We start from the raw sequence: 57,671 nt of genomic DNA on the forward strand, positions 1-57,671 counted from the left end.
AAGAACTTGTTTGCCGCTCAATTGCGACTCCCTTATGTTAACATCTTCATTTTTCGATGTCAACTAAGTTTTTTTATTTATTTTTTCGCTTTCTGCATTTCTCGCATCAGCGACGTTCATTAATATACCATGCAGGTTATACAGGGTCAATACTTTTCACAAAAAAATTTCACATCCCGTTTCCTATTTTCCCATCTATACTTTTTTATAAACCTCACCTCTTTTAAATCAAAAATTCAAAATTTTGTGTTATATTGTTGTTATAGGAGCGTGATGGGCATGGGAATTAAATATTCGAACAAAATCAATAAAATTCGAACCTTTGCGTTAAGTTTAGTATTTATCGGACTCTTCATTGCATACTTAGGCGTCTTTTTTCGAGAGAACATTATTATCATGACTACCTTTATGATGGTCGGTTTCTTGGCTGTTATCGCTAGTACCTTTGTTTATTTTTGGATTGGTATGTTATCTACAAAGACCGTACAGATTATGTGTCCAAGCTGTAATAAACCGACAAAGATGCTCGGCCGAGTAGACGCATGTATGCATTGCAATCAACCCTTAACGCTTGATCGCACTTTAGAAGGAAAAGAATTTGATGAGAAATATAACAAGAAGAACTACAAAGCATAGAATGTTTATATAATAAAGAAAGAGGTCGACGTAGCCGTCAGCCTCTTTCTTTATTATATATTACGCCTTATGACATTCTGGACATACGCCATAAATTTCTAAACGATGACTGTTAATAACAAAGCCCGTTGCTTTTGCAGCTTCATCTTCAAGTTGCTCCAAACCTCCATAAGGAAAATCAACAATCTTACCACATTTTTCGCAAATCACATGGTAATGCTGACTTGTAACATAATCAAATCTACTTGAAGCGTCTCCATAAGTTAGTTCCTTAACAAGCCCAACTTCTTTAAATACACGTAAGTTATTATAGACAGTTGCAACACTCATATTTGGGAATTTACCTTCTAACGCTTTATAAATTTCATCCGCTGTTGGGTGCGTCATAGATTCCACAAGGTACTCTAAAATAGCATGACGCTGTGGAGTAATGCGTACACCCGTATTCTTCAGCATTTCTAGCGCTTCTTTTAATTCTTCTTTGACCACCGTCATGCACCCCGATTCTATACGGATTATTATTTTATAATTCTTATAAAGAGTGTACTCTTTTTCTTATCAATCGTCAATATTTCTACTATACCTATGTAGTTTATTTTTCACCTAACCTTATTCTTATGTATGTTTGCCCCACCTTTATACATTTACATAGAAAAAAGTGCGAAATAATCGCACTTGGAATACTATCATCTGAGGAGGATACCCTACTTTTTAATGTATGAAGCATCAGTAAAAGCGTATAGACATATGCCTCATCTTACTTACATCATAATAAATTTTCTTTCATTCTTTATTCATGCTGAGACTTAACTTAAACACGAAAGGACATCTTCAATATGCCCTTTTACCTTTACTTTTCGCCATTCTTTTACTAATTCACCATCTTTATTAATAAGAAACGTAGATCTTTCAATTCCCATGTACTCTTTTCCAAAGTTCTTTTTCAACTTCCATACATCGTATCGTTCCGCTACTTTATGATCCTCATCTACTAAAAGTACGAATGGCAAATCATGTTTTTCAATAAACTTCAAATGTCTATTCGCTGAATCTGGACTTACCCCTAGTATAACTGTATCTTTTTCTCGAAATAATCCGTATGCATCACGAAAATCACATGCTTCTGTTGTACACCCTGGTGTCATGTCTTTCGGATAAAAATATAACACTACATTTTTCCCACGAAAATCCGATAGTGTAATCTGCTCTCCGTTACTTCCTTCTAATGTAAAATCTGGTGCCACTTCTCCTACTGCGACCATCTTTGTCACTCCTCGTCTTTTCCTTCTACTATAACAAATGTTACCTTCCCCCGCACTAACGGGCAATAATAATACTCCCACCTCAAAACTCGGCGGGAGCAATGCCAGCTCTAGCGGCTAGAATCTCCGGTCATCTCGCCCCCTCAGGTGAGGCAAAAAGCGCCTCTCTGTTGGGTACGTGGGCGTCCTGCGATTCTGAATGAGCCGCTTTCGCTTTTCTAAAGAAGTTAAGCGGGAAATAAACTACCCGTAAAGGCCCGGTTGGTGAGGGCTAATAATCAGTGGTGAATAAAGAAAACCCGCACTGATTAAAGTTTCACTTTATTTTTCATTATCTATCACAGTCCGGACTACGAATGCAAATGGTAAAGTATATCCAATCAACGCTTCAATAATTGCAATCCAGCGTCCAATTCCAACAGGAGTTACATCACCATACCCAACTGATAATAGCGTAACCGCACTAAAGTATAAACACACTTCTACCAATTGGAAAGAATGAACATTTAAACTTTCTCCATTTTCTCTCAAAGTGGCAAATCCACTTTCCTCTAATACAACATAACTTAATCCAAATGCGATAAGCACCGTCGTATAAATTAGAAATAATGAAGCTAGGTTATACAAGGAAAAGAAACGCTTCGAGTCCGAGTATGAGCTCCACAATATTTGAATACTTCGCAGCACAGCAATCGCTGCAATTAATAAAATAAGTCCCCATAACATGTCCTCCACCTCATCTTATATGTATGAGGACAACACATAATTTATCCCATCGAAACTAACCCCTAGTTAGTTCCCCGCACCTCGGTATCTTTTCACACCTTGATTCCAAAGTGCAATTGCAATAGTGAAACAGATCACACCAACAATTGGCGTCGCAAACGCATAACTGTTCCATTCTGTCTTTCTAAGAAAATATGCTGCTGGATATACACCAACAAATGCAAATGGTAATACAAACGTTAAAATAAAACGAATTACACGATTATAAATATCGACCGGATAACGCCCGTAATTTCCTATGTTATACATCAGTGGCATAATCGAACTTTTCGCATCGGACCAAAACCCGGTACTTGCAAGAGTCACAAATATACCACCATATACAAGCGCTCCTCCGGCTACCATAAATAAGAACAGAAAGAAATCGTACCAATAAAAAGATAATTGAAGCTCTACTGCCGCATATCCCATTACAATCATTCCAGTCACTGCACCAATTAAAGACTCCAGTTCCATTCGTTCTAATATAATTTGAAATAGACTATGAATCGGCCTTGTTAAAACGCGATCCATTTCCCCCTTAATAATATATCTATCATTAAAGTCCCATATATTAAAGAAAGCAGAAAAGATTGCAAAAGGTACTAAGAAAAATCCATAAATAAAGATTACTTCTTCTCGGCTCCACCCTTTTAACGTCTGTGTATGTCCAAAAACGACAAGGATGAAAATTAAATTAACAGCTTGTAATAGTAAATCAGATAATAACCCAACGATAAAATCACCGCGATACTCGAGTTTGGTTTTTATATATTGGCTCGCATATTGCAAAAACAGTTTTATATATAGCATCTCATCATCCCCCTTGTACAATTAGGCGTTTTCTCGCCGTTTTCCACATCAGCACAATCGGAATAATAAGCACTACTGCCCAAATCATTTGGAATAATAAAGCTTCATATAACTTACTCCCTTGTATCCCTTCAGAAAAAATCATACTTGGAATATAGCTGATTGCTTGAAATGGTAAAAACACCATTGCTTTTTGCGCCCATAGAGGATAAAAACTAATCGGTAGTAATAAACCAGAAAATAAATCAATAACAACACGCTTTGCATACATAATCCCACTATTATTAAATAAGAAAAAGGTGAGCATGCCTGTCATTAAGTTAATTTGTGTATTAATAATAAAACTGAATATTAATGACAAAAAGAACCATAACCACGTTTGAAAATTCGTTGTAATTTGTAACGAGAATACAAGCGTAACAATAATCATGCCAGGAATAGAAAAGAATGCAAAACGGAAGATTCCCTCTCCAAGGCCTTGCATAACTTTCATTCCTAAATAATTGTATGGACGAATTAATTCAACAGCTACACGCCCCTCTTGAATTTCCATCGCAATTTCTCTGTCAATGTTATTAAAATAAAAAGCCCGCGCCATCCACGCAATAGCAATGTAAGTTGTCATTTGGGAAATGGATAAACTTTCAATATTCTCTTTCCCACTATAAATAGCTTGCCATAAAAAATAATACGCCCCGATATTAATCGTATAAATTAAAATGCCACTATAATAGTTTGTTCGGTAAGCAAGCATCATTAAAAAACGAACACGAATCATTTCAATATACTTACCCATGAATCATACCCTCTTCATAAATATTACGGATAATTTCTTCTGTCGAAACTTCATTAATTTTTAAATCTTTAATTTGAAAAGCTTGCACGACTTTAGAAATGAGCATAGAAATTATCACTTCTTCATTTGGAATTTTCGCAATCCATGTATATTCTTCTTTTCCTTCTGACCAAACCACTTGATTATCCGGCATTAACATTGAGAGTTGTTGATAGGAGACTGGTGCAGTAAATTGAAAATGTATTTCTTTTTCTGCTCCCCACTGTGAACGAAGCTTTTCTAATGATCCATCATACATAATACTTCCTTCATCCAGCATAATGACGCGTTCACACAAAGCTTCAATATCTGTAATATCATGCGTTGTTAATAAAATTGTTGTTTTATACCGTTCATTCATTTCTTTTAAAAACTCACGAATTTTTAATTTCACCAGAACGTCTAGTCCAATCGTTGGCTCATCTAAAAATAATAGTGGTGGATTATGAATTAATGCCGCCGCTAATTCACAACGCATTCTTTGACCGAGCGATAACTTTCGCACCGGCTTATCTAACAAAGGTCCAATATCTAATGTTTCAATCACATGCTCCATATGTTCTTTATACTGGATGTCTGATACACCATACACTTTTTTTAATAAGCGAAATGATTCTTGCACTGCAATATCCCACCAAAGTTGCGAACGTTGTCCAAATACAACACCAATCGTTCTTACAAATTCTTCTCTCTGTTTATGTGGATTCATACCATTTACGGTAATTTGACCAGACGTTGGCGTTAAAATCCCTGTTAGCATTTTAATGGTTGTTGATTTTCCAGCACCATTTTCACCAATATAACCAACCATTTCACCTTGTTTTACAGTAAACGAAACATCATTCACTGCTGGCACTATTTTATAATTACGATTTAATAAATCGCGAAACGCACCTTTTAAACCAGAACGGCTTGAATATGCTGTAAACTCTTTCCTTAATCCTTGTACTTCAATTACCGACTTCATAATCGGCCCCCTTCCTCAATACCACAACGAATAGTTTACCCAACTGCCATTCCTATCACAAACAATACGTCTTTTTGAAAAACATGTTAGAATAATACATAGATTTTTGTAAGGAGATGAATTGTAGTGAATTTCACAAAATCAGAAGCATTACATAAAGAAGCGTTAGAACATATCGTTGGTGGTGTTAACAGTCCTTCTCGTTCTTTTAAAGCAGTTGGTGGTGGATCACCTGTTGCAATGGAACGCGGAAAAGGTGCTTATTTTTGGGATGTAGATGGTAACAAATATATCGATTATTTAGCAGCATACGGTCCAATCATTACAGGACACGCACATCCTCACGTAACAGAAGCAATTAAAACGGCCGCTGAAAATGGTGTACTATACGGAACACCAACAGCTCTAGAAGTAAAATTTGCGAAAATGTTAAAAGAAGCAATGCCTGCTTTAGATAAAGTTCGTTTCGTAAACTCTGGTACGGAATCTGTTATGACAACAATTCGCGTGGCTCGCGCTTATACGGGCCGCACAAAAATTATGAAGTTTGCTGGTTGCTACCACGGTCATTCAGACTTAGTTCTTGTAGCAGCTGGTTCTGGTCCTTCTACTCTTGGTACTCCTGATTCTGCTGGTGTACCACAAAGTATTGCACAAGAAGTTATTACTGTTCCATTTAATAATGTAGAGACATTAAAAGAGGCGTTAGACAAATGGGGCCATGAGGTAGCGGCTATTCTTGTAGAACCGATCGTTGGGAACTTCGGAATTGTGGAACCTAAACCTGGATTCTTAGAAAAAGTAAATGAACTTGTTCACGAAGCTGGTGCACTTGTTATTTATGATGAAGTAATCACAGCGTTCCGCTTTATGTACGGTGGTGCTCAAGATTTACTTGGTGTAACACCAGATTTAACAGCGCTTGGTAAAGTAATTGGTGGTGGACTTCCAATCGGCGCATACGGTGGTAAAAAAGAGATTATGGAACAAGTCGCTCCTCTTGGACCTGCATATCAAGCTGGTACAATGGCAGGAAATCCAGCATCTATGGCTGCAGGTATCGCATGCCTAGAAGTTCTTCAGCAAGAAGGCGTATATGAGAAATTAGATGAGCTTGGTGCAATGCTTGAAACGGGCATTTTAGAACAAGCTGCAAAACATAGTATCGATATTACAGTAAATCGTCTAAAAGGTGCGTTAACTGTATACTTCACAACAAATACAATTGAAGATTATGACGCTGCTCAAAATACAGATGGAGAAATGTTCGGTAAATTCTTCAAGCTTATGCTTAATGAAGGGGTTAACTTAGCTCCGTCTAAATACGAAGCTTGGTTCTTAACAACAGAACATACAAAAGAAGATATTGAGTATACAATCGAGGCCGTGGGTAGAGCATTCGCTGCCTTAGCAAACGCATAAGAAAATACGTACTCAAAAGAAAAAATAGAGGCCTCCCTCTATTTTTTTCTTTTTTCTATTTCATAAATCACACATTAATAGTATAATTATTCATAATTATCTGTTTAATCTCCAGTTTTATGTTTATTGTTTCACTGTTTATAAGGTCATACAAATATAAAAATCAGATTATTCTTATTTTTATCACAGAGGGGGGAGCGACGGATGCCTAACAATACAAATAAATGGACACCGTCTTTATTTCGAAATTACGCAAATGCAGAACACGATGCATGTGGAATCGTTTCCGTTATGGAAAAACAGAATGTCCCAACAAAGGCAAACATCAATCTTTGTGTACAATCACTTGTAAAAATGAACCATCGCGCTGGCTTTATTAATGGTGAAGGCGATGGTATTGGAATTCATATCGACTTACCAAAAGCCCTTTGGAAAGAAAAATTAAAAAATAGTGGATACAATCCAACGATTGTGGATCATCCCCACTTTATCGTTGGACATTTTTTTCTAAACAAGAAAGAAAATCCTACTCTTTTAAAAAACAGTATTCGTAATACATTAAATAACAAAAATTTCACTGTTATTTTTGAAAGTGATGATGTAATAAATTCTGATGCCCTTGGTCCTCTGGGCAAACAAGAAGAACCAGTATTTTGGCAAGTCGCCCTTCTTTCCGAAACAACACAAACCAAAAATATCGATCAATTCTTATTCAATGTAACAATTGAAATTGAGGAGAATACAGCAATTCATGTTGCTTCATTAAGTCACAACCATGTGGTATACAAAGTTCTCGGTGCTGGTGATACACTTGTTGCCTACTATGACGATTTGCAACATCCTCTTATCGCATCAACTATGACACTTGGACATAATCGCTATTCTACCAATACATTATCTAATTTTTTTCGCGTACAGCCATTTAGCATCCTTGGGCATAATGGTGAAATAAACACCATTTCCAAGTTGCGCGATCAAGCCGAAATGATCGATGTACCACTTACTGCTGGAGGCAGTGATTCTCAAGATTTAAACCGCACCTTAGAAACACTTCTCGTTCAATATAACTACAGTCTATTTGAAGCAATGGATATATTATTCCCACCAATTATTAATGAGATTAAATTATACGAGCCACACATGCAGGATCTATATACGTATATTCGTGAAGCATGGGGACATTTCGCTCAAGGGCCTGCCGGGATTATTTCACGCTATAAAGATGAAGCTGTCTTTAGTGTAGATTCACTTGGTTTACGTCCCGTTTGGAAAGTAGAAACAGAAAGTTCCTATATCTTTTCTTCTGAACCAGGTGTAGTATCACCATCTGAATATGTAGCAGAACCAAAGGCACTTGCTCCTGGGGAAAAAGTAGGTTTAAAGTGGAACTCTCAAGGTGATCTCGTTCTTTATGAGTATGAAGCATATCAGGAAGAAGTATATAAACGGATGAAACAACGTATTCAATTTTCAGACTATCATTTCAACTTATCCATTCCAGCCGCCGAAAAGATTGAAGGGGTATCTTGTCCCGCTCAAGTCGAAACAGAGCATTATGTAGCTTTCGGCTGGGATCGTGAGCATATCCAACTCCTTGAGCAAATGGCTGCAAAAGGTGTTGAACCCATTCGTTCACTCGGCCACGATGCTCCTCTTGCTGCACTTGATGCAGAAAGAAGAAACATTGCTGATTTTATAAAAGAAAGTGTTGCCGTTGTTACAAACCCAGCAATCGACCGGGATAGAGAAGTTGAACACTTCTCTACACGTACAGTATTAGGTGAACGTCCAAGCTTACTTGGTGGAGAACAGCAAACTTTTGTTACTGAGCTATTATCACCAATTATTCTAGAAGGTGATTTAGCACAATCTATCTCAGAAGATCTAGAAACCATCTCATATGAACAACTTATACAACTATTCGCAACTCATAGTGCAGTTTACAAACTCTCTGTCACGTTCACAGCATCCGAGACACTGCATGATGCACTAAATCGAATTAGTGCCGAAGCTACAATAGCTATAAAAAAAGGAGCCTCTCTATTATTACTTGATGATGCGAAAGCTCATCAAAACGAACAATTATGGATTGATCCGCACTTGATTACAGCTAAAGTACACCAAGTATTAACCGAGCACAAACTGCGCCGAAAATGCTCTATTGTGATAAGATCCGGTGCTCTCCGCTCTTTACATGATATTGTTACACTATATGGTTTAGGCGCTGATGTTATTAATCCATATTTAATGTTCGCAACGGTAAATGACGGGACAACAGAACCAGTTATAAATTTATATAAAGCACTAAACAAAGGGATTGAAAAAGTCATTTCGACTATTGGCATCCATGAACTTCGTGGCTACGGTCGTCTCTTCTCTTCAATTGGTTTACACGAAGAGATTGCAAACATACTACAAATTACAAACTTTTTAGGATCGAGCAATTTAGCATTTTCACTTGAATCTCTAGCGGAAGATGCGAAGGCTCGAGCACTTGACTATCCTAATCCAAAAGTTCGAATGAGAAAAACATTCCATGTCTTCCCTCGCATTTGGAAAGCGATTGGTGATGTAGCAAAAGGGAATACTTACGATAATTATCGGGAGAAATTAGCTGAAGTAGAAGATAAGAATCCGATTGCAATTCGACACCTTGTCCAAACGAAAGAAGTAGAGCAGCCAGTACCTACTGAACGCGTTTCAATTGGCATAAAAGATCATGATTTACCATTTATTATTAGTTCAATGTCATTTGGTTCACAAAACGAAATTGCATTCCGTGCGTATGCCGAAGCAGCTGATCGCCTCAATATGATTAGCTTAAACGGTGAAGGCGGAGAAATTAAAGATATGATTGGTAAATACCCACGTACACGCGGCCAACAAATTGCATCAGGGCGTTTTGGGGTAAATGCCGAATTGTTAAACTCATCAAATTTAATTGAAATTAAGATTGGGCAAGGAGCAAAACCTGGTGAAGGTGGACATTTACCTGGATCAAAGGTAACTTCTAAAATTGCCGAAGCACGAAATGCAACAATTGGGTCGGACTTGATTTCTCCTTCTAATAACCATGATATTTACTCAATTGAAGACTTAGCACAAATGATTACCGAAATTAAAACAGCGAATCAACTTGCAAAAGTCGCTGTCAAAGTCCCAGTTGTTCCTAACATCGGGACAATTGCTGTAGGAATCGCAAAAGCTGGTGCTGATTTTATTAATATTAGCGGCTTTGATGGCGGAACAGGCGCTGCTCGTATACATGCTCTGCAGCATGTAGGGCTGCCTGTTGAAATCGGTGTAAAAGCTGCCCATAACGCCCTATTAGAAGCGAATATGAGACATAACGTAGAGATTTGGGCAGATGGTGGGATTCGTAGTGTAAATGATGCACTAAAAATTATGCTTCTTGGCGCAAACCGCATTGGATTTGGTACTTTATCTATGATTGCAATTGGTTGTACAACGTGCCGTGGCTGTCACTTAGATACATGCCATGTTGGTATCGCAACACAAATTGAGTCAGAAGCGCAAGCAAAAGAGCACGGACTACGCCGTTTTGTTCCACGTCAATTCGAAAATGCTGTAGAAGGATTATTGAACCTCTTTACCACTTTCGGAACAGAGCTTAAACGCTTAACAGGTAGACTCGGTTATGAGAACCTACAAGAAATCGTCGGTCGTTCCGATTTACTAGAACAAACGCGAGGCATAGAACGATTAAATTTACACAATTTATTACAAACACTAAGCAAGGCCTCCCACAAAATAACCGAAACACCGCAGCAACAAGATTATGTAACAACCGATTCTTTCCAATCAAAAGAGCTAGTTGGCGTTGGTGTAGATCAACGCGTAATGGGTGGCCTGGAATCATGCTACCGCGTCCGTAGTAAATTATATGAAAACAATACGCTTGAACCACTCACATTAAAATATACAAATGGTTCTATTCCCGGAAATGGATTAGGTGCCTACAATAGCGAAAACTTATTTATTCACGTAAATGGCGGCGCACAAGACGGCATCGGCAAAACATCATTTGGAGGCGGCATTTATATTACGAAGGCAAAAGGAAAAAATGGCATATACTATAACGGTTCTGTCGGAAAAGGATTTGGATACGGTGCACAAAAAGGAACTTTATATGTGCAAGGTAACGCGGATGCACGCGCTGGAATCCGCTTATCTGGAGCAGATATGATTATTGGGGGAAGAATCACAAAACCACTGCGAGAAAAAGAACACGGGAACCTCGGCGTTCATGCCAATATTAAAGGTTTTGCTTTTGAATATATGACAAACGGCCGTGCCCTCGTTCTAGGTGATTCCGGTCCATGGATTTGCGCAGGTATGACTGGTGGCGTCGTTTATTTACGCCATCACCCTGAACTTGGTTTAACAGAATCTGCCCTACGAAGAAGAATCGCAAAAGGAGCGAACGTAACATTGCGTCCACTTAGTAAGAACGGAAAATCGGACATTACCGAATTATTATCGGACTACATTCGCGTATTAAACGAACATGAACAATATGAAGAAGGCGCTCTCCTAACACCGTTACTAGATGACATTCAGCTTCACTTTTATGAAATCATTCCGAAAAAAGAGCAAGCAGATCCATCCATTTCAACTGAATGATACAAGCAAATTTCTATTTACTTAAAATTGACGAAGTGAGTATCACATAGTAATCTATAATAACAATTCGAAAACCTGCTGAAATTCAGCAGGTTTTTTCACTAAAAATATACGTTCAAAAAAGAGGATTTAGAGAGCCGAGCTGGTCGAGGCGCCGCAGACAGGAGGATCGGAGTGTAGCTTTCACTACATGAATACCGGACTGGCAAGGTAACGAAGGCATGCGAAGGCTATCTAAACCGGACTTTTTGAACATCCGTTAAAATATACGTTTAAAAAGGAGGATCTAGAGAGCCGAGTAGGTCGAGGGCGCCGCAGACAGGAGGATCGGAGTGTAGCTTTCACTACATGAATACCGGACTGGCAAGGTAACGAAGACATGCGAAGGCTATCTAAACCGGACTTTTTGAACATCCATTAAAATATACGTTCAAAAAGGAGGATTTAGATAGCCGAGCTGGTCGAGGCGCGGAAGACAGGAGGAACGGAGTGTAGCTTACACTACATGAGTACCGGACTGACGACGTAACGAAGACATGCGACAGCTATCTAAACCGGACTTTTTGAACATCCGTTAAAATATCACTTGCTAACATATTGTAATGAATGTATAGTATCATGTTGTATCATTCATAATGACAAGAAAGAAAGGATATAAAAAAGGGTATGAAACTTGGTGCTCGCATTTTAAAAACGGGTATTGCCATTACATTAGCTTTATTTGCTTGTATTTTGCTCCAACTACCGAGCCCTGTATTTGCGGGAATTTCAGCAATTTTTGCTGTGCAACCGTCTGTATATCGCTCATATTTGACAGCACTTGAGCAAATTCAAGCAAATGTAATTGGTGCAGTATTTGCTATCGGATTTGCCTTTGCTTTTGGACATAATCCTTTTATTATTGGATTAACTTGTATATTGGTTATTGCTCTCACACTCAAATTACGTTTAGAAAATACAATATCTATCGCTTTAGTTACAGTTATTGCGATTATGGAATATCAAGGTGCTGATTTCTTTGATTTCGCCTTACTTCGCTTTACAACCATTATGGTCGGAATTATTGCCGCTTCACTTGTAAACTTAATATTTATGCCTCCAAAATACGAAACGAAACTGTATCATCGTATCGTTGATAATACTGAAGAAATCGTAAAATGGATTCGTATGAACAGCAGGCAAGCTTCTGATTTTACAACATTGAAAACAGATATTGATCGTATGAAAGAAAAAATGATTAAATTAAATCATTACTACTTACTGTACAAAGAAGAAAGAAGCTATACGAAAAAGGTAAAATTCGCAAAAATTCGTAAGCTTGTCTTATTTAGACAAATGTTAGCAACAACGAGCCGTGCTTTGAGTACATTAAAAGCATTACATCGTACTGAAAATGAATTACGATATATGCCTGAATCGTTTCAAGAATCCATTCAAAATGAATTAGATTCATTAACACATTATCATGAACAAGTTTTATTAAAATTCATTGGTAAAGCAAAAAAACAACAATCTGTTGAGATGCTTGATGAAGTAGAAACTGGTAAGCAAGAATTAATCGATATATTTATGGACTATCAAAATAAAGAAGATGAAGAATCATATAAAATATGGTTACATCTCTTCCCATTGATTTCTTCAATTATTAATTACAGTGAAGAAGTTGAACATCTAGATCTACTCGTAGATAGTTTTTATACGTATCACAAACCAGAAGACGAACTAAAAATTGATGAAAAAAAAGAAGACGAATAAAGAAACAGCCCCTTTATGCCAAAGGGGCTGTTTGTTCTATATGTTGAATTTGATATAAGTTATAATAAAATCCCCGTTTTTGCATTAATTGCTCATGAGAACCCTTTTCTTTTATTTCACCATCTTCAATATATATAATTGTATCTACATGTGTAATAGTCGCCAATCTATGAGCAATAATGATTGTTGTCCGGTCCGCAGCTAATGTTTGAAGAGCCTCTTGAATATGCCTTTCATTCTCTAAATCTAAAGCCGATGTTGCTTCGTCTAATATAAGTAAAGACGGATTTTTCAAGAAGACGCGTGCAATTGCTACACGCTGCCTTTGTCCTCCCGACAGTTTCACTCCTCTTTCTCCAACAACCGTATCGTAACCATCTGGCAAATTCATAATAAAGTTGTGAATCTGCGCTGCCTTAGCAGCTGCAATCACTTCCTCTTTCGTTGCTTTTGGGTTTCCGTATAGAATATTAGATTGAATCGTATCACTAAATAATAAATTATCTTGTAAAACAATACCGATGTGACTACGTAAATTTCTTACGTCATAGTCTCGTACATTCACACCATCCACATAAATCGCACCGCTAGAAACATCATAAAACCTTGGAATTAAACTAGCAAGTGAGGACTTTCCTCCTCCACTTGCTCCAACAAGGGCAACTTTTTCTCCAGGACGAATGGAGAAAGAAAGATGATGTAATACGTCTTTTTCATTCGTATTATACCGAAATGAAACTTGATCAAATACAATTTCACCTGAAAGCTTTTTTGCTGAAACTGCGTTTGGAGTATTTACAATATCATACTTTTCATCTAGCAACTCAAACACTCGATCCATTGATGCAAATGATTGTGTGAGTGTTGTGGAAGAGTTAACAAGACGCCGTAATGGACTATATAAACTATCCATATACCCAACAAAAGCAACCATCGTTCCAAGTGTTAAAGAACCTTGAATCACTTCATATGCTGCAAATGCAATAACAAGTAATGGTCCCAAATCCGTTAACGTATTCACTGTAGAAAAAGTACGGGCGGTCCAACTTGTATGTGTTAATGCTTTTGTTAAAAATTCATTATTTTTCGTTTCAAATTGTCCCTTTTCATACTCTTCTAATGCAAAACTGCGCGTCACTTGCATCCCTTGGATACGCTCATGTAAATAACCTTGCATTGTTGCCAATGCTTGCGATCTCTCTCTCGTTAATTTACGAAGACGCCCAAAGAAATATTTCACCGCAACTGCATAGATTGGCAAAATGAGTAATGCAACGAGCGTTAATTTTATATTCATCGAAAACATAACTACAACCGCAATAAAAATAGTAGCCGTATCAAGCCAAACATTCATAAGCCCTGTAATAACAAAATCCTTTGTCTGCTCCACATCATGAATGACACGTGAAATGATTTCACCTGTTTTTGTATTGGAATAATAGCGTAAGCTCAATTTTTGCAGATGGCCAAAAATATGTTTTCGTAAATCATAAAGCACTGTATTACCAATACGCTGCGCAAAATATTGGCGATAATATTCAACAGGCGGCCTTAATACACCGAAAATAAAAAAGGCAATGCCGATTGCTGTTATCAATTGAGATGTTTTTTCCTGAAGTGATCCATTCCCTTGAATTACATCATCAATAATATACTTTAATAGCCACGGCATAATAAGCGGAATCCCAAACTTAATAAGTCCAATAATAATTGTAATTGTAATAAGCCAGCGATACGGTTTTACAAATTGTAAATATCTTTTTATTCCTTGCATATAATCCCCCCTTCAATAGGACAAACCTGCCGGGAAATCCCCTGCAGGTTTGTTCTAATCTCTATACATTAAATACCGTTCATACCACATGTCTACAAAATCTGGCGCGAATGGTCCTTTTCTTTGATGAATCCACTGTGTTAAATACTCTACATTTCTTTTTAATATCGTATCAATCACTGGAGGATAATTCATCATCTGACTATGCTTCTCATACTCATCTTCATCTAAAAGTGTATACGTCATATCCGGATATACTTTAATATCCAAATCATAATCAATATACTTTAGCGCTTCAGAATCATACGCAAATGGAGAACTTAAATTACAATAATAGTATACGCCCTCTTCTCGTAACATACCGATTACATTAAACCAATAATTTGAATGAAAATAACAAATTGCAGGCTCGCGTGTAATCCATGTCCGACCATCTGATTCCGTTACTATAGTCCGATCATTTGCACCAATTACAAGACTTTGCGTCCCTTTTAAAATTGTAGTCTCTTCCCACATTCTATGAATGGAGCCATTATGTTTATAACTATGTATTTGTACTTTTTCTCCTTCTTTGGGAAATCCCATACGTGCTCCCTTCTTTCACTGTGAACGCTCTTCTAAGGTTGCCTTAACTCGTATTGTTTCTGTTAAAAACATATTGAGCCGAATTCACTTTTTTTCTATTATAACTTTTTTGTCAAAATTTTAAAACTAAACCGATACACTCTAAGTTTTGTAACCACGAAAAAATCCACCTTCCTTGATAAAGTGGAACTTCAATCATCCTTCGCTGAAATGTAAGGCGAGGGGCTTACTACCCGCAAATAGCGAGATAAATCATGATATACCAAAAAGCCCTTCTTCATAAATTAAAAAGGGCTCCTCAAAATAACATATCAACACACATCACTTCTTTAGTTAGAAATTATTTTTTCAGTTTCAAAAGAATGTATGACTTCATTTGTTTGTTGTTCAAACTTTTCATGTAAGAGCTTCAAAGCTTGTTCTGTCCTGTTTATTTCTTGACGAATAAAATGCAAATCTTTTTTATCATAATTTTCTCTTTCACTTACTTCGATCTGTTGGTACTTTTCTAGATGCGCTTGTAACTTCAGTAACTCATCCATTGTTTGCAACTGCTCTCCTACCAACTTATCAAATAAATTCATCATTTACCTCCTGTTTCTAATAAAGTAAAACTTTAATCAGTGGGGTTTTCTCCATCCCACACTGATTGTCAGCCCTCACCATTCGTGCTTTTACAGACAGGCCTCCACCTAACTTCTTTGCTTTTGGCTAAATTTCGAGTTGGAATTTTACTATCCACGAATAGCGGGATACATTTCCACATCTATTCATACAGGATTCATCACTACTACATATTTTCTAATGCCCCTCCTCATTCTCCTTTGACTACATTTGTTGACTTATTAGAAGTTATGTCGGCTCTCCCTACAAAATTCTCAAAATAATTGCTTTGAATACCTTTTGGATTTTCACCAGCAACAGATCCTTCTTTTCACACAAAGAAAACACTTCTCTTGAATCGAGAAGTGTTTTTCTTTGTTATTGATTCGTGCTAGAAGATTGCGATTTTTTCGCCGCTGATTTTGCGTTTTGTTGTTTTACTGCTTGCACATCTGTGTCTGTTGCAAACTCTGTGCCGTAACTAGCATTTGCACTTTGAACACCAGCGCTAGAAGCTTGTGATTTTTTTGCTTCTGATTGTGCGTTTTGTTGTTTTACTGCTTGTACGTTTGTCTCAGTCGCAAACTCTGTACCATAGTTAGCATTTGTACTTTGAATGCTAGCACCAGAAGTTGCTTTGTTATAACCTTGTTGTTTTTTACTCATCTTTCTCACCTCCACAATCAATAATGTAACCAACCATTCTAAAAGATATCCGTAAAATTATTTTAAATTGGCGCATATATATTCTTAGGCTCATTCAAACTATATATGATGGAGGTGCATAGCATGTACGTTGGACGCGATATGACAGAACTATCTATGATTTCAAAAGAGGAATGGAAACAAGATGAATTAGCTTATTTTCACCATTCCTTACAGCAGATCATGCCTTATTTAAACGTAGAAGGCCAAACAATCTACAAAGAAATTATAAAAGAAATTGAATCACGGGGCGGTCTTCAAAAAAGTGAAGCGGATTGGACGCACGGTACAAAAATTTCTTACGACTAAAAAACGTGTTCCCTAATTCGGGAACACGTTCCATCTCCAACCTTTTTTACCTGTTGTAAAGGACCAAACTGGTGACGTTACTCGACCACCATATCGATCTTCAACTTTGATATACCATTGATACGTCGTATTTTCTTTTAAATTCTCTAATTTCACTTTTGCATTGCGCCAATTTGCTACAAAATTATCTTTACCAATGACTTCATTCGTGTATACATTTACTTCTACATAGTCTGTTGCAACTTGTTTTATCGCAGGCTTCAAATCAACATCTAATTCAAATTCATCTTTTCCTGGATAGTCTTCTGGTTTATAAAAGTTATATTCATTTAAATATGGAGAGTATGTTTTTACATACATTTTGTTCGCTGTTGTATCAAATTGTAAAAGACGCATATAACCTTGTCCACCTTCTGGACCACCTTGATAGTCCGCTAGCATTTGATATACTTTCCGATCTGGGGCTCCGTCACCATTATCATCAATTTCATCCACTAAAGTCTCACTATCATGATAATGTCCACTCAGCACAGCTAACACATTTTTATTTGGCTTAACTACCTCATTATAAATTTTATCGCCAATTGGACTACGATTACCGGATACCAGTAAATATTCATGGAATGATAAAATCGCTTTTCGATTTGGATATTTCTGCAATATTCCCTTCATCCATTGAATATCTTCATCTGTAACGCCCCATCCCATATACAGCATAATAAAGTCGTTACCTTTTGCTGAAATCAAATCGTAGTGCCCACGGTTATCCTTATAACTTCCACCATAAAATGGCTTATCTTTAAAACGCCAGTCTCCAAAATATTTCGAGTAGGCTGTATAGTCTTCATCCTTATGATTAACATCGTGATTCCCAGCCAGCACACCATACGGTACGTTTGTATTTTCTAATACTTTCATATACTCATCTGCGCGCTGCCATTGAAATTCTTGATATGACTTATCAACAAGATCTCCTGTATGGAATACATATTTAATATTTAATGGGTCTTTTTGTGCTGCAATCCAGTCAACCTGACTTTTATAAATATACGGATAACTTTCAGAGTAGTACTGTGTATCCGACATCCATACAAACGTGTAATCAAACTTATTTGGTGAACTTGGAATTTGATCTTGCACGATCACACTTACTTTTTGATTTTTCACATATTCTTTCGCTAATACTGCACCTTTTAATTCAAAATCTTTGTTTCCAGAAATTTCCGATGCGAGCTCTGTCCACTTATTTGTCGCGTAGTTCCAAGCATACATCGTAACTTTTCTTCCCTCTAGAGAATGACCGTACCATTTCACTTCTACCGTATCATCGTTTCTTACGTCAGCAGCGACTGTTACATCAAAACGATGGTATGGAAATTTTTCTGTCGATTCTGTTGTATAATATTTCCCATCTTTTTTACTAACTTTGCTTAACTGATCCTTATCCAAACTCTTCTCACCACTTACATCAAAGCCCTGTGGTGGCTCCTGTTCTATCATATTTTCAGTAATTTTCATGTGGTCTGTTTGATTCGGCTTATACGCATACCCTTTATAAAACGTCGCCTTCATTGCATCATTTGTTGGATCGGTTACTTTTGCTTCAAGTGTTGGATTCGTACTCACATTTTCCTCCCCATCTTTAGGAAAAATAGGGGTAGGATCTGTCGGATCTTCTGCCCATGTTTCAAACATCACAGTCTTCTCTTGACGATTTCCCACTTGATCCTCAGCCTCCATATGCAACTCATGCTTTCCTGCTGCTAATTGCGCAGAGGACGTTTCATATGGAGTTTCAATCTCTTTCCCATCCAAAATTACTTTTTTACTCTTTACTCCTGCTATATCATCCGTAACTGTTACATCAATTGGAATTTTCCCTTTATATTTCTTATTTTGTACTGTAGTAGAAATCTGCGGTGGTGTATTATCGACTTTTACATTCGCAACAGCTTCTTTATTCACACCATCTTGCACTGTAATTCGATGTTTCCCGTCCTTCACTTTCTTTGTATCCCATAAGTACGCATTCGAAATAAATTTCTCTTCTGGAACTTTAAATTCAAATGAAAATACCGGCGTTGATGTATCTCCATCACCAACTGATAATTCCTGATTTGGATTTGCAAAGTTCGGATCATATAAAGTCGTTCCATCCGCTAATACAAGACGGGCATTTTTCAAATAAAAATCATCTTTGTTCTCTTCCACTCGATCATCAAATGGAGACGTTTTTGTGCCAGATCTGATATCAATTTTGAATGGCTCGTTATATTTAATCTTTGATTGATCAATTTTTACAGTTAATGTGACATAATCACTATACGTATCATCAAATACACGCAATACGTCTTTCCCAATCGTAACCGCATTTTTAAAATACAAATCAGTTTGCTTTACATCGAATGCAAAATAAGCTGGCTTCTCTAAAGTACTGTATGTATCTGTCTCTACTTTCTGTCCATCCACTAAAAGAGAAAGTTGTTCAAATCCAACCGATGACGAAGTTCCTTTTAATAAAACTTGATTTGCAACTACCTCATCATCTTTTACATTGAGACGAAGAGGATTTTTATCTTTCTCACCATCTATTTTCACTGCATACATATCACTTTTCACTACATTTAAGCCATCCGAAGCTTCCAAATAATATGTTATTTTTTCTTTTCCAATTAATTCAGGCGAGTAAATCGTATAATGGTATTGTTTATCTAGACGATCTTCTACTAAATTTTCAACTTTATATTCTGCGTTATCATTCGTTTTGTAATATAATTTCACACTTTTCACTTGTTCGTTATCAAGAACGGAGAAGCTCAATTTATGATCTTGAAATTCAGAAATTAGCCCTTCTGCCACTTTATGTGAAATCGTCGGTACAATCGTATCTTCTTTTAAAACAACTCGTTCAGCAGGTACTTGACCTTCGAATATAGTTCCTGGGGATGCATTATGCTCTGCACTACTAATTTTTTGCATAATTTGCGAACCATCTTGAGGATAACGATATAAAATTCCCTTATTCGCTTTCACATCAGCTTGATTAGCTTGATCATTGTAATAAGCAGCTGCAATTTCATTCCCCGTCTTTGTTGCAACAACAATGCCACGTGCACTACCATTTGCCATCCCATTAGAATATATTTTAACAATATTTTTATTTTCTACTAAGTTCGCACCAAACTGTTTATTAAAATCAGCTACAGTTTTCTCATTATTTTCACCGTTTATAATCCAGAATACAAGAGATTCCCCTGATGGGATGACAACATCATCTGGAGTAGATCCCCAAATGAGATCACCCTCTGGTCCTTCAGATGGGTAACGATACCGAATTGTATAATCTTTAAAATTAATATCTTGCTTGCTATTGTTATACACTTCAATAAATTCATATCCATCTGCTTTTCCAACATTCGTCGTATCCGGTGTTACCTCTGTAATTAAAAATTGTGGTAGGCTTTGCGGGTCTATTTTTTTATGTTCTACTTTTGTTTCATAAGGTTTTTCAATTGTATTTTGATTATCTTGCACGACAATTTTATAAAACAACGAGTCTCCCCATAGCTCTTTTTGAGGAATTGTCGCTTTATAAACATCACCATTTCCTTCTTTCGTCATCTGCAATTTTTTGTGCGTTAGCTTTCCATCTTGTGTGTACAAAACGACCGCATTTTCCCCGCCTTTAATCGTAGCGGTAATTGTTAAATCTTCTGTCGCTATATGAGTAGTTGATGGTGTATGCTCAATTGTAACGTTAGCTTGATCGGGTTGTTTTACTGGCTCTAACGGCACTTGAAAGGGTACTTGCACACCAGGTGTTCCTTTTTCGAACAAACCTACTTTTTGCATTTCTGTACTTTCATGCTTGTATGCATAAGCAATACTTTGTCCAACCTTTACATCCTCTTTCTCGTATGTTGCAGATGATAAAACTGTTCCGTATGGATCTGCAAATTGAATCGTCCTTCCAGCACTATTAGACATTCCGTCAGCTTCAATTTGAATTACTTGTTTCTCGGTGATATTTCCACCATACGCTTGAATAAAATCTTGTTTTGATAGCGCAGTATTTCCTTCATTTTTAATCCAAAATACACTCGTTCCTTTAGCTGGAATTGTCGCCTCTTCTGTAATATTCCAATCTTCACTTCCTGTATCGGAATATTTATAAGTAAACTTATAATTTTTCAACTGTATTGTTTCACTTGAATTATTATATATCTCTATAAACTCATATCCATCTTTTCCTTTTACATTGATCGTATCTGGCATGAGTTCTGTAATCATAATCGGTCTATTCTTTGTATAATCTTCTTTTTGATGTTCGATGGCACTCTTAAATTGTTCTTTCTCCGGAAACGTGACCACCTTTCCATCCTGCTCAATCTCAAACCAATATGTAAATGTATCAGACCATATATCTAACTTTGGAGCAACAATAGAATACAAATTACTCTCAGCTTTATTCATCTCTAGCTTTTTCACTAACAAATTAGAGGCACTACGATATACAAGACTTACTTTTGCCTTATCATATACACTGGCTAACTGAAGTTCGATTGGTAAATCTTCCTGTGCATTAATTTTCAATTTAGGCACATGTACGGTTTCTTGTAACTGCTTTTCTTTTTGACTATTATCTTTTGGTGTAGGTTGTTCTTCTTTGGAGTTGGGTTGTGTGGGTTCTGTTTGTGCAGCTTTCGGTGGTACTGGTTCTAGTTGTTTTGGGTCTGACTGAACTGCTTCTTTTTGTGTGGATTCTGTAGATGTTGATTCTTTTCCCTGCGATTGGAATGTAGTATAAGTCCCTGGCGATGGTATTTCATTTTTCATCTCTTTTTTTGCTTCATTCAAAAAAGAATGAATCGACATATCTTTCGTCTCTTTTCTTGTTTCAATAACATCTACCATTTTATTCTTCCCATTCATTACTTCAATCTTAATTTGTTCATCACTTAAATCTTCAGCAGCAAATATTACATGCTCTTCTTTTACTTCCGTCTTATAATGTTCATTAATCTCATTAACTGTTTTATCTCCAAATACAATTAACTTCGTTTCTTTTGGTTGTACAGATTGTTTTTCATTTCCCCCTTTAAGTTTCAACACTTTTCCATTGACCTTCAGTTGAAGATTCCTCATGTCCATAGCTTTCGCTGATGAGTTATACAATTCGATATAGCGTAAATCATCCGTATAATGCACTTCTGAAATGAGAACTTGCTGATTTTGTTCCCTTTCCTTAGCAAAAGTGAGTTGAGCTGGCTCAGCTAATGCTTGAAACAAGAAAGTCGCTATAACTGCTGAACTGATTACTTTTTTAAGCATTTCCTATCCCCCTTTAAATTTTTCACTACAACTTTCATTGTATTTGTCATTTGTTAAGAGAATATGAAATATTTGTAAGTAATTGTTATGTTTATGTCGAAAAAACTTCAACCATCAAGGTTGAAGTTTTTTGACACATTCTTCATAAATCGTCCGATGTGATTTAGAAAAAGGTAATCTCTCAAAGTCTTCTTTCGATACAATCTTTAGTGTATCTGTTTCTTTAATCGTACTTGTTACTTTTCCATAAAATACAAATACATCCCATGTACGATGCGTAAATGTATGTTGCACGTTCATTGCATATTCATCAATTGAAACAGAAAGAGAAAAATTTTCTTTCATATAATCGCTCAACTGCTGTTTCTGATTTCGAATTCCTTCGCTTATTTCAACATTTGGAAATTCCCACATATTTGCAAGTAATCCTGTACTCGGTCTTTTGTTAATTACATAATTTCCATCCTCTGTCTGCAGCACACCTGCAACGAGTGGCACCATTTTAGGAGCTTTCGCCTTGCTTTTAACCGGCAACTCTTTTTGTACACCTTCTGCATATCCGCGGCAATGGTCTCGAACTGGACAAAGTAAACACGCTGGATTTTTCGGGATACAAATAAGAGCCCCTAATTCCATTAAACCTTGATTGAAATACGATGGATTTTCCTTTGAAATGATTTCACGTACAATCTCTTCAAATACTTTTCGTGTCTTAGGTTTCGCAATATCATCCCACACTGATAATATACGGGATAAAACACGCATGACATTCCCATCTACAGCTGGCTCTGGTATGCCGTATGCAATGCTTAAAATTGCACCTTTTGTATACGGACCAACACCTTTTAACTTTTCAATTTTTTTCACATCATTTGGCACTTTCCCGCCATATACTTCTTGTACTTCTTTCACTGCTGCATGTAAATTCCGCGCTCTAGAATAATAACCAAGACCTTCCCATGCCTTTAATACCTCTTCATCATCGGCAGATGCCAACGCTTCTAATGTTGGGAACTTTCCCATAAAATTTGCGTAATATGGTTTTACAGCTTCTACTCGGGTTTGCTGCAACATAATCTCAGAAACCCAAACACGATACGGATCTTTATTTTTTCGCCATGGTAAATCACGCTGTTCTTTCTCAAACCAACTAATTAAGTCACGTTGAAACTTCTCTATGTTAAAATCATCTAATATTTCAAGTGCCAAACTTGATCCCCCTCATTTTTTTGCATATACGTACTATTATAAAGATTTTAGGAAAAAATTTAAGTAAGATGATATAGGAAATAGAAGGCAAATGCCTTGAGATATCGAATAAAAAGAGTTACATTAATAAAAAACGGAGGTGTGTTTTCATGGACACAGCCACTCACCTTGTTATGGGTGTAACGTTAGGTAGTTTAGCAACATTAGATCCAGCCATTAGTCAGAGTGATTTTGGACCACAAGCTGTTATGCTGGCAACGATTGCTGGCTCCAATATTCCTGATATCGATACCGTCTTAAAATTACGTAATAACGCGAAATATATAAGAAATCATCGTGGAATTACTCATTCCATTCCCGCTGTTATTCTTTGGTCTTTCCTTGTAAGTGGAATTTCCTTTGCCTTCTTTACAGAATCACCCTATCTTCATCTACTACTTTGGTCGTTTATTGCCGTCTTTCTTCACGTATTTGTTGATATTTTTAATGCATATGGCACGCAAGCGTTACGCCCTTTTACTAAAAAATGGGTCGCATTAGGTGTAATTAATACATTCGATGCTGTCATTTTCTTTATCCACATACTCGCTATTGCTTGCATGCTCGTTGGCTCTCATAAAGGATATACTGCTCTAGCTGCATATATTTTAATGTTTGTCTACTATGTTGGTCGGATTGTAATGAGACAAAATGTAAAAAGTGTCGTTTACAAACGATTCGAAAATGTAGAGGAGGTCATCATTTCTCCCTCCTATCGCTTTTATCATTATCATTTGGCAATTACTACAAAAGACAAATACTATGTTGCCCGTTGGCACCGCGGCCATATTATGGTGCATGATAAATTTGATCGTATCCCACTTCCGGATAATAAAATTATGCGAGCTGCACAGAAGGATGAAAACATTTCTGCATTTTTATCTTTTTCACCTGTATATCGTTGGGATGTTTTTGATTACGACAACTATTGTGAAGTACGTTTTATCGATTTGCGCTACCGAAGTAAAGACTATTATCCATTCGTTGCAATCGTCCAGTTGGATCGAAATTTAAATATTATTAGTTCCTATACTGGATGGATTTTTAGTGAAGAAAAGCTACGCAAAAAATTAGAATTGATTCCTCATTAAGAAAAGCGACCAAAGTTGGTCGCTTTTCTTAATGTTTTAAATGATCGTCTTGATTAATTAAATGACTATATTTCGGATTATTCGTGCGGATTTCATGAAGACGCTCACCGTGGTTATTAATCCATGTTCTTACAATTTGTTCTGTCATTTCTTCACCTTGATAACGCCCAGATTTTGCATATGTTCCTTGGAAGTCCTCCCATAATAATTCAACCCATGCACGCGCTTGAGCGTAAGAAAGAAAACCATTTTTTCCAAGTAATTCTTTCGTTAATGTTTCATGAATATCATTCATATTTATTCTCTCCTTTTATTCATTTCTTCTTTTATTTCTAAAGGATATTTTCTTCTATTTTGCACATTCTATAAATGATACTTCTTAGCAAGTATCATCTTATAATGAGGGGGCGTTTTTCTTGGGTAGACAAGCCGAATTTTGGTCTGAATCAAAAAACAACAGCAAAATCGATGGTCCAACGAAAGCAAAAGCACGTTTTGCTTCGAAAAGACCTAACGGCACAATTAACACGCACCCACAAGAACGTATGCGTGCCGCAAATCAGCAGGAAGAGTAATACAAAAATACATTAACTTCCTACATGAGGTGATAAAGATGAGCTACCGTAATCATTTAGATCGTCGTTCTGAATTATTCAACCCTACCTGGGCACGTCCAAAACATGCAAAAGCGCAAGTAAATGGACAGACGCAACAAACCCAGTCTCTCATTATTTTGGCAAACGAGATGAGAAAACGCCAAATTTAACCGCCTATCTCCTTTAACAACTACGAAAAATAAAAACCAGAGCAGCAAAGGCTCTCTGGTTTTTATTTCTCTTGTAATAGTGAAATAGGAATACCAATTTCCTCTGTTTCATTTTGTTTATGTCCCCAGGCAAATACTCCATTGAAATACGTAATTGTAAATGACACACCCGGTTCCTCTATAAGTTCATACGTTTCCCCAACCTGAAATGCATTTATATCTGTCATATAAGCACGAGCCATTGCCATTTTTCTCATTAATACATCAAACTCATTTACTATACCGAGCTGTTCTGCCTTAACAGCCTGTTCTTTTAAAATGCCAATTTCCTCTCGTAGTTCATGCGGTGTCATCTCACTATAACGTCTTGGCATACTCATCATATTCTCTCATCCCTCTTCACGTTTCGTTTGTAAAAATCCCTCTATCTCATCAATAGAAAATCCTTTTCGATACAATGCTTGTTTCATCTTATTTTCATATGTCCATCCATCATGCTTTTTATACTTCTCATGATACTTATTTCCATGATATAACAACGCTTCTTGTTGTTGCGTTTCATCCTTGTCCTCTTTTAATTCTTCTAAACAAATTTGAATCACATCACGATTATATCCTTTACGGACTAACATCTCATCTAACTTTTGTTTCATTTGTAAAAAAGAATGCCTTTGATATGACTTTTTCTTTTTTTCTACAAGCTCAAAGGCATTTTCAATTTGCTTCTCTTTCGGATATTCTTGTAAACTATGAGTAATAATTATATCTTGGACACCTTTACCAAGAAGCTCCCGTCTAATAATAGTTGGTCCTTTTTGATTCACGTTACTATGAGTTCGCACATACGAAATGGCGTACTCTTTATCATTAATATAGCGATCATGTAATAATTTCGAAATAACTTCAGAGATGATGGCTTGTCCCATTTCTTTTTTTCGTAAGTATTCTTCTACTTCCTGTTTTGTTCGCATTTGATAGGATAAATAAGAAATTGCTTGCAAATACGCTTTTTGCACTTCTTCATTGTATAAAATATTTGCTAACTCTACTTCATCAATTTCTATCCCCTTTTGCAAACCATGCTTGATTAAGATTACTTGATTCACACTAAATCCGTATTCTTCCCCTTGCCCTTTATCAATATAAATATTAAATCGTTCTTTCGTTCTTTTTTGTACTTCTATTTTTGTAATGACAGCCATATTCTTCACCTCGCTACTATTTTAACATAGTTGCGGAACAATTTTGCTTTTCGTGAATATATATAATGAGGAGGAAATTCAGTTGAAAATCGCAATTTCTGGAGGAACTGGCTTTATCGGTAAAGCATTAGCTAATTTTTTTGACCTACAAGGGCATACAGTTTATATTCTCACCCGAAATAAAAGAGAGAATCCTCTCAATTCTAACATTCACTATATACAGTGGGATACGCACTCTCATGACTTCCCCCTCACTTATATTGATGTTGTTGTAAATCTAGCTGGAGAATCTATTAACAATGGTCGCTGGACAAAAAAACAGAAAAAACACATTATAGCAAGTCGCCTTCATACAACAAGTAGTCTCATTAAGCAATTACAAACTTTACAAAAGAAACCTCATACTTTTATTAACGCTAGCGCAATTGGCTATTACGGTACATCGGAAACAAAAACCTTTACAGAACAGTACAAAGAAAGTGGTAGTGATTTTTTAGCGACTACAGTAAAACAATGGGAAGAGGCCGCATCTAACGCCACTTCTCTTGGAATGCGAACAATCTATACACGCTTTGGAATTGTTTTAGGAAAAGATGGTGGTGCCCTTCCTAAAATGTTACTACCTTACAAATTATTTATTGGTGGAACAATTGGTTCAGGGAATCAATGGCTATCTTGGATTCATCTAGATGATGTCATTCGCATGATTGATTTTGCAATACACACAAAAGAAATAGAAGGCCCGCTTAATATTACAGCTCCAAATCCTACAACAATGCAAGAGTTTGGAAAGATGCTTTCACTGGTCATGCATCGCCCACATTGGCTTCCCGTTCCAGCCGTTGCACTACATGCTTTACTTGGAGAAATGAGTATGCTTGTATTACAAGGGCAACATGTATTGCCTGAAAAAGCACTACAAAATGGATTTCAATATTCTTTCCCCACATTAAAGCATGCATTACAAAATCTTATATCGCATACAATGTAGTACTTCCGAAATAAACTTTTCGAATTGTTCCTTTTGCTAGTCTAAGGACTATCAGCCAATGGAAATGAGGTACCTATGAAAACCCTATTTAAGCAAGCCATTGTATATCCCATTACTTCTTCTAAATTTCAAGGAGATGTATTGGTTAAACACAATAAAATCGCCGCGATAAAGTCGCATATTGAGCCAACTCAAGATATGACTGTTATTGATGCAAGAGCACTTCACCTTTTACCAGGATTTATCGATGTCCATACTCATCTTGGTCTATATGATGAAGGAACTGGATGGGCCGGAAATGATGCAAATGAAACATCGGAAGTATTAACACCTCATATTCGCTCTTTAGATGGCATACATCCTTTTGATATCGCATTTCAAGATGCGGTTCAAAATGGGGTTACAACTGTTCACGTTATGCCTGGAAGTCAAAATATTATTGGTGGGACGACATGTGTAATTAAAACTGCCGGAACTTGTATCGATCATATGATTATCCAAGAACCTGCAGGATTAAAAATTGCATTTGGAGAAAATCCAAAACGAGTTCATAGTAATGGCTCAAAAGAATCCATTACTCGTATGGGGATTATGGGGTTACTTCGTGAATCTTTTTACGAAGCACAACATTATGGAAACGAAGCAGATTTTCGAATGCTACCGATTCTAAAAGCACTTCGGCGAGAAATTCCAGTACGTATCCATGCCCATCGTGCCGATGATATTAGTTCTGCTCTGCGCTTTGCAACAGAATTTAATCTTGATTTAAGGATTGAACATTGTACGGAAGGACATTTCATTGTAAATGAGCTTGCCAAACATAATTTAAAAGTTTCAGTAGGCCCGACTCTGACACGTCGCTCGAAAATTGAACTAAAAAATAAATCATGGAGTACGTATCATATTTTATCCAAGCATGGGATAGAGGTTTCTATTACAACAGACCATCCCTATACTCCAATTCAGTACTTAAATGTTTGCGCAGCAATCGCCGTCAGAGAAGGATTAGATGAAAAAATAGCATTAGAAGGAATTACAATCATCCCTGCCCGAAACTTACGTTTAGAGGACAGAATCGGAAGTATTGAGCCTGGAAAAGATGCCGATCTTGTACTATGGACACACCATCCATTTCATTATTTAGCCAAGCCCGTACTGACCATGATTGATGGAAAAATAATTTACAAAAAAAATAAAAAAAACTAGTTTATTTTTTTGACTAGATAAAGTATTATACGATTATAAACTGAATGAAACCATAATCAATTTGTGTCGTGATGATTCATTTCAAATTGATGAATGGGGAAGGCAAATGGTGCGCCACCAGCGTTATAGACTGGTTCTAGTGGGTTCGATTCCCACCCCGAAATTTTTTTAAGATTGATATAAAAATTTCGAGGGTGGGGTGTTTTTTCGTCATGCTACCCTCATTTGAGGAGGAGTTAGTATGTTAAAAAAACGCGACTTACACGACAGCCACGTTCTATACGATTTAATGGTGGATCCAGCTGTCTTCCCTTTTGTGCGTCAAAAGGCTTATTCATATGAAGAATTTCTATTTTTAACAAAACAAACAATTGAAGCAGAGGAACGTGGTGAATTGATCTCACGTACCATTTTAGATGAATGGGGAAATCCTATCGGTACGATTACTTTATTTGATGTGCAAGAAAAGGCTGGTTTTCTTGGTACATGGCTTGGAAAACCTTATCACGGCCAAGGTTATAATAAATTAGCAAAAGATGCCTTTTTCAGCGAGCTTTTCTATGAACTAGATATTGAAACAATCTTTATGCGTATTCGTAAAGTAAATATTCGTTCTATGAAAGCTGCTGAAAAACTATCATATGTAAACCTAGCAAACGAAACTAGAAAAGCGGTTTATGATCAAATTAACGCAAATGAGGAAGTATACAATCTATACGAAATTGTTAAAGATCAATATACACTTGCTACAATGCGTGATACTACATTCCAAGATACACATCATTTAAAAGAAGCTTGATTCTTACATGTTAATCTCTCAATGTGGGTTTATATAACTATAAAATGAAGATACTTGTTTATTATGTATATCTCTTCGTGTCATTGGAAACGATAGGTAGTAACGTTATGACACGAGGTGAACGATAATGGAAAAAAAGAAACGTGAAAAAGCAAGAAATACATTAAATAGTACGCAAGAGGTTCTTTATCAGCGCGAGTTTCGCAAAGCAGATCGCGCAGCAGGGTATCGTCCTAAAGGTGTGTAATTATAACGTAAAGATGTACTCCTTATAATATAAGGAGTATTTTTTGTGGAAAACTTTATCCACAGAACTGATAGAATTGTGCATAAATTCAATAAATTTTTCCGATTACTAGCAAATTAATCACATACATCATGTGTAGTTTGTGGATAATTTTTCTGAAAATTGTGGACAATGTGGATATCATTGTTAATATTCCGACTTTACCGTATATTGAAACCGCATTCTCTTGTGGATAACACATAACCTTCTTAATAACTTTTATACTAAATCCTATAAAAACGCAAAAAACCCTCTTTCCAACTACAAAGAGGGTGTCATATTAGGTAAAAGATTGAGCAAGAGCTGGCGATTTGATTGGCATATGATTAGATTGCACATGATTCTCTTCTAAAATTGCATCTACAATATGACCAGCTGGCTCTGGGCGATAAATACTTCCCATCGCTTCTTTCATTTGTCGGAGCTTCCTATCATCTTCTAGTAATGCCTTTGTTTTCGCAAAAATATCCTCATCTTCGCGAATTACAAGCGCAGCTCCTTTATTTTCAAAATATATCGCATTTTCATTTTCTTGCCCTGGTACTGGTTTATATAAAATGACAGGTACTTGTAAAGCTGCTGCTTCACTTAACGTAATGCCCCCTGGTTTTGTAATCATGCAAGAGGTAATACGGAATAACTCATCTATATTTTCTACATAGCCAAATACTTTCAATGCCTCAGGATTTTGTTCCTTGAGTCCTAGTAACTCTTCTTTTAAAGTTTCGTTTTTCCCACAAACAACCGCTACTTGAAGATTAGGGACTGTCATAAATGATTGACATAATTCTTTTACATTCCCTAATACACCGTGAGCACCTGCTACAATAAGTAAAACCTTTTTCTCACGAGATAAATGATATTTACTATATAGGATTTCTGGGTTAATAGTTAATTCAAAGTTTTTACGAATTGGAATCCCAGTTTCTACGATTTGCTCTGAAGGTACACCAATTTCAACCATTACTTGTTTCACATGATCTGTCGCTACAAAATAACGATCTACTTCACGATGAATCCATATTTTGTGTAAACAAAAATCCGTTAACACATTATAAACAGGGATTGAAAAACCTGTTTGCTTTTTCAATTCTGGCACTGCAATAATTGGAAATGTATTAATAACAATATCCGGCTTCTCCGCATGTAATAATGCTTTTAAACGTTTTCTCCCAAAATTCGCATACCACGATGCAATTTTTTTATCGTAAATTTTTTCTACACCATAGTAAAATAAGCGATATAGCTCTTTTCCTATTGTATAGCTTTTTAAGTACAAATATTTTGTAATATCCGTTATAACCGGATGTGACTCTCCAAATAGATCACACACAATCACATCTTCAATTCCTTTTTGATGAAATGTTTGTGCTAATGTTTTTGCTACTTGCACATGACCATTACCGTAATGTGCAGTTAATATTAAAACCTTGGGGTTTTTTATCAAACAAATCCACTCCTAGCTTTTTCGCTTTCCCATATTGCATATACGACAATAGGAAAAACATTTTCCTAAAAAAAATTACATGTTTGGATTCCAACACTTTCATGTTAGCTATGTACCTGTCGTGGATATGCAAAGCATATAAGATTGACCCCTTAATCCTATCTGTGCTCATATCTTTCTATTATACTTTCCTATAAGTGCTTTCGCAATAACTTACAAATGATCATACTTCATGATACTCGCCCTGCTACTTCTTAATTCTTGTTACTATTTAGTTTTCCCTTTACAATTATGTAAATTTATCCCCTTATTTCTTTACAAAAATATGGATATTCCACTTTCAGTATACTCTTTTCTTTAAATATACTCTAGATTTTATTAAAAGAAAGCAAAAAGTCTAATCCAAATGGATTAGACTGCTTGTAAAATATTTTTTGCATTTTGAACATTTTTTTCCGTTGGAGGTTCTACACCTTCAAGAGGATACTTATGTCCAAGTGCTTCCCATTTATATACACCAAGTTTATGATATGGTAAGACTTCTACTTTCTTTACGTTAGAAAGGCTTTGAATGAAATTAGATAATCCCTGCAAATCTTCTTCATTATCCGTAACACCTGGAACTAATACGTGTCTTACCCAAATTGGTTTTTGTTTATCAGATAAATAACGAGCAAATTGTAGAATGTGTTCATTCGTTTTACCAGTTAATTTACGGTGCTTTTTAGGATCAATATGTTTTAAATCTAATAGTACTAAATCTGTATAGTCCATTAGAATATCTAATTTTCTTTGGAACTCTGGTTCTTCAGAATAACATCCTCCAGAAGAATCAATTGTCGTATGAATTCCGGATTCTTTACATTTTTTAAATAATTCAATTAAAAAGTCTAATTGAAGTAATGGCTCTCCGCCACTCACCGTAATGCCACCACCGGAAGCTTCAATAAAAGGAAGGTAACATGTCACATCCTGCATCACTTCTTCAACTGTTATTTCTTTTCCTTTACCGATCTCCCACGTATCAGCATTATGACAATATTGACAGCGTAATAGACACCCTTGTGTAAATATGACATAACGAATTCCTGGGCCATCAACAGTACCACAAGACTCTACAGAATGAATTCTTCCTTTTACCATGTTAACTTCCTCCTCTATTGAAGCAGCCTCCCACTATTTTTATAAAAACAGTGGGAAACTTTTTACTTACATACTTTCGTGCATTGTACGGTTAATTACATCGATTTGTTGTTCACGAGTTAATTTAATGAAGTTCACTGCGTAACCAGATACACGAATTGTTAATTGTGGATATTTTTCAGGATGTTCCATTGCATCCATTAATGTTTCACGGTTAAATACGTTAATATTTAAATGATGTCCTTCTTTCACTGCATATCCATCAAGCATAGATACTAAGTTTTTAACTTGTACATCATCTTCTTTACCAAGCGCTTTTGGAATAATTGAGAATGTATTAGAAATACCATCTTGTGCATCTTCATATGGTAATTTTGCAACAGATAATAGTGATGCTAATGCACCTTTGGTATCGCGTCCATGCATTGGGTTTGCACCTGGCGCAAATGGTTCACCAGTACGACGACCGTCTGGAGTGTTACCAGTTTTCTTACCGTATACAACGTTAGATGTAATCGTTAAGATTGACATTGTATGAACAGAATTACGGTATGTTTTATGTTTACGAAGCTTGTTCATAAATGTTTTCACAAGATTTACTGCAATTTCATCTACGCGATCATCATTGTTACCGTATTTAGGGAAATCACCTTCGATTTCGAAGTCAACTGCAATACCATTTTCATCACGAATTGGTTTTACTTTTGCGTATTTAATTGCACTTAAAGAGTCAGCTACTACAGATAATCCAGCGATACCTGTTGCCATTGTACGAAGAACATTTGTATCATGAAGTGCCATTTCAATACGCTCATAGCTATATTTATCGTGCATATAATGAATAACATTTAATGTGTTTAAATAAAGGCCAGCTAGCCATTCCATTGTCATATCAAATTTACGCATAACTTCTTCATAATCTAATACTTCAGAAGTGATAGGTGCAAATTCAGGCCCAATTTGTTCTTTTGATTTTTCATCTATACCGCCATTAATTGCATATAATAGTGTCTTAGCTAAGTTTGCACGAGCTCCGAAGAACTGCATTTGCTTACCAATTCTCATTGCAGACACACAACAAGCAATACCGTAGTCATCGCCATAGTCTGCACGCATAATGTCATCATTTTCATATTGAATTGCAGATGTTTTAATAGACATTTTCGCACAGTAGTTTTTAAAGTTCTGTGGTAATTGTTTAGACCAAAGAACTGTTAAGTTTGGCTCTGGAGCTGGTCCTAAGTTATCTAATGTGTGCAAGAAACGGAATGAGTTTTTCGTTACTAATGGACGACCATCAAGGGCAATACCACCGATAGATTCAGTTACCCAAGTTGGATCACCAGAGAACAATTCATTGTAATCAGGTGTTCTTGCAAATTTCACAAGACGTAATTTCATAATGAAGTGATCAACAATCTCTTGTGCCGCTTCTTCAGTTAATGTACCATTTTCAAGATCTCTTTCAATGAAGATATCTAAGAATGTTGAAGTACGTCCAAGGCTCATTGCTGCCCCGTTTTGTTCTTTAATTGCTGCAAGATAAGCGAAGTATAACCATTGGAATGCTTCTTGTGCATTTGTTGCTGGTTTAGAAATATCAAAACCGTGAGAAGCTGCCATTTGTTTTAATTCTTGCAGTGCACGCATTTGCTCAGATAGCTCTTCGCGTAAACGCATTGTATCTTCGCTCATTACACCACCAGTTAAATTTAAATCTTCTTTTTTCGCTTCGATTAAACGATCAACACCATATAATGCTACGCGGCGATAGTCACCAATAATACGTCCACGGCCATATGCATCTGGAAGACCTGTAATAACACCAGATTTACGAGCTGCTCTCATTTCAGGAGTATAAGCATCGAATACACCTTGGTTATGTGTTTTACGCCAGTCTCTGAAAATACGGCTTAATTCTTTGTCCATTTCATATCCATAAGATTCACAAGCCTGCTCTGCCATACGAATACCACCATAAGGTTGTAAAGAGCGCTTAAATGGCTTATCTGTTTGGAAACCAACTACTTTTTCAGTATCTTTATTTAAATATCCAGGACCATGAGATGTAATAGAAGAAACAATGCTTGTATCCATATCAAGTACGCCACCATTGTCACGTTCTTGTTTTGTTAAATCCATTACTTGATCCCAAAGTTGTTTCGTTGCTTCTGTTGCTTCCGCTAAGAAAGATTCGTCTCCTTCGAAAACGTTTACATTATTTAAAATGAAATCGCGAACATCAATCTCTGCTTTCCACTTTTCACCTTTAAAGTTCGTCCATGCGTTTTTTACATTTTCTATTACTTGAGTCATCCTAATCTCCTCCATTTTTGATTAGTACAGGACTAAGATTTTTTATATAACAGCTTACACATTTAGAATACTACTTTTTTGAAAAAACGAACGAGATAGTTGTGACACCTTTGTGAATTGTTGAGCAAACTACTATATGCATAGTGTTAACTTTAATTTAAACTCTTTTAAATTAAGACTTTCCTTAATTGTATTTTTTTGGTATCCTTATAAATGAATCCTATTCTGTGGTATAAAGAGTCATACCCATTTTAAACTGTAATACCCTTATCTCTTATTCTGTTATAGTTTTTCTACAACAGAATAGAAAAAAGTGTACCTATTTGGTACACTTTTTTTCATAATGAATTGAATCTACCCTCTAATTAGATCGCGGCACAATTTACACCGAAGAAAATCACATCTCGGAAGTTCTTTAATTTTTCAACGTTATAATTGCAGCTCCAGCATAATATGCAGCTGTTTGTAATTCTGCATGCTCTGCTACAGATACTGTAACAAGTGATCCACCACCTGCAGAGAAATATTGAACCGCCTCTAATGGAATTCCATCCTCTTTCACATCGATGTAAGTACCATCTTGCCACTTTCCTTTTTGCAATGTACCAGATAAGTCTCCAGTGACTTTCCCAATTTCTTTTCCTTCAGCTGATAAAAAGCTCCATTCCCATTTTGTTAAGCTTAACAACTGATTTAATTCACCAATTCTCTCTCCCATTATGCTATAAAATGCATATGAATTCCGTACCCCTCTTTTCTTCTTGATTATTAACAGCTCTTTTCCCAATTCATTAAATAAAATTGTTGCTCATATATTCCTTTAAGGAAAAAGGATAAGATACCTTTCCATATCATTTGAATCTGGGAATCATATTTTTCTTTGAGCATCCCCATTGTATTTCCATCTAATCCAAAGTATGTAACTGTCGTAAATAAACCTGTCTCTCTACGAACGACAAATCTCCGCTGCTCCAGCAATAGAGAGATTTCTTTATCTTGAATGATCCTTTCTATCTTTTTAGCCCTACCTCTTTCTATCAAACTATAAATCAGTAACATACATGCTGGTAGCACGATACTTATTAATTTTAGGTTATCCTTTTCCGAACTAAAGAGTGTTCCTTTTCGATATTCCACTACAAATCCAATCGCAATAATAATCCATACAATAATAGCTAAAAATAATGTCCGCTTTGCATTACGCGCATGATGCTTATGAATACTCATAACAGCCCCCTTTTTCCATTTTTTTCATTATCTCAATAAATATGGCCTTTCTCAACTTACATAAAAAAGACTACCTCAAAAGATAGTCTTTTACACTTCAATATGCTGCAACATCGTATAAATATCATTATTAACCGTACCGAACGATTTAATGTTATTTTGAATATTAGATAATAAAATAACATACACATTACCACTTCTACTAAATCCATTTAAACAATTCCATCCTGGCATTACCCCATGATTAGAATAACTTCCTGGATTGACATACCATCCAAATCCATAATCTTTTTTAAATGCTGTAAACATTTGATTGTAGCTTTCTTTGGATATTAACTTTCCCGAAAATAGCGCTTCATTAAATAAATATAAATCATTTGCGCTCGTATATATATCACCATTTCCATATAACTGCGACATACTCGGCATGGCAGGTACTGTCATATTATTTTTTACGATTTTGTAACCCGTAGAAGGATACTTTGTCTTCTCTAATTCCGTACCAAAACCTGAATTTTTCATACCTACCACATCAAAAATATGCTGCTTTATATATTCTTCTAGCGGTTGCCCACTAATTTTCTCAACGATGTAACCAAGTATGGTATAGTTTGAATCTGAATACTTCCATTTTTCACCTGGATTAAATAAATGTTTTTGCTGTCCAATTCGCTTCAATAATTCCTCATGGGAGATATCATCTTTTCCCGCTTCATATTCAGGAATTCCAGATGTGTGTGTCAATAGATGAATCAACTTAACTTCGCTACCTCTTGGGAAATCAGGAATATACTTTGCTATTGTATCTTCTATTTGAAGTTTATTTTGATCTTTGAGTTGCATAATTGCTGTTGCTACAAATGCCTTTGAAATCGAACCAATGTAAAAAGTGGTTTCAGAATTATTCGGTATATTTTTTTCTCGATTTGCCAACCCATACCCTTTATTTAAAAGTACTTTTCCATTTTTCACGACAACTGCCGTCCCACTAAAACTCTTATTCTTTAAGTACTCGTCTAACTCTGCATTTACATTAATTTCTTGTGGTGGTCCTTCGGCAGGTTGTTCCGCTGCTATGGCTTGCTGTGGCTCTTCTGGAGGCTGCTCTACTTGTTTTTGTACCGCTTCTTTCTTTACTTCTGCTGTTTCCCTTAACACATTTTCTTTTTTATTATGTACAGTAATTTGGGCATATCCAAAATACACAAGCGAAACCAATACAATAAAAATGACCGTTCTTTTTATATATGTAACCGGTCTACGAGCTTTCATACTCCTACGCGATCTCATACTGCCACTATCTTTTTCTTCATTCATAATTCTTTCTTTCCCCTTGTTTACCAATAATGTAATCCTTTTATACAAAAATATACCTTCCAGCTTCTCCTAAGTAATGGAAAAAAATTCGCATACAATCCTTACTGTATCATGCGACGAACGTATTACCAACCAATATGCACAAAAAAGAAAAAGAAAATTTTTAAAAGTAAGATTCACATTAAGGTGCCCCACGTCCCCCCTTTACTTCCGCTGAATTTTGAAACAAAAATCTTACTAACCATCCGTGATAAAGTGAAACTTTAATCAGCCCACACCAATCGGGNNCGTCCGAGGGGGCGAAACGGCCGCAAATTCTAGCCGCTAGAGCTGGACCTCATTTCTCTCTGAATCTTGAGTCGGGGGTCTTACTGCCCGTTAATGCGGGATAAAATCCCTAAAAAAAAAGAGGATATCCTCCAAAAGATCCATTTTATCGATCTTTTGGAATATCCTCTTTCACAATTATTTATACATGTTTTTTCATATCATCAGCTACAGATTCAACGTTTGTACCTACGATAACCTGTACACTTGTATTACTTAATTTCATAACACCTTTTGCGCCAGCACGTTTTAATGCTGGTTCATTTACTAAGTTTGCATCTTTCACTTGTAGGCGTAGACGCGTTGCACAGTTATCAATAACTGTTAAGTTGTCTTTTCCACCTAATGCCGCGACATAAGTTTCACCGATAGAACCTGCAACTGGTGCATCTCCTTCTTCAGCTAACTCATCGTCATCTTCACGACCTGGCGTTTTTAAGTTAAATTTCTTAATTAAGAAATAGAATACTACGAAGTAAATTGCCGCATAGATTAAACCAATTCCTGCTAATAATAACGGTTTTGTTGCAATACCAAAGTTTAAAACGTAATCAATTGCGCCGGCACTAAATGAGAAACCATCGTGAATGCCCAGCGTTGTTGTTACAAATAATGAAATACCTGTTAATACAGCATGGATACCATATAATACTGGTGATAAGAACATGAATGAGAATTCAATTGGTTCTGTAATACCAGTTAAGAATGATGTTAAAGCAAGACCACCTAACATCCCTGTAACCATTTTACGTTTTTCTGGTTTCGCAGCTGCAATCATTGCAAAACATGCTGCTGGTAAACCGAACATCATGATTGGGAAGAAACCAGTCATAAACATACCAGCTGATGGGTCTTGTGCAAAGAAGCGTGCAATATCACCATGAACAATGTCACCTGCTGCATTTGTAAAGTCACCAAGTACAAACCAGAAGTATGTGTTCATTACATGGTGGAGACCAATTGGAATTAATAGACGGTTTAATAAACCAAATAACCCTGCACCGATTGCATCTAAGTTTACAATGCCGTGCGCTACTGTATCAATACCACTTTGGATTGTTGGCCAGATTTGACCAAATAATAATCCTAAAAGAAGCATAACAATAGACGTAATAATTGGAACAAAACGTTTTCCTGCGAAGAACCCTAACCATTCTGGTAATTTAATCTTATAGAATTTGTTATATAGTAAGCCAGCGACAACCCCAGCAATAATACCGCCCAGTATGGCCATATTTATTTTAGGTGTTAGCGCTGCTGCTTTTGAAACTTTTGTCATTGTATCTGCTAACTTACTTGGATCAACTGAACCTAATAAGTCTTGAACACCTTTTAATTTATCATTTAATTCCGCTGTTGAATAACCAACACTTAAAGTATCAGTTGTATTCTTCATAACTAAGTAACCAATTGCACCTGCAAGACCTGCGGCACCACTACCATCAACAGACAAACCGATTGCAACACCAATTGCAAAAATAAGTGCTAAATTATCAAAAATTGCTGCACCGGCCTGTGCCATAACAGGAATATCAAATACGTCTGGTTGACCTAAACGAAGTAATAAACCTGCTGCTGGTAACACTGCGATTGGAAGCATTAATGCTTTACCAATACGTTGTAAAAACTGCAACATTGTAATTCCTCCTATTCAATTTATGAAATCGTTACCATTATAAATACGTTTAGAAAACGCTTTCTATCACATGATTATAATAACATATAGTTGTATAGATGTGTAGTTTTTATTTATGAACTTTTTATGGATATCTTTTCTATTTTTAAGCTGTTATATAAAAGAGGCATTCTTCTTCCTCATTGCGACTAAAATTAAAAACTAGCTAACCGGACTATGTATCCATTTTGATTTTCCAACATATCATTCGCAGCTATGAAGAACAAAGGGTGGCATGTATTCGTTTGCTCTTTCAGCTTTATTTAGCACCGGGCAGAAAAAGAATCTGACCGCTCCTATGCATGGCTAGATCCTCTCGCCCCTTTAAAAAGAAAGCGTTTTTATCTATTTTCCACCTTGTATTCATATAGAAGTTTTATTTTATCATTCCACTTTTTCATGTTATTATTTATTTCCGAGTTTATTGGGAAACGTAAACTTAGTAAAAAGAAACAGGAGCGTTGGTATTATGCAGTGCATCGAGACAAGCAACTTACAACAGTTGCTAGAACAAGTAAAACCATATACAAAAAAAGGAAAACTTGCTACTTATATCCCCGAGCTAGGAAATGCAAATCCTGATGATTTAGGGATTGCTATCTACCATAAAGAGACTGAGTACATTCATGCTGGCAACTCACAAACACTCTTTACTCTTCAAAGTATTTCAAAAGTAATCACACTTGCTCTTGCCCTTTTAGATCGTGGTGAAGAATATGTATTCTCAAAAGTTGGAATGGAACCAACTGGTGATCCATTTAATTCCATTATTAAATTAGAAACCACTAGCCCTTCTAAACCCCTTAATCCAATGATTAACGCAGGTGCATTAGCTATTACAAGTATGTTAGCAGGAAATAGTAACGAAGAGAAGATGGAACGTATCCTTCACTTTGTACGTGATATTACAGACAATCCTACAATTAATTATTCTTCCAAAGTAGCCATCTCTGAACTAGAAACAGCTTACTTAAATCGTTCACTTTGTTACTATATGAAGCAAAACGGCATCATTAATAGCAATATTGAGGAATTAATGGACTTGTACACACGTCAATGCGCTATTGAAGTAAACTGTATCGATTTAGCACGCATCGGTTTAATCTTTGCAATGGATGGCTATGATCCATATAAGAAAAAACAAATCATCCCAAAACATATCACAAAGATTTGTAAAACATTTATGGTAACTTGCGGCATGTACAATGAATCTGGAGAGTTTGCGATCCGCGTTGGAATTCCTGCAAAAAGTGGTGTCGCTGGCGGTATTTTCGGTTGTGTAAAAGGAGAAATGGGAATTGGTATTTTCGGTCCTGCTTTAGATGCAAATGGAAATAGCATTGCTGGTTTTAAAATTCTTGAACTTCTTTCTGCTCAAGAAGGCTGGAGTATTTTTTAAAAAGAAGTCCTAATAGCCTACTCCTCATTATCTATAATCAAATTTCATCAACTAAAAAAGTTATTCTTCCCCATTTAGATAGAATAACTTTTTTTATTATGCATATTTGCTCCCCCACCCTGAATAATATAGTACAACCTAACGCTATACGGTGGAGGTGTAAAAACATGAAACTTATTTTTCAAATGGAGGGACAGCCTGTCCTAGAGAAAACCATTCTTCTTTTTATCCTTAGTATTGTAGAAAGCTTAAAGCTCAAAGTTGTTTCCCCCGATGAAGCTTATCGATACATATTCAATTTAGAAGTATTGGAATTATTAATGGATCGAAATATTGATGATCAAGTTCTAGAACTTATTCATTTTGGTATGGGGCTTGAAGATATTCATCATGTCCTTCCCGAAGAACTTGAGCCTAGTATTGAAGAGTTAAAATGGCGTTGTATTCAAGTGCTTGGTGAATATGAAATGTATGAAGAATCACAACAACTAATCGAAGATATACGTTGAAAAAGCACCTATAATAGGTGCTTTAATGTTTCTTTAAACTATTTTTATACGTTTCAATATTAACTGGCAACTCTTCCTCTTCTAATGTATGTTCATTTACATCTTTATGAATGAAAGCCCCTTTAGGCGGCTTATGATCCCCCTTTTTCTTATGATCAAACGATTTACCGCGTCCCATATTCATACCCCTTTCTAAAAAGAAATCACTGTTAGTATGAAGAAAAGCGTGTCGATATATGCAACGATTTGTTGTATTTCCAAGGAAATATCCGAATATTGTTTTCCAAATTACTCCGCATTCAGAGATCGTAAAACCCCCACTGATTAAAATTTTATCTTTCCATCAATTCATAGCCGTCTTATCCTTGATACTCCGTGTGATTATGACGTTGACAGCCAAACAAATAACAATCTGTAGCAATGGGCATTTCAAATTCCATTTGTGGAGTATGCCCAGACATAATCTTCTCTATCATATGATTATACTCTTCTTTATTAGAAATTAATTCGCTCACACGCTCTTCTTTATCACTTTCTGTCCATGCTTCACAACACTCTTCACCTAGAACATCTTGAATAAGTTCCTCTGTCTGTTCCGTGACTTTACTTATGATCTCTTCAGCAGATGTTAAAGAATTCACTTTCAGTAGGGAATAAACATATCTACTTATCCAACGAGGTTCATCCGCATATTCTTTCCACCCTTTTTCAAACCATACAATCGCTTCTTTAAAACACCCCATTTCTACATACAATTCTGCAACCTCAATTTCCCCTATAAAATTCTCATCTTCTTCTGAAAATAAATCTAATTTATATTTCGCTTCTGCTGTATTTCCCATTTCAATCAAACATTTAATATGACTATACATATAATAATCCGAGTTACTTGCACCCATAAGAAAATATTCCGATGCTTCTTTCAATTCTCCAAGATAATACTTAGCTACCCCTAAGTTTTTGTATGCTTCCATAGATGGCTGAATCGCAATAGACTGCAGCAAAATATTAGAAGCATCTTTCCACATTTTTTTCTTTATATAAATTTCTCCTAAAAGATTATATGGAAAATATGAAGTTGGCTTCATATTTATAACTTCTTTCATCAATTCAAAAGCAAGTTCAGTATCATCTTCTTCATAACTATAAATCCAAGAAATGTTGTTTAACGATTGAACATCTCTTGATACTTGCACGGCTTTTTTGAACAATTTTAGCGACTCTTCATATTCATTTTTCTCAAGTAATTCAATTGCCTGTTGATTTAAATTCACTCACATTCCCCCCTCTTTCTATATCTCATATTATTTTAGCATCCATATATTTTGGGGTAATAAAAAAATCGTACAAACATTAGCGTTCGTACGATTCCACGACAGGTACTTTTATGTTACATGACGTACCTTAGCCATTTATTAACAAAACCTTAAAATTCTCTTATTTTTGTATATGACACCATTCATATATAAAAGCAGTAATAACTTTTGTAAACTCAACTAACTGGCTAATTTGAACTTTTTCATTCACAGAATGCGCTTCTTCTAACGTACCTGGCCCGTAGATAACAGCTGGAATATTAAAATCACTAAACCACCCACCATCTGTTACTGTTGCTGACATATCTAAAATTGCTTCTTGCTGTAATATAGATTTATGCACAGCTCCAAGTTTCTGCACAGCTAAATGATCGCCATCAACTTCTAACGAAGGAAATATTTCACCCCGATCAACAATCATTGATTCTCCGCCCCACTCAAACTCATAACCCAGAACTTAAGATGAATCTCATTACAAACTTTGCACTTCTGTTGTATTCGGCTTTTCAATACGTTCCATTTTACTTTTCTTATTTTTTGTAACACGGTAAAACAATAAACAAACAATCATAAATGGAATACCACAATATAGTGCCATTCGTTGTTCTGGAATAAACGCCATACCAACAATTACCGTTAAATTTAATACTAAAGCAAGCAGCGGGACAAACGGATACAATGGAGTTTTAAATTTCAAATCCTTAATATCCCCCCCTTGCTTTATGTATGTTCTTCTAGCTAACAGGTTAGATAAAGCGATAGATGCCCAGACTAATATTGCACCGAATCCCGCAATAGAAAGAAGCCATAAATAAACTGTATCCTCTGCATAAATACCTGATAATAAAGAAAGACACCCTACAATGGTACTTACAATCAATGCATAAATTGGAACACCTTTTTTAGATAACTTACCAAAAATCGGACTAATCATTCCTTGATTAGACATAGACCATAGCATACGAGAAGTTGCATATAGTCCAGAATTCGCTACTGATAGTACCGCTGTAATAATAACGAAATTTATTATATCTGCAGCATAAGGAATACCAATTTTATCAAATACAACTACGAATGGACTTTCTATTACTCCTGCTTGTTGCCAAGGGAATAGTCCCGCAAGTATAAAAATGGATAGTACAAAGAAAACAAGTATACGCCAAACTGTATTATTAATAGCTTTCGGAATCGTTTTCTCTGGGTTTTCACTCTCTCCAGCCGCAATACCAACTAGTTCTGTTCCCTGGAAGGAAAAATTAACTGCAATCATTGTAACTAAAATAGCTGTTAGCCCATTTGGAAACAATCCTCCGTAATCGGTAAAGCTAGAAAGCATTGGAGCTGGTTCATTTCCTTTCATATCTAGGAAACCAAACATTGCTGCCCCGCCTAAAATAATAAATGCAATAATCGTAATTACTTTAATGCTTGCAAACCAAAACTCAACCTCTGCAAAACTTCTTGAAGATAATGCATTAATAGCAAAAAGTAGAACAGCGAAAACGACGCACCAAATCCACGATGATACATCAGGAAACCAACGTTTCATTAAGATACTAACTGCAATCAATTCAATCCCTATCGTAGCAGACCAGTTTAACCATGACATCCATCCCACTACATAACCTACTGCAGGTGAAATATGCTTTGTAGCATACGTTTGATAAGATCCTGCATCAGGCATAGCAACCGCCAATTCTCCAAGGCAGAGCATTGTTAAATACATAACAAATCCTCCAACAAGATACGCTACAATTGCTCCTCCAGGCCCAGCTTCATGAATTGTATAACCTGATCCTAAGAAAAGTCCGGTACCAATTACTCCTCCAAGTGCAATCATAAATAAATGTCGACTTTTCAACTCCCGCTTCAATTCCTGGTTTTGATTTGTCATATAAATCCCCCTTTTTGTTTGCAAATCCTCATGAATGTAAACGCTTTACAAATAAATTGAAAAAGAAAGTTAAACTATGAAAAGATAATAGCTTGCATTTTTATTAAATACTCACAATAGGAGGGAGATTTTTTGGAAGCAAATCTCCCTCCTAACTTCTTCGCTTCCGCTGAATTTTGAGACGGGAGTGTTATTGTCCGTTAATGCGGGATAAATGAAAATGATTATTTAAAAGCGCACTAGAAAACGGTACATAATCCAAACAGTTTATATTAATCACTACCTGTTATTAACAGGTCATCCCTTACTGTTATTAATCGTGTTTTATTTGTGATAGCTTGTCCCTCTTCCACTTCTAGCAATTCAATATAGCCACTAATTCCCACTTTTATTTCCACTTTCTGTTTATCTACCGTTTCAATTAATGCTAATTTCTCCCATTCATATACATAGGAGCTTTCAGTAATAAATAATTTTTCTACTTTCCCGTAACAAGGACTGTACACGTTTTCTATAACTTCCTTCATTTTGTAACCTCCTCTTTTTTTTATTAAGTGTCGCTAAAAAGTTATACACTCTATAAAATTTTCAACCCACCCCTAGTCTTTAAATTTAGAGCTTTCAATTTCTATTAATGCAAGATACATACCAACCTCAATTCTTATGTAAAATTAGAATTTCATACAGTGAAAAACTTAATAAGCGCAAAAGTTTTCCTATCATTTTAAAATTTTTAATAGAAAAAGCGCAAAAAATTTTGCACTTTTAATAGAATTTTAATAAAATTATAAAAAGTCAGTCTTCATAGGGTATAACGAGGAGAAGATGATACATGCATGCAGAAGAAATCAATTTCAAAAAAATTATTGAGATGAATATGCTATATGAAACTTTACTCAATGAACTTGATATTGGGATCCATATTATTAATGAGGAAAGTAAAACGATAATCTACAATCAGAAAATGATGGAAATCGAATCGATGGATCGCAAAGATATACTATATAAAAATCCTTTAGATGTATTTGTATTTGAAGAAAATCAAACTAGCACTCTTATAGAAGCGTTACAACTCGGAAAAACAAAAAAAAATGTAAAACAAACTTATTTTAATAATAAAGGAAAAGAGATTACAACAATTAATGATACCTTCCCCATAATAGAAAATGGAAAAATCAAAGGGGCTGTTGAAATTTCAAAAGATATTACCCAATTAAAGCAAATGATGAAAACGGGTCTTCTGCAAAAACAAAATACTAAGTTTACCTTTAAACATATAATAGGTAATTCTAGGGCAACCCAATCTATCATTACAGAAGCAAAAAAAGTCACACGTACTTCATCCTCCATACTTATCGCAGGAGAAACAGGAACTGGGAAAGAATTATTTGCGCAAAGCATTCATAATGAAAGTCACCGTTCAGCAAAGCCTTTTATTTCACAAAACTGCGCTGCTATACCAGAAACCCTAATGGAAAGCCTTTTATTCGGAACGAACAAAGGGGCTTTTACAGGGGCAATAGATAAACCTGGTTTATTTGAAGAAGCGAATGGCGGGACTTTGTTATTAGATGAAATCAATTCATTAAGTCCAGGTCTTCAAGCAAAATTATTGCGTGCTATCCAAGATAAAACAATACGAAGAATCGGAGGCGCACAAGAAAAAGAAGTGGATGTCCGAATCATAGCAACCATTAATGAGGACCCAATTGAAGCCATAACACACAATCGATTAAGGAAAGACCTATATTATCGGTTAAGCGTTGTAACTTTATTTTTACCGCCTTTAAGAGAGCGAAAAGAAGACATCTTATTGCTCCTTCATCATTTTATTGAAAAGTATAATATCCAATTTGGATTAAAAGTAAAAGGAATATCCTCTGATGTAAGAGACCTTTTTTATAACTACGATTGGCCAGGGAATGTACGAGAATTAGAACATATGATTGAAGGCTCTATGAACTTAATTGAAGATGAGGATATTATTACAACGTTCCATATGCCAACACGCTTTTATGAACTAACAAAAAAAGAATTCTCCTTCCATCCGTCTTTAACTAACCAGAATGACAATGATGCACCTAAAACTTTAAAGCATACAATAAAAGAAATGGAAAGAGAGTACATTAATCAAATTCTCAAAGAAAATAAAGGGAATATCTCACAAACTGCGAATTTTTTAGGATTGAGTAGGCAAAACCTGCAATATCGATTAAAAAAATATAATTTAAACAGCTAAGAAGACTATATATCATCTTGATTCCTTTACAATTTCTAGAAGTACAATCAAAAAAGGAAGGATTGTTTCCCCCCTTCCTTTTTTGATTTATATCTATATCAACTACAAAATCATCTAAAAATCTACCTTCTCCAAATACAATCCACTCGCATCCGCAAGACAATTGATTTGATTTCGTTGCTTCGCTTCTAAAATTTGCGGGATCGCATCTGCATCTAACTGCCCTAATCCAACTTCTACTAACGCTCCAACAATTTTCCTCACCATATTATGAAGAAATCCATTCCCGCTCACTCTGATTTGAATGAAGCCTTCACTTTCCGCGACATCGAGCATATATACTTCTCGAACCATTGATTTCTTTTTAGATTTCGCATTTGAAAAAGCAGTAAAATCATGTGAACCAATTAAATATTGAGCTGCTTTTTGCATACTTTCAATATTTAACTTTTTCTGAACGTGCATGCTATATTTACGCATAAATGGATTCGTATGTTCCTCATTCCAAATCTTATATAAATACGTTTTCGCTTTTGAGTTGTATCGAGCATGGAAACGTTCTGGAACTTGCTCTACATCAGTAATACTAATATCGTTTGGTAAATATTGATTTAAATACTTTTTAACTTTCGGTTCTGATAATTTTTCTTCAATCTTGAAATTAGCTACCTGATTAAGAGCGTGTACACCAGCATCTGTTCTGCTACACCCGATAATTTCTATTTCTTGTCCAACCATTTCTGATAATACACTTTCAATTTTTCCTTGAATGGTATTATCGTTATTACCGAGGCGTTGCCAGCCCTTATATCGTGCACCATCATATTGGATTGTAAATTTGTAGTTGTTCATTATATTCTCCTTACTTTCATTCGCCCAATAAAGTGAAACTTTAATCAGTGGGGGTTCTTCATCCTCCACTGATTTTATTCCTCACCAATCGAGCTTTTATCGGTAGTTGATCCCCCAGCTTCCTCGTTTAGATGAGAATCTTACTGCCTGTTTAATGCGGGATAAAATATAATCCCTCACATAACTCCTGCTTTGTGAGGGAACGAAAATAGTTTATTTTCTAACAAGCTTAACTACATTCTCAACATGTGCCGTATGCGGGAACATATCCACTGGCTGCACATATTCCACTTCATAACTCTTCATTAATGCTTTCACATCACGCGCGAGTGACGAAGGATTGCAAGAAACGTAAACCACTTGCTTTGGTTTTACTTTTAAAATTGTTTCAAGTAACTTATCGTCACAACCTGTACGAGGAGGATCAACTACAATTACATCTGGGCGCCAGCCTTCTTTCACCCATTTCGGTAGCCATTGTTCTGCTTTTCCAGCTTCGTACTTCGTATTTGTAAATCCGTGACGTCTTGCATTTTTCTTTGCATCTTCAATCGCTTCTGGAATGACATCCATACCGCGCACTTCTGCTGCATCATTTGCCAGCCAAAGTCCAATTGTACCAACGCCGCAATATGCATCAACAATTTTTTCTGTACCTGTTAACGCAGCAGCTTTTTTCGCTTCGTTATATAGGACAACCGTTTGTTCTGGATTCAACTGGAAGAATGCACGTGCTGATAACTCGAATGATAAATCACCAAGTGTTTCTTGGATGACTTCTTTTCCAGCTAAGTTGAATGTTTTGTCACCGAAAATAACAGATGTTTTACGCCAGTTCACATTTTGCATAATCGATTTAACTGTCGGCATTTGTTTTTGTACTTCTGCGATAAATTGCTCTTTATTTGGTAATTCTTCTTTTGTTGTAATTAATGTGACTTGTACTTCCCCTGTTTGAACTGCAGCACGTGTCACGATTGTACGCACTAGACCTTTTTGTTTTTTCTCATTGTAAATAGAAATGTTCAACTTCTCTAATATACGTCTTACAACTTTTGTCGCTTCGTTCGTTGCTTTATGCTGAATCATACAATGAGAAATATCAATTAATTGATGTGAATTCTGTTTATATAATCCTGTAATTACTTTTTCATCTTTACGCCCTACTTGTAATTGACTTTTATTACGATAATGCCATGGATTCCCCATACCAAGTGTTGGGCGAATGTCAGCTTCCACGTTTCCGTTCATATACTTTTCAAACGCTTGTACAACAATATCTCGCTTTTGATTCAACTGTTCTTTATAATCTAAATGCTGCAATTGACAACCACCGCATTCATCATATACTGGACATGGCGGTTTTACGCGATGCGATGACGCCTTACGAATTTTTTTCACTTTCGCCTCTGCAAAGCCACGCTGAATCTTTGTTGTCTCTGCAACAACTTCCTCTCCTGGTAATGCCCCTGGAATGAAAACAACTTGTCTCTTAAAATAACCAACGCCTTCTCCGTTAATCCCTAGGCGCTTAATTGTCACAGGAAACGTTTGACCAACTTCCAACTTACTCTCATGTTGCTTTTGCATTATTGTTACACCTCTACTCTATACTTTTCCATAAATATAACGCTGCATAACTGCAGTATGGTTCACATTCTTGTTTCACTTGTTCTAAAAGTGCATCATCCGGTTTATTTTCTAGTTGAAATAACCCTTGAAGCGCACGTTGAATCCCGATATCTGCTTTCGGGAACATATTTTTCCGCCCGAGTCCAAATAACAAGAAGTTTTGCACTGTCCATGCACCGATACCTCGCACTGGTAACAATTGTGCTGACACTTCTTCTTCTGTTTGTTTTTCTAGTTCCACTAAGTTTAACTTACCTTCCACAATATGTTTTGCTAGTCCTATCATATATTCCGCTTTCCGTTGGCTAAACTTCTGATTTCTAAGCTCTTCTACCGAAATATTCGCTACCCTTTCTGGTGTTGGAAAAAAGAAAACACCATTCTTCTCTGTTCCATATTTTTTTACAAATTGTTCTGTAAGGGCAGTAGCAAATTTCAAATGAACTTGTTGATGAATAATACAACGAAGAAGGCAGGCAAAATAATCGAACTCTAAAACAAGTGGTGTGTAGGCATATGTTTCAAAAAGTGGACGTAATGATGTGTTTCTAAAATGGGTTTGTATCTCTTGAAAAGGTTCGCTCCATTGAAAAATGGAATGGATGCGTTTCATCACCTTCTCTTGTTCACCTGTCTGGCCTGAAATCCAAAATTGTGGTTTTTGAAGCGTACCAATCCCTTGCACACGAACAACAATCTGCTCTTCATCTATAAGAAGTGGAACATAAACGGTCTTTTCTTCTAAGTGAACAACATTGAGTGGATCAAAAGACAAACGCCTTAAAACCTCTTCAAAATGGTACGAATTCTTTAACGTAACATGTTCGCTCCACATACGTTTCCCCATCCTTTTTACACATCATTATAACATGAGAAAACCGTAAGCATACATGCTTACGGCTGATTGCTTTTTACTAAATCATCTAGACTTTTAAAATGATACCCTTTCTCGCGCAAATCATCAATGATTTTCGCAAGTGCTTCTGCATTATCTTTTGATATAGCATGGAGTAATAAAATAGAACCCGGATGGATCATATTCATAACATTATTATGTGCATATTGCCATCCTCTTTGCTGATCTACTTTCCAATCTAAAAACGCAAGAGACCAAAACACATTATAATATCCCATTTCTTTCGCAAGTGCTAACGTACGCTCACTAAAAATCCCACGCGGAGGACGTACATATTTCACTTCTTTTTGTCCGGTTACTTTTTTTATTTCATCTGTTACGCTTTGCAATTCCCCACGAAGTTTCTCATCACTTACTGTTGTAAAATCCGGATGACTTTGAGAATGATTTCCGATAATATGTCCTTCATTTTTCATTCTTAATAATAAATCTTTTTGCGTCTTTATATAATGACCTGTTACGAAAAATGTGGCTGGTACTTTTTTCTCCTTTAGTACATCTAAAATTTTTCCAGTATATCCATTTTCATATCCGTTATCAAATGTTAAATATATATCTTTTTTCTTCGTATCCCCTAAATAAAACCCACCATTATTCTGGAGTAACTCAGTAAATTTTTTCCCAGCATCTGGCGGAGTTTCATTTTTTGCTCGTGGAATCCCCCAATGATTTGGTGCATTCGTATATGCAAAAGTTGAAACCGGAACAAGTACCATCATAATTGAAAAAATGAGACCTATATATAACCATTTATTCTTCATAAATAGTCTCCTTTCCATATATCATCGTACCTGTAGTTTCTGTTTTCAATATTTCTTTCATCCTAAACAAGTTTTTCTATATGTACCAAAAAATGCATCTCGATTAATCGAGATGCATTTTTCTACTTATTTAAATACTGGTTCTTTAAAGGTAGCTAATTTTTCAAGTGATGTTTTATCTACATCAGCATGTAAGCTGTTACCGTGAGAATCCATTGTTACAACAGCTTTAAAACCATCGATACGTAGGTGCCACATTGCTTCTGGAATACCAAATTGTAAGAAGTCGACATCTTTCACTTCTTTAATACATTCAGCATAATACTGCGCAGCGCCTCCAATGGCATTTAAATATACGCCGCCATGTTCAGCTAGTGCCGCTAATGTTTTTGCTCCCATGCCGCCTTTACCAATTACAGCACGAATACCAAACTTCTTCATGATATCGCCCTGATATGGCTCTTCACGAATACTTGTCGTTGGACCTGCCGCTTTAATTTTCCAGTAATCATTTTCATCTTTCACAACAACTGGACCACAGTGATAAATAATTTGTCCATTTAAATCTACTGGGCAATCGTTATCCATTAAATGTTTATGGATTGCATCACGGCCCGTGTACATCATGCCATTAATTGTTACAACATCACCAACACGAAGTTCACGAATTTGCTCTTCTGTAATTGGTGCCTGCAGCACAATTTCACGTTGTTCACTGTTTTCTTGATTCTCTTCTTGCTGAAGCGTATTTTCTCCTTCTTGATATAACCAATCCATAATCTCACCTGTTTCAGGATGAATTGTTACACCAAGACGGCGATATGCCCAGCAATTATATGCAACAGATACATAGAAGCTCGCTGGCAGACGATTGTATACGCCAATTTTACAACCAAGTAAAGTTGTTTCGCCGCCGAATCCCATTGTACCGATACCTAACTTATTTGCATTCTCTAATACGTAATCTTCAAGCTGCTGTAATTCTGGAATTGGGTTCACATCATCTAACGTACGGAATAATTGATTTTTTGCTAACTCATAACCTGACGTACGGTCTCCCCCGATACCAACGCCAATTACACCTGCGCTACATCCTTGCCCTTGCGCTTGATACACAGCATGAAGAAGGCATTTACGAATCCCTTCTAAATCACGTCCAGCTCGCCCAAGTCCTTCTAATTCACAAGGTAAGCTATACTGAATATTTTTATTTTCACAACCGCCACCTTTTAAAATTAAACGAGCATCAATGTAATCTTTTTCCCACTGCTCAAACTTAATAACAGGTGTACCTGGCCCCAAGTTGTTACCACTATTGTCTCCGAAAAGAGAATCAACTGAGTTTGGACGAAGTTTTCCATCCTTTGTCGCCCGCTCAAGCGCAATATAGATGGCCTCCTTCAGTTTCAATTGATTCACACCAACTGGTGTATAAATTTTAAACGTTGGCATCCCTGTATCTTGGCAAATTGGCGAGATATTTTCATCTGCCATTTTAATATTATTTGTAATCGTGCCAAGTGCCATCGCCGAACGAGTCCCTGCATTTTCTCGTTCTTTTGCTCGCTGAATTGCACGACGAACATCTTTCGGTAAATTCGTCGACGTTTCAACAATTAGTTGATACATGCTTTCTTGAAGCTTTTCCATTGTTACTTCCCCCTCAATTGTGAACGCTATCAAAACGTTACGAGATGAAATTTTCATTCTTCACTCCCTAGAGTCTGTTCTTTTTCTTTCATGACTCTTCAGGCCAGATGAAATTTTTCACAACTTGATTATAACCTTTTTTCCATATTCCTTCTATTTAATAGAATAGAAAATCTTTATAAATTCCAATATAACAGCATGCATACAGAAAACGGCTACCAACATATAATTGGCAGCCGTTTTATCCCGTATGACAGGGCAGTAAAAGCCCCATTTGTGAGGGCTAATAATCAGTGGAAAACGAAGAACCACCCACTGCTTACAGTTTCACTTTATATTATTCGCCTTTTTTAAATTGCTCACATTTCAGCTCTAATTCATCTAACATTGCAAGAAGACGATCTATATCTTCTAATTCTACCTCTTCTGGTTCAATTGTATCGATTACTTCTACGAACATATTTAAACGTTCTTTTAAATATACTAGTTGTGAATCTTTATCTTGAATTGCTTTTCCCATGAAGGCACTCTCCTTTTTATTCGAGTTACTTTTATTATACCGCAAAAATGATTGTCACGGACATGAATTTTCATTAATTTTGTCACAGCACTTGATTCCAGATAACATAGAAATATAATACGCTTTCTTTTTCATTTAAAGAGAAATAAGAGCAGCAAGAAATTCTTGTTACAAAAAGTTTCACTTTACCCCGCATTAACGGGCAGTAAGACCCCAACTTAAAATTCAGCAAAAACAAAGAAATTAGTTTTGGGATCAACTGCCCATAAAAGCCCGATTGGTTCAACTAATTCTCAGTGGCGGATGAAGAAAACCCCCACTGAGAAAAGTTTCACTTTATAAAACGTCCATATTCTTCTATTATAGAGGATGGACAAATTGTTATTTCAATAGTCAAAGGAGTATTTCAGATGAGTATATCACAAACATTGAAGCCGATTACTCCTTCTTACGATCCATGGGAAGCGTATATGGACCTTGAAGAGTACGGCAAATTACTATTAACAAACGTTGAGTTTACAACGACAACGTTATGCAATATGCGCTGTGAGCATTGTGCTGTTGGTTATACATTACAGCCAAAAGATCCAAATCCGCTTCCAATGGAGCTTTTATTAAAGCGATTAGATGAGATTCCTCATTTACGTTCTTTAAGTATTACGGGCGGAGAGCCAATGCTCTCAAAAAAATCCGTCGACAACTATGTAACACCACTCTTAAAATATGCCCATGAACGCGGCGTTCGCACTCAAATCAACTCAAACTTAACTATAGATTTAGCCCGTTACGAACAAATTATTCCTTATTTAGACGTGTTGCATATTTCACATAACTGGGGAACAATTGATGATTTCGTTGAAGGTGGATTTGCAATGATGGAGCGCAAACCTACTTATGAACAGCGCGCGAAACTATTTGAAAGAATGATTACAAATAGTAAAGCTTTATCAGATGCGGGTGTTCTTGTATCCGCAGAAACCATGTTAAACAAACGTACTCTGCCACATATGGAACACATTCACCGTCAAATCGTTGAAGAAATGGGCTGTAAACGCCATGAAGTACATCCGATGTACCCAAGCGATTTTGCTAGCAACCTTGAAATTTTAACAAAAGATGAAATTCGAAGCGCGATCGAGCATTTATTAGATATTCGTGATGAAAACGTTTGGATGTTATTTGGTACACTACCTTTTTATGCATGTAGTAATGATGAGCGTGATTTAGCTACATTAAAAAAACTACACACAAGTAAAAACGTAACTGTACGAAATGATCCAGATGGGCGTTCCCGCTTAAATGTAAATATTTTTGATGGGAGTATTATCGTAACAGACTTTGGCGATATCCCATTACTTGGTAATGTTCAAACAAACACATTACAAGAAGCCTATGACAAATGGTTTAGTTCAAAAACAGCGAAATCTTTAAGCTGTCACTGTCCTGCTGTAAAATGTCTTGGACCAAATATTCTTGTAAAAAACAGCTACTATCCAACCGAAGACTTCTTAACAAAAGAAACAAATATTACACTTTAATACAAAAACGTCAGCATTACGCTGACGTTTTTTGTATTTATCCCGCATGAACGGACCGAAAGTTTCACTTTATCCTATTATTGCGGATGAGGCGAAGAAATAAATTTAAAAGACAAATAATCTTGAATTGGAATTGCAGCCCCAATTCCTTGTGATGTAATATTTTTAATCACAAGCCTCTTTTGATTTCCTTTTAAAACAAGATATACTTCTCCAAATGTAACCTTTCCTTTTTCATTTACTGCTGGTGTATAAGCATATAAATATCCAAGTTGTTTAGGGCTGATATTGTATACACGCTCATTCCCAGTACCGTAGCCAATGGTTGTTTGAAACGAAAGCGGTAATTGTACCTTTTCCATCGCCTGTAAAAGGATCATTTTCTTCACATCTTCCGCATCTTTAATATATGCTGTTAAACCACCTTCTACAGTTTTTTGTGCTTCTTGCTTGTAGCGAAGTGGATATAATTTCTCGACACCACGATTGTCATATACATTACGATTTACTTGCTTATATTCCCAATTCATTGTTGTATCTGTTGACTCATAGTTTAAAGGCCATTGCCCCAAATAAATCTTCGCCCTATATCCTACCGCAAGAGGTGCGTTTGAAATCGACGTTTCATTAAACATTCGTATTAAGTGTGGATTTTCAATACGAATATCTGATGTTTTCAGTAATTCTTTCGCTAAATCACTCGGCTGTAAACGCGGTAAATCTCGTGCTTCATTTGGATACGTATTGTCCTTTGAAATATTCAAAACAGATGAAGGCATCTTTATATCTACCGGTGTCTTTGCAAAACTGCTACAAGGAAATAATAAAATAAACGAGACCATAGTTGACAGACATATGCTGCATACTCGTTTCACCTGCTTTACCCCTTCCTAATTAAGAGTATCTAAACGCTATCTAACTACCTCTATTATTTTCTCTCTACACTATTGCTATCCCATTTTTTTATAATAAGTAAAAACCAATCCCCATAATGAAATAAGCTGCCAATAATGTTCCCCCTTCAAACCAGTTCGTATCTCCATCATTCGAAATTGCAATTGTTAAAAATACAGAAGTGATCATCGCTACAAGTTCCGGCAATGTAAATACAAGAGGCATTTTCGCTGTGAAGAACACCGAAAGTAATACGAGTACAGGAGCAACAAACATAGCAATTTGTAATGTAGAGCCAATTGCTATCTCAACTGCGATATTGACTTTGTTCTTATATGCCATAATAATTGCCGAGGCATGTTCAGCAGCATTACCAACAATTGCAACAATAATAACTCCGATAAATAATTCCGACCACCCAAATGATTGTGCCACTGTTTCAAATGTGTGAACAAGTGCCTCTGATACATAAGCTACAGCAGCTGTTGCAATCGCTAAAATGAGCAGTGCTTTCCCCTTTGACCATTCTGGTTCTTCCTCATGTTCTACTTCATCACTTTTATGCTGATACACTCCGCGATGCGTAACGAGTTTAAAGAACAGCGCCGCTAAATACATGACAATCATGATGATTGAAACCCCAATACTTAGTTGATATGTTTTATCTAGATCCATCTTCATTGAAAAAACTTCGGGAATAACAAATGCGACAACAACGGCAAATATTAGTAAGGCCGAATTATGCCTTGCATCATAAATATTGAAGCTTTGTCTTTTATACTTGAGTCCCCCTACAAAAAAGGAAAGCCCCCCAACTAACAATAAGTTTCCAAGAACAGAACCAGTTAATGAAGCAAGTACAACTTCAATTAACCCTGCTTGTAATGCAAAAATTGAAATAATAAGTTCAACCGCATTCCCAAATGTTGCATTTAATAAACCACCAATCCTCGGGCCGGAAACAATCGCTAAACTTTCTGTCGCTCTTCCCATAAATGCAGCGAGAGCAATAATCGTAATGCAATACACAGCAAACATAATAGTCTGTGGCCAATGTAGTGTATTTCCAAGAACTGAGAGCGGTACACCTATCAGTGCAAGTATTAAAAAAATTTTATTGAACATCTTCTCCATCCTTCCATCATATGTATTTCTCCTCATTCCTATCTTTATTCTTCTCCTAACTTGTCCCATTTCATCACAATTACGTTTAAAAAATGCGATTGCAGAAAAAAGTATAGAAAGTCATACATTTTTCACACAAAAATTTTAGATATTAGAAAGAGGTAAAAAAAATGCACTTAAAAGAAAAAATTGCAACTATCATTCAAGGACAAAGAACAGGTGTATTGGCCACCATTCGTGAGAATAAGCCACATAGCTGTTTTATGATGTTTTTTCATGAAGACTTTGTACTATACGTCGCAACAGATCGCAATTCCAAGAAAGTAGCCGATATTAGGCAAAATTCCAATGTGCACGTGCTACTTGGAAGAGAGGGAAAGAAGTGGGATGAGAATTATATTGAAATAGAAGGCACCGCTTCAATTGAAGAAGATCCTTCGTTAAAAAATAAATTTTGGAATAACGGCTTAAAGCGTTGGCTACTCGGTCCAGAAGATCCTAACTATGTACTTATAAAAATCAATCCAACTACAATTTACTACATCGATAGCGATGGTATGACTCAGCCGGAGTTTTTACGACTGTAATACGAAAACAAGCCCTGTTAACAGGGCTTGTTTTGTCGAAAAGTTCTTTTAAAAAAAACGTAAAAAAGATGGAACTTTCTAAAGATTCTGTTATATAATAGCAGTAACTTAAATAAACTGTATTAAAACAGATTGGGAGGAGAAAGAAAATGATGAAAAGAGAAGAACGGAAAAATATGATTGAGTTTATCGAAAAGAAAAAAGGAATTGAGCGTGAGGAACTTTTATTTATGACAGATGATGAAGTAGAACATATTTATAATGTAACGTACTTTTTGTATGAAGAAATTGCAGAATAAAAAAGTAAAGGCCAACCTTATTGGGGGGCCTTTTACTCTTTTATAGTTATATTCCTACCTCAATACAAATTATATCTATATATATAGTACAAA

50 protein-coding genes and 2 pseudogenes are annotated in these 57,671 nt (G+C 36.1%); 18 read left to right on the forward strand and 34 right to left on the reverse strand.

Going from position 1 to position 57,671, the window contains the following annotated elements; genetic code table 11:
* Positions 1-279 precede the first annotated feature (279 nt).
* A complete protein-coding gene (locus CN373_RS14735; RefSeq protein ID WP_098359603.1) occupies positions 280-636 on the forward strand; it encodes a YgzB family protein in 357 nt (118 codons plus the stop codon).
* A 60-nt stretch (positions 637-696) separates the two neighbouring features.
* On the opposite strand, the gene perR is transcribed toward CN373_RS14735, so the two are convergent.
* From perR to CN373_RS14765, 6 genes are all read right to left on the reverse strand, one after another.
* Positions 697-1,125 (reverse strand): peroxide-responsive transcriptional repressor PerR, encoded by a 429-nt coding sequence (gene perR / locus CN373_RS14740; RefSeq protein ID WP_000237833.1) that lies wholly within the window; start codon positions 1,123-1,125, stop codon positions 697-699.
* A gap of 317 nt (positions 1,126-1,442) precedes the next feature.
* Positions 1,443-1,898: a thioredoxin-dependent thiol peroxidase gene (gene bcp / locus CN373_RS14745; protein WP_000226709.1), complete on the reverse strand. Its 456-nt coding sequence runs from the start codon at positions 1,896-1,898 to the stop codon at positions 1,443-1,445.
* A 321-nt stretch (positions 1,899-2,219) separates the two neighbouring features.
* Positions 2,220-2,624 (reverse strand): potassium channel family protein, encoded by a 405-nt coding sequence (locus tag CN373_RS14750; RefSeq protein WP_000964370.1) that lies wholly within the window; start codon positions 2,622-2,624, stop codon positions 2,220-2,222.
* 66 nt (positions 2,625-2,690) lie between these two features.
* Positions 2,691-3,476, reverse strand: coding sequence for an ABC transporter permease (locus tag CN373_RS14755; RefSeq protein WP_000965744.1), 786 nt, complete (start codon positions 3,474-3,476; stop codon positions 2,691-2,693).
* A 4-nt stretch (positions 3,477-3,480) separates the two neighbouring features.
* A complete protein-coding gene (locus CN373_RS14760; RefSeq protein ID WP_000521528.1) occupies positions 3,481-4,272 on the reverse strand; it encodes an ABC transporter permease in 792 nt (263 codons plus the stop codon).
* Positions 4,265-5,278, reverse strand: a complete 1,014-nt coding sequence (locus tag CN373_RS14765; protein ID WP_000843670.1) for an ABC transporter ATP-binding protein — start codon at positions 5,276-5,278, stop codon at positions 4,265-4,267. The genes CN373_RS14760 and CN373_RS14765 overlap by 8 nt, the downstream gene beginning before the upstream one ends.
* Positions 5,279-5,404: 126 nt before the next feature.
* Between CN373_RS14765 and hemL the strand changes: the two genes are divergently transcribed.
* From hemL to CN373_RS14780, 3 genes are all read left to right on the forward strand, one after another.
* Positions 5,405-6,700 carry a glutamate-1-semialdehyde-2,1-aminomutase gene (hemL, locus tag CN373_RS14770; protein WP_001011875.1) on the forward strand — a complete coding sequence of 432 codons (1,296 nt, stop codon included), beginning with the start codon at positions 5,405-5,407 and terminating at the stop codon, positions 6,698-6,700.
* Between the two features lie 204 nt (positions 6,701-6,904).
* Positions 6,905-11,344 (forward strand): glutamate synthase-related protein, encoded by a 4,440-nt coding sequence (locus CN373_RS14775; RefSeq protein ID WP_001133499.1) that lies wholly within the window; start codon positions 6,905-6,907, stop codon positions 11,342-11,344.
* Between the two features lie 666 nt (positions 11,345-12,010).
* The gene (locus CN373_RS14780; RefSeq protein WP_098359604.1) at positions 12,011-13,099 is read left to right on the forward strand and encodes an aromatic acid exporter family protein; all 1,089 of its coding nucleotides are present in this window, start codon (positions 12,011-12,013) and stop codon (positions 13,097-13,099) included.
* A 13-nt stretch (positions 13,100-13,112) separates the two neighbouring features.
* Here the strand turns inward: CN373_RS14780 and CN373_RS14785 are convergent, their stop codons facing one another.
* The 4 genes from CN373_RS14785 to CN373_RS14800 form a co-directional block, all read right to left on the reverse strand.
* Positions 13,113-14,873: an ABC transporter ATP-binding protein gene (locus CN373_RS14785; protein ID WP_098359605.1), complete on the reverse strand. Its 1,761-nt coding sequence runs from the start codon at positions 14,871-14,873 to the stop codon at positions 13,113-13,115.
* 54 nt (positions 14,874-14,927) lie between these two features.
* Entirely contained in the window at positions 14,928-15,458 is a 531-nt protein-coding gene (gene ntdP, locus CN373_RS14790) for a nucleoside tri-diphosphate phosphatase (RefSeq protein ID WP_000506621.1), read from the reverse strand.
* A 329-nt stretch (positions 15,459-15,787) separates the two neighbouring features.
* Positions 15,788-16,042: a YgaB family protein gene (locus CN373_RS14795; protein ID WP_001047874.1), complete on the reverse strand. Its 255-nt coding sequence runs from the start codon at positions 16,040-16,042 to the stop codon at positions 15,788-15,790.
* A gap of 397 nt (positions 16,043-16,439) precedes the next feature.
* Positions 16,440-16,727 carry a gamma-type small acid-soluble spore protein gene (locus tag CN373_RS14800; protein WP_000039031.1) on the reverse strand — a complete coding sequence of 96 codons (288 nt, stop codon included), beginning with the start codon at positions 16,725-16,727 and terminating at the stop codon, positions 16,440-16,442.
* A gap of 123 nt (positions 16,728-16,850) precedes the next feature.
* Between CN373_RS14800 and CN373_RS14805 the strand changes: the two genes are divergently transcribed.
* Complete coding sequence (locus CN373_RS14805) at positions 16,851-17,075, forward strand: hypothetical protein (RefSeq protein ID WP_098359606.1); 225 nt, start codon at positions 16,851-16,853, stop codon at positions 17,073-17,075.
* 12 nt (positions 17,076-17,087) lie between these two features.
* Here the strand turns inward: CN373_RS14805 and CN373_RS14810 are convergent, their stop codons facing one another.
* On the reverse strand, positions 17,088-22,406 hold the full coding sequence (locus CN373_RS14810; protein ID WP_098359607.1) for a lamin tail domain-containing protein: 5,319 nt from the start codon (positions 22,404-22,406) through the stop codon (positions 17,088-17,090).
* A 114-nt stretch (positions 22,407-22,520) separates the two neighbouring features.
* Positions 22,521-23,615, reverse strand: a complete 1,095-nt coding sequence (mutY, locus tag CN373_RS14815) for an A/G-specific adenine glycosylase (protein ID WP_098359608.1) — start codon at positions 23,613-23,615, stop codon at positions 22,521-22,523.
* Between the two features lie 149 nt (positions 23,616-23,764).
* Here mutY and CN373_RS14820 point away from each other — a divergent pair, with 149 nt between their 5' ends.
* A complete protein-coding gene (locus CN373_RS14820) occupies positions 23,765-24,745 on the forward strand; it encodes a metal-dependent hydrolase (protein ID WP_000379142.1) in 981 nt (326 codons plus the stop codon).
* A gap of 28 nt (positions 24,746-24,773) precedes the next feature.
* Here CN373_RS14820 and CN373_RS14825 read toward each other — a convergent pair whose 3' ends face one another.
* Positions 24,774-25,040 carry a YfhJ family protein gene (locus CN373_RS14825; protein ID WP_000997859.1) on the reverse strand — a complete coding sequence of 89 codons (267 nt, stop codon included), beginning with the start codon at positions 25,038-25,040 and terminating at the stop codon, positions 24,774-24,776.
* Positions 25,041-25,161: 121 nt separating this feature from the next.
* Here CN373_RS14825 and CN373_RS14830 point away from each other — a divergent pair, with 121 nt between their 5' ends.
* Positions 25,162-25,320, forward strand: a complete 159-nt coding sequence (locus CN373_RS14830) for a small, acid-soluble spore protein K (RefSeq protein ID WP_000533472.1) — start codon at positions 25,162-25,164, stop codon at positions 25,318-25,320.
* Positions 25,321-25,358: 38 nt separating this feature from the next.
* Positions 25,359-25,511: a YpzG family protein gene (locus CN373_RS14835; RefSeq protein WP_000122139.1), complete on the forward strand. Its 153-nt coding sequence runs from the start codon at positions 25,359-25,361 to the stop codon at positions 25,509-25,511.
* Between the two features lie 62 nt (positions 25,512-25,573).
* On the opposite strand, the gene CN373_RS14840 is transcribed toward CN373_RS14835, so the two are convergent.
* Together CN373_RS14840 and recX are read right to left on the reverse strand one after the other, a co-directional pair.
* Positions 25,574-25,891 carry a YfhH family protein gene (locus tag CN373_RS14840; RefSeq protein WP_033664612.1) on the reverse strand — a complete coding sequence of 106 codons (318 nt, stop codon included), beginning with the start codon at positions 25,889-25,891 and terminating at the stop codon, positions 25,574-25,576.
* Between the two features lie 9 nt (positions 25,892-25,900).
* Positions 25,901-26,713, reverse strand: coding sequence for a recombination regulator RecX (gene recX, locus CN373_RS14845; protein ID WP_098359609.1), 813 nt, complete (start codon positions 26,711-26,713; stop codon positions 25,901-25,903).
* An 82-nt stretch (positions 26,714-26,795) separates the two neighbouring features.
* Here recX and CN373_RS14850 point away from each other — a divergent pair, with 82 nt between their 5' ends.
* From CN373_RS14850 to CN373_RS14865, 4 genes are all read left to right on the forward strand, one after another.
* Complete coding sequence (locus tag CN373_RS14850) at positions 26,796-27,704, forward strand: TIGR01777 family oxidoreductase (protein WP_000684377.1); 909 nt, start codon at positions 26,796-26,798, stop codon at positions 27,702-27,704.
* Between the two features lie 75 nt (positions 27,705-27,779).
* A complete protein-coding gene (locus CN373_RS14855) occupies positions 27,780-28,910 on the forward strand; it encodes an amidohydrolase (protein WP_000853601.1) in 1,131 nt (376 codons plus the stop codon).
* Between the two features lie 241 nt (positions 28,911-29,151).
* The gene (locus tag CN373_RS14860; RefSeq protein WP_000914731.1) at positions 29,152-29,709 is read left to right on the forward strand and encodes a GNAT family N-acetyltransferase; all 558 of its coding nucleotides are present in this window, start codon (positions 29,152-29,154) and stop codon (positions 29,707-29,709) included.
* 127 nt (positions 29,710-29,836) lie between these two features.
* Positions 29,837-29,956 carry a YfhE family protein gene (locus CN373_RS14865; RefSeq protein ID WP_000412298.1) on the forward strand — a complete coding sequence of 40 codons (120 nt, stop codon included), beginning with the start codon at positions 29,837-29,839 and terminating at the stop codon, positions 29,954-29,956.
* Positions 29,957-30,275: 319 nt separating this feature from the next.
* Here CN373_RS14865 and CN373_RS14870 read toward each other — a convergent pair whose 3' ends face one another.
* The 6 genes and pseudogenes from CN373_RS14870 to nagE all read right to left on the reverse strand — a co-directional run bounded on the left by CN373_RS14870 (position 30,276) and on the right by nagE (position 39,408).
* Positions 30,276-31,442 (reverse strand): diglucosyl diacylglycerol synthase, encoded by a 1,167-nt coding sequence (locus CN373_RS14870; protein ID WP_000594683.1) that lies wholly within the window; start codon positions 31,440-31,442, stop codon positions 30,276-30,278.
* Between the two features lie 411 nt (positions 31,443-31,853).
* Positions 31,854-32,585 (reverse strand): pyruvate formate-lyase-activating protein, encoded by a 732-nt coding sequence (gene pflA, locus CN373_RS14875; protein WP_000238482.1) that lies wholly within the window; start codon positions 32,583-32,585, stop codon positions 31,854-31,856.
* Between the two features lie 66 nt (positions 32,586-32,651).
* Positions 32,652-34,901, reverse strand: a complete 2,250-nt coding sequence (pflB, locus tag CN373_RS14880) for a formate C-acetyltransferase (RefSeq protein WP_000195440.1) — start codon at positions 34,899-34,901, stop codon at positions 32,652-32,654.
* Between the two features lie 415 nt (positions 34,902-35,316).
* A pseudogene (locus CN373_RS14885) lies at positions 35,317-36,128 on the reverse strand (sugar ABC transporter ATP-binding protein).
* Between the two features lie 90 nt (positions 36,129-36,218).
* Entirely contained in the window at positions 36,219-37,445 is a 1,227-nt protein-coding gene (locus CN373_RS14890) for a serine hydrolase (protein ID WP_001001354.1), read from the reverse strand.
* Positions 37,446-37,914: 469 nt separating this feature from the next.
* The gene (gene nagE, locus CN373_RS14895; protein ID WP_000938890.1) at positions 37,915-39,408 is read right to left on the reverse strand and encodes an N-acetylglucosamine-specific PTS transporter subunit IIBC; all 1,494 of its coding nucleotides are present in this window, start codon (positions 39,406-39,408) and stop codon (positions 37,915-37,917) included.
* Positions 39,409-39,916: 508 nt separating this feature from the next.
* Here nagE and glsA point away from each other — a divergent pair.
* Positions 39,917-40,846: a glutaminase A gene (gene glsA / locus CN373_RS14900; protein WP_001149868.1), complete on the forward strand. Its 930-nt coding sequence runs from the start codon at positions 39,917-39,919 to the stop codon at positions 40,844-40,846.
* A 167-nt stretch (positions 40,847-41,013) separates the two neighbouring features.
* Positions 41,014-41,355: a DUF3969 family protein gene (locus CN373_RS14905; RefSeq protein ID WP_000766601.1), complete on the forward strand. Its 342-nt coding sequence runs from the start codon at positions 41,014-41,016 to the stop codon at positions 41,353-41,355.
* A gap of 22 nt (positions 41,356-41,377) precedes the next feature.
* On the opposite strand, the gene CN373_RS25580 is transcribed toward CN373_RS14905, so the two are convergent.
* The 5 genes and pseudogenes from CN373_RS25580 to CN373_RS14930 all read right to left on the reverse strand — a co-directional run bounded on the left by CN373_RS25580 (position 41,378) and on the right by CN373_RS14930 (position 45,092).
* The gene (locus CN373_RS25580) at positions 41,378-41,533 is read right to left on the reverse strand and encodes a hypothetical protein (protein ID WP_000532412.1); all 156 of its coding nucleotides are present in this window, start codon (positions 41,531-41,533) and stop codon (positions 41,378-41,380) included.
* A gap of 181 nt (positions 41,534-41,714) precedes the next feature.
* A complete protein-coding gene (locus CN373_RS14915; RefSeq protein ID WP_001052675.1) occupies positions 41,715-42,629 on the reverse strand; it encodes a tetratricopeptide repeat protein in 915 nt (304 codons plus the stop codon).
* A gap of 163 nt (positions 42,630-42,792) precedes the next feature.
* A pseudogene (locus CN373_RS14920) lies at positions 42,793-43,116 on the reverse strand (M20/M25/M40 family metallo-hydrolase); the annotation flags it as partial.
* Positions 43,117-43,143: 27 nt separating this feature from the next.
* Positions 43,144-44,565 carry an amino acid permease gene (locus tag CN373_RS14925; RefSeq protein ID WP_000184530.1) on the reverse strand — a complete coding sequence of 474 codons (1,422 nt, stop codon included), beginning with the start codon at positions 44,563-44,565 and terminating at the stop codon, positions 43,144-43,146.
* A gap of 272 nt (positions 44,566-44,837) precedes the next feature.
* Positions 44,838-45,092 (reverse strand): biotin/lipoyl-containing protein, encoded by a 255-nt coding sequence (locus CN373_RS14930; protein WP_000665759.1) that lies wholly within the window; start codon positions 45,090-45,092, stop codon positions 44,838-44,840.
* Positions 45,093-45,397: 305 nt separating this feature from the next.
* On the opposite strand from CN373_RS14930, the gene CN373_RS14935 reads away from it, so the two are divergent.
* On the forward strand, positions 45,398-46,804 hold the full coding sequence (locus CN373_RS14935; protein ID WP_000542824.1) for a sigma-54 interaction domain-containing protein: 1,407 nt from the start codon (positions 45,398-45,400) through the stop codon (positions 46,802-46,804).
* Between the two features lie 114 nt (positions 46,805-46,918).
* On the opposite strand, the gene truA is transcribed toward CN373_RS14935, so the two are convergent.
* From truA to CN373_RS14965, 6 genes are all read right to left on the reverse strand, one after another.
* Entirely contained in the window at positions 46,919-47,656 is a 738-nt protein-coding gene (truA, locus tag CN373_RS14940; RefSeq protein ID WP_033664610.1) for a tRNA pseudouridine(38-40) synthase TruA, read from the reverse strand.
* A 213-nt stretch (positions 47,657-47,869) separates the two neighbouring features.
* Positions 47,870-49,249 carry a 23S rRNA (uracil(1939)-C(5))-methyltransferase RlmD gene (gene rlmD, locus CN373_RS14945; RefSeq protein WP_033663947.1) on the reverse strand — a complete coding sequence of 460 codons (1,380 nt, stop codon included), beginning with the start codon at positions 49,247-49,249 and terminating at the stop codon, positions 47,870-47,872.
* A 10-nt stretch (positions 49,250-49,259) separates the two neighbouring features.
* Positions 49,260-50,123, reverse strand: a complete 864-nt coding sequence (locus CN373_RS14950; protein ID WP_000269459.1) for a DNA-3-methyladenine glycosylase family protein — start codon at positions 50,121-50,123, stop codon at positions 49,260-49,262.
* A gap of 59 nt (positions 50,124-50,182) precedes the next feature.
* The gene (gene pdaA, locus CN373_RS14955; RefSeq protein WP_000792512.1) at positions 50,183-50,965 is read right to left on the reverse strand and encodes a delta-lactam-biosynthetic de-N-acetylase; all 783 of its coding nucleotides are present in this window, start codon (positions 50,963-50,965) and stop codon (positions 50,183-50,185) included.
* A 126-nt stretch (positions 50,966-51,091) separates the two neighbouring features.
* Complete coding sequence (fumA, locus tag CN373_RS14960) at positions 51,092-52,615, reverse strand: class I fumarate hydratase (protein WP_000413536.1); 1,524 nt, start codon at positions 52,613-52,615, stop codon at positions 51,092-51,094.
* 337 nt (positions 52,616-52,952) lie between these two features.
* A complete protein-coding gene (locus CN373_RS14965) occupies positions 52,953-53,135 on the reverse strand; it encodes an SE1561 family protein (RefSeq protein ID WP_098359610.1) in 183 nt (60 codons plus the stop codon).
* Between the two features lie 410 nt (positions 53,136-53,545).
* Between CN373_RS14965 and yfkAB the strand changes: the two genes are divergently transcribed.
* Entirely contained in the window at positions 53,546-54,673 is a 1,128-nt protein-coding gene (yfkAB, locus tag CN373_RS14970) for a radical SAM/CxCxxxxC motif protein YfkAB (protein WP_000028206.1), read from the forward strand.
* A gap of 77 nt (positions 54,674-54,750) precedes the next feature.
* Here the strand turns inward: yfkAB and CN373_RS14975 are convergent, their stop codons facing one another.
* Both CN373_RS14975 and cax read right to left on the reverse strand, forming a co-directional pair.
* Positions 54,751-55,548 carry a YfkD famly protein gene (locus CN373_RS14975; protein WP_033663945.1) on the reverse strand — a complete coding sequence of 266 codons (798 nt, stop codon included), beginning with the start codon at positions 55,546-55,548 and terminating at the stop codon, positions 54,751-54,753.
* A gap of 88 nt (positions 55,549-55,636) precedes the next feature.
* Positions 55,637-56,692 (reverse strand): calcium/proton exchanger, encoded by a 1,056-nt coding sequence (gene cax, locus CN373_RS14980; RefSeq protein ID WP_000482126.1) that lies wholly within the window; start codon positions 56,690-56,692, stop codon positions 55,637-55,639.
* A 170-nt stretch (positions 56,693-56,862) separates the two neighbouring features.
* On the opposite strand from cax, the gene CN373_RS14985 reads away from it, so the two are divergent.
* Positions 56,863-57,279, forward strand: coding sequence for a pyridoxamine 5'-phosphate oxidase family protein (locus tag CN373_RS14985; RefSeq protein WP_098359611.1), 417 nt, complete (start codon positions 56,863-56,865; stop codon positions 57,277-57,279).
* Between the two features lie 152 nt (positions 57,280-57,431).
* Positions 57,432-57,578 (forward strand): BH0509 family protein, encoded by a 147-nt coding sequence (locus CN373_RS14990; protein WP_026008701.1) that lies wholly within the window; start codon positions 57,432-57,434, stop codon positions 57,576-57,578.
* Positions 57,579-57,671 lie beyond the last annotated feature (93 nt).

Source organism: Bacillus cereus (genome assembly GCF_002561295.1).
GTDB classification, from domain to species: Bacteria; Bacillota; Bacilli; order Bacillales; family Bacillaceae_G; genus Bacillus_A; species Bacillus_A cereus_S.

What these genes read in the sequence shown, in the direction of transcription:
- CN373_RS14735 (WP_098359603.1), top strand. Translation starts at nt 280, where the DNA reads ATGGGAATTAAATATTCGAACAAAATCAATAAAATTCGAACCTTTGCG.
- bcp (WP_000226709.1), bottom strand. Translation starts at nt 1,898, where the DNA reads ATGGTCGCAGTAGGAGAAGTGGCACCAGATTTTACATTAGAAGGAAGT.
- CN373_RS14750 (WP_000964370.1), bottom strand. Translation starts at nt 2,624, where the DNA reads ATGTTATGGGGACTTATTTTATTAATTGCAGCGATTGCTGTGCTGCGA.
- CN373_RS14755 (WP_000965744.1), bottom strand. Translation starts at nt 3,476, where the DNA reads ATGCTATATATAAAACTGTTTTTGCAATATGCGAGCCAATATATAAAA.
- CN373_RS14760 (WP_000521528.1), bottom strand. Translation starts at nt 4,272, where the DNA reads ATGGGTAAGTATATTGAAATGATTCGTGTTCGTTTTTTAATGATGCTT.
- CN373_RS14765 (WP_000843670.1), bottom strand. Translation starts at nt 5,278, where the DNA reads ATGAAGTCGGTAATTGAAGTACAAGGATTAAGGAAAGAGTTTACAGCA.
- CN373_RS14775 (WP_001133499.1), top strand. Translation starts at nt 6,905, where the DNA reads ATGCCTAACAATACAAATAAATGGACACCGTCTTTATTTCGAAATTAC.
- CN373_RS14780 (WP_098359604.1), top strand. Translation starts at nt 12,011, where the DNA reads ATGAAACTTGGTGCTCGCATTTTAAAAACGGGTATTGCCATTACATTA.
- CN373_RS14785 (WP_098359605.1), bottom strand. Translation starts at nt 14,873, where the DNA reads ATGCAAGGAATAAAAAGATATTTACAATTTGTAAAACCGTATCGCTGG.
- ntdP (WP_000506621.1), bottom strand. Translation starts at nt 15,458, where the DNA reads ATGGGATTTCCCAAAGAAGGAGAAAAAGTACAAATACATAGTTATAAA.
- CN373_RS14795 (WP_001047874.1), bottom strand. Translation starts at nt 16,042, where the DNA reads ATGAATTTATTTGATAAGTTGGTAGGAGAGCAGTTGCAAACAATGGAT.
- CN373_RS14800 (WP_000039031.1), bottom strand. Translation starts at nt 16,727, where the DNA reads ATGAGTAAAAAACAACAAGGTTATAACAAAGCAACTTCTGGTGCTAGC.
- CN373_RS14805 (WP_098359606.1), top strand. Translation starts at nt 16,851, where the DNA reads ATGTACGTTGGACGCGATATGACAGAACTATCTATGATTTCAAAAGAG.
- CN373_RS14810 (WP_098359607.1), bottom strand. Translation starts at nt 22,406, where the DNA reads ATGCTTAAAAAAGTAATCAGTTCAGCAGTTATAGCGACTTTCTTGTTT.
- CN373_RS14820 (WP_000379142.1), top strand. Translation starts at nt 23,765, where the DNA reads ATGGACACAGCCACTCACCTTGTTATGGGTGTAACGTTAGGTAGTTTA.
- CN373_RS14825 (WP_000997859.1), bottom strand. Translation starts at nt 25,040, where the DNA reads ATGAATGATATTCATGAAACATTAACGAAAGAATTACTTGGAAAAAAT.
- CN373_RS14835 (WP_000122139.1), top strand. Translation starts at nt 25,359, where the DNA reads ATGAGCTACCGTAATCATTTAGATCGTCGTTCTGAATTATTCAACCCT.
- CN373_RS14840 (WP_033664612.1), bottom strand. Translation starts at nt 25,891, where the DNA reads ATGAGTATGCCAAGACGTTATAGTGAGATGACACCGCATGAACTACGA.
- recX (WP_098359609.1), bottom strand. Translation starts at nt 26,713, where the DNA reads ATGGCTGTCATTACAAAAATAGAAGTACAAAAAAGAACGAAAGAACGA.
- CN373_RS14855 (WP_000853601.1), top strand. Translation starts at nt 27,780, where the DNA reads ATGAAAACCCTATTTAAGCAAGCCATTGTATATCCCATTACTTCTTCT.
- CN373_RS14860 (WP_000914731.1), top strand. Translation starts at nt 29,152, where the DNA reads ATGTTAAAAAAACGCGACTTACACGACAGCCACGTTCTATACGATTTA.
- CN373_RS14865 (WP_000412298.1), top strand. Translation starts at nt 29,837, where the DNA reads ATGGAAAAAAAGAAACGTGAAAAAGCAAGAAATACATTAAATAGTACG.
- pflA (WP_000238482.1), bottom strand. Translation starts at nt 32,585, where the DNA reads ATGGTAAAAGGAAGAATTCATTCTGTAGAGTCTTGTGGTACTGTTGAT.
- pflB (WP_000195440.1), bottom strand. Translation starts at nt 34,901, where the DNA reads ATGACTCAAGTAATAGAAAATGTAAAAAACGCATGGACGAACTTTAAA.
- CN373_RS14890 (WP_001001354.1), bottom strand. Translation starts at nt 37,445, where the DNA reads ATGAATGAAGAAAAAGATAGTGGCAGTATGAGATCGCGTAGGAGTATG.
- nagE (WP_000938890.1), bottom strand. Translation starts at nt 39,408, where the DNA reads ATGTTGCAGTTTTTACAACGTATTGGTAAAGCATTAATGCTTCCAATC.
- glsA (WP_001149868.1), top strand. Translation starts at nt 39,917, where the DNA reads ATGCAGTGCATCGAGACAAGCAACTTACAACAGTTGCTAGAACAAGTA.
- CN373_RS14905 (WP_000766601.1), top strand. Translation starts at nt 41,014, where the DNA reads ATGAAACTTATTTTTCAAATGGAGGGACAGCCTGTCCTAGAGAAAACC.
- CN373_RS25580 (WP_000532412.1), bottom strand. Translation starts at nt 41,533, where the DNA reads ATGGGACGCGGTAAATCGTTTGATCATAAGAAAAAGGGGGATCATAAG.
- CN373_RS14925 (WP_000184530.1), bottom strand. Translation starts at nt 44,565, where the DNA reads ATGACAAATCAAAACCAGGAATTGAAGCGGGAGTTGAAAAGTCGACAT.
- CN373_RS14930 (WP_000665759.1), bottom strand. Translation starts at nt 45,092, where the DNA reads ATGAAGGAAGTTATAGAAAACGTGTACAGTCCTTGTTACGGGAAAGTA.
- CN373_RS14935 (WP_000542824.1), top strand. Translation starts at nt 45,398, where the DNA reads ATGCATGCAGAAGAAATCAATTTCAAAAAAATTATTGAGATGAATATG.
- truA (WP_033664610.1), bottom strand. Translation starts at nt 47,656, where the DNA reads ATGAACAACTACAAATTTACAATCCAATATGATGGTGCACGATATAAG.
- CN373_RS14950 (WP_000269459.1), bottom strand. Translation starts at nt 50,123, where the DNA reads ATGTGGAGCGAACATGTTACGTTAAAGAATTCGTACCATTTTGAAGAG.
- pdaA (WP_000792512.1), bottom strand. Translation starts at nt 50,965, where the DNA reads ATGAAGAATAAATGGTTATATATAGGTCTCATTTTTTCAATTATGATG.
- fumA (WP_000413536.1), bottom strand. Translation starts at nt 52,615, where the DNA reads ATGGAAAAGCTTCAAGAAAGCATGTATCAACTAATTGTTGAAACGTCG.
- CN373_RS14965 (WP_098359610.1), bottom strand. Translation starts at nt 53,135, where the DNA reads ATGGGAAAAGCAATTCAAGATAAAGATTCACAACTAGTATATTTAAAA.
- yfkAB (WP_000028206.1), top strand. Translation starts at nt 53,546, where the DNA reads ATGAGTATATCACAAACATTGAAGCCGATTACTCCTTCTTACGATCCA.
- cax (WP_000482126.1), bottom strand. Translation starts at nt 56,692, where the DNA reads ATGTTCAATAAAATTTTTTTAATACTTGCACTGATAGGTGTACCGCTC.
- CN373_RS14985 (WP_098359611.1), top strand. Translation starts at nt 56,863, where the DNA reads ATGCACTTAAAAGAAAAAATTGCAACTATCATTCAAGGACAAAGAACA.
- CN373_RS14990 (WP_026008701.1), top strand. Translation starts at nt 57,432, where the DNA reads ATGAAAAGAGAAGAACGGAAAAATATGATTGAGTTTATCGAAAAGAAA.